Origin of the sequence: Streptomyces sp. A1136 (genome assembly GCF_004795055.1) — a bacterium.
GTDB lineage: Bacteria > Actinomycetota > Actinomycetes > Streptomycetales > Streptomycetaceae > Streptomyces.
The window spans coordinates 1-41,499 of the sequence record NZ_SSBJ01000050.1 but is presented as its reverse complement, the minus strand read 5'-3'; the positions used below and the strand labels follow the sequence as shown (position 1 = coordinate 41,499).

The 41,499-nt window shown below is 72.0% G+C and carries 42 protein-coding genes and 1 pseudogene; 18 read left to right on the top strand and 25 right to left on the bottom strand.

The window, feature by feature from the left end; genetic code table 11:
• On the top strand, positions 1 to 534 hold a 534-nt coding region (locus E6R62_RS32860), incomplete at its 5' end, for a biotin/lipoyl-containing protein (RefSeq protein WP_136217137.1).
• Between the two features lie 159 nt (positions 535 to 693).
• On the opposite strand, the gene E6R62_RS32855 is transcribed toward E6R62_RS32860, so the two are convergent.
• Positions 694 to 1,644, bottom strand: a complete 951-nt coding sequence (locus tag E6R62_RS32855; RefSeq protein WP_136217136.1) for a DeoR/GlpR family DNA-binding transcription regulator — start codon at positions 1,642 to 1,644, stop codon at positions 694 to 696.
• A 175-nt stretch (positions 1,645 to 1,819) separates the two neighbouring features.
• Positions 1,820 to 3,259, bottom strand: a complete 1,440-nt coding sequence (locus E6R62_RS32850) for an NAD(P)H-quinone dehydrogenase (RefSeq protein WP_136217135.1) — start codon at positions 3,257 to 3,259, stop codon at positions 1,820 to 1,822.
• Between the two features lie 220 nt (positions 3,260 to 3,479).
• Between E6R62_RS32850 and E6R62_RS32845 the strand changes: the two genes are divergently transcribed.
• The 3 genes from E6R62_RS32845 to E6R62_RS32835 all read left to right on the top strand — a co-directional run bounded on the left by E6R62_RS32845 (position 3,480) and on the right by E6R62_RS32835 (position 6,790).
• On the top strand, positions 3,480 to 3,917 hold the full coding sequence (locus tag E6R62_RS32845) for a gamma-glutamylcyclotransferase (RefSeq protein WP_136217134.1): 438 nt from the start codon (positions 3,480 to 3,482) through the stop codon (positions 3,915 to 3,917).
• Between the two features lie 356 nt (positions 3,918 to 4,273).
• Entirely contained in the window at positions 4,274 to 5,080 is an 807-nt protein-coding gene (locus E6R62_RS32840) for a purine-nucleoside phosphorylase (protein ID WP_136217133.1), read from the top strand.
• 57 nt (positions 5,081 to 5,137) lie between these two features.
• Positions 5,138 to 6,790 carry a phospho-sugar mutase gene (locus E6R62_RS32835; protein WP_136217141.1) on the top strand — a complete coding sequence of 551 codons (1,653 nt, stop codon included), beginning with the start codon at positions 5,138 to 5,140 and terminating at the stop codon, positions 6,788 to 6,790.
• Positions 6,791 to 7,297: 507 nt separating this feature from the next.
• On the opposite strand, the gene E6R62_RS32825 is transcribed toward E6R62_RS32835, so the two are convergent.
• From E6R62_RS32825 to afsQ1, 3 genes are read right to left on the bottom strand one after another with little or no spacing between them, the layout of a single operon-like run.
• Positions 7,298 to 7,930, bottom strand: coding sequence for a hypothetical protein (locus E6R62_RS32825; RefSeq protein ID WP_136217132.1), 633 nt, complete (start codon positions 7,928 to 7,930; stop codon positions 7,298 to 7,300).
• Positions 7,920 to 9,413, bottom strand: a complete 1,494-nt coding sequence (locus E6R62_RS32820; protein WP_136217131.1) for a HAMP domain-containing sensor histidine kinase — start codon at positions 9,411 to 9,413, stop codon at positions 7,920 to 7,922. Before E6R62_RS32820 ends, E6R62_RS32825 begins: the two co-directional genes overlap by 11 nt.
• Positions 9,410 to 10,087: a two-component system response regulator AfsQ1 gene (afsQ1, locus tag E6R62_RS32815; RefSeq protein WP_180291024.1), complete on the bottom strand. Its 678-nt coding sequence runs from the start codon at positions 10,085 to 10,087 to the stop codon at positions 9,410 to 9,412. The genes E6R62_RS32820 and afsQ1 overlap by 4 nt, the downstream gene beginning before the upstream one ends.
• 170 nt (positions 10,088 to 10,257) lie before the next feature.
• Between afsQ1 and E6R62_RS32810 the strand changes: the two genes are divergently transcribed.
• Positions 10,258 to 10,950, top strand: coding sequence for a SigE family RNA polymerase sigma factor (locus tag E6R62_RS32810; protein WP_136217130.1), 693 nt, complete (start codon positions 10,258 to 10,260; stop codon positions 10,948 to 10,950).
• 215 nt (positions 10,951 to 11,165) lie between these two features.
• Here E6R62_RS32810 and E6R62_RS32805 read toward each other — a convergent pair whose 3' ends face one another.
• Positions 11,166 to 11,798, bottom strand: a complete 633-nt coding sequence (locus E6R62_RS32805) for a uridine kinase (protein ID WP_136217129.1) — start codon at positions 11,796 to 11,798, stop codon at positions 11,166 to 11,168.
• 159 nt (positions 11,799 to 11,957) lie between these two features.
• Here E6R62_RS32805 and E6R62_RS32800 point away from each other — a divergent pair, with 159 nt between their 5' ends.
• The gene (locus E6R62_RS32800; RefSeq protein ID WP_136217128.1) at positions 11,958 to 12,308 is read left to right on the top strand and encodes a hypothetical protein; all 351 of its coding nucleotides are present in this window, start codon (positions 11,958 to 11,960) and stop codon (positions 12,306 to 12,308) included.
• 86 nt (positions 12,309 to 12,394) lie between these two features.
• On the opposite strand, the gene E6R62_RS32795 is transcribed toward E6R62_RS32800, so the two are convergent.
• From E6R62_RS32795 to deoC, 3 genes are read right to left on the bottom strand one after another with little or no spacing between them, the layout of a single operon-like run.
• Positions 12,395 to 13,291 carry an aldehyde dehydrogenase family protein gene (locus tag E6R62_RS32795; protein ID WP_136217127.1) on the bottom strand — a complete coding sequence of 299 codons (897 nt, stop codon included), beginning with the start codon at positions 13,289 to 13,291 and terminating at the stop codon, positions 12,395 to 12,397.
• Entirely contained in the window at positions 13,284 to 14,726 is a 1,443-nt protein-coding gene (locus tag E6R62_RS32790; protein ID WP_136217126.1) for an aldehyde dehydrogenase family protein, read from the bottom strand. The genes E6R62_RS32795 and E6R62_RS32790 overlap by 8 nt, the downstream gene beginning before the upstream one ends.
• Positions 14,727 to 14,733: 7 nt before the next feature.
• The gene (gene deoC / locus E6R62_RS32785) at positions 14,734 to 15,702 is read right to left on the bottom strand and encodes a deoxyribose-phosphate aldolase (RefSeq protein WP_136217125.1); all 969 of its coding nucleotides are present in this window, start codon (positions 15,700 to 15,702) and stop codon (positions 14,734 to 14,736) included.
• 291 nt (positions 15,703 to 15,993) lie between these two features.
• On the opposite strand from deoC, the gene E6R62_RS32780 reads away from it, so the two are divergent.
• The 5 genes from E6R62_RS32780 to E6R62_RS32760 all read left to right on the top strand — a co-directional run bounded on the left by E6R62_RS32780 (position 15,994) and on the right by E6R62_RS32760 (position 19,266).
• Entirely contained in the window at positions 15,994 to 17,025 is a 1,032-nt protein-coding gene (locus E6R62_RS32780) for a hypothetical protein (protein ID WP_136217124.1), read from the top strand.
• Positions 17,026 to 17,127: 102 nt separating this feature from the next.
• On the top strand, positions 17,128 to 17,733 hold the full coding sequence (locus E6R62_RS32775) for a class F sortase (protein ID WP_136217123.1): 606 nt from the start codon (positions 17,128 to 17,130) through the stop codon (positions 17,731 to 17,733).
• A gap of 25 nt (positions 17,734 to 17,758) precedes the next feature.
• A complete protein-coding gene (locus E6R62_RS32770) occupies positions 17,759 to 18,388 on the top strand; it encodes a PH domain-containing protein (protein WP_136217122.1) in 630 nt (209 codons plus the stop codon).
• A 69-nt stretch (positions 18,389 to 18,457) separates the two neighbouring features.
• The gene (locus E6R62_RS32765) at positions 18,458 to 19,018 is read left to right on the top strand and encodes a VanZ family protein (protein WP_136217121.1); all 561 of its coding nucleotides are present in this window, start codon (positions 18,458 to 18,460) and stop codon (positions 19,016 to 19,018) included.
• A gap of 41 nt (positions 19,019 to 19,059) precedes the next feature.
• Positions 19,060 to 19,266 (top strand): PspC domain-containing protein, encoded by a 207-nt coding sequence (locus E6R62_RS32760; RefSeq protein ID WP_136217120.1) that lies wholly within the window; start codon positions 19,060 to 19,062, stop codon positions 19,264 to 19,266.
• 111 nt (positions 19,267 to 19,377) lie between these two features.
• Here E6R62_RS32760 and E6R62_RS32755 read toward each other — a convergent pair whose 3' ends face one another.
• The 3 genes from E6R62_RS32755 to E6R62_RS32745 all read right to left on the bottom strand — a co-directional run bounded on the left by E6R62_RS32755 (position 19,378) and on the right by E6R62_RS32745 (position 21,937).
• Complete coding sequence (locus E6R62_RS32755; protein WP_136217119.1) at positions 19,378 to 20,160, bottom strand: hypothetical protein; 783 nt, start codon at positions 20,158 to 20,160, stop codon at positions 19,378 to 19,380.
• A gap of 226 nt (positions 20,161 to 20,386) precedes the next feature.
• Complete coding sequence (locus tag E6R62_RS32750) at positions 20,387 to 20,650, bottom strand: hypothetical protein (protein ID WP_136217118.1); 264 nt, start codon at positions 20,648 to 20,650, stop codon at positions 20,387 to 20,389.
• Between the two features lie 138 nt (positions 20,651 to 20,788).
• Positions 20,789 to 21,937: an adenosine deaminase gene (locus E6R62_RS32745; protein WP_136217117.1), complete on the bottom strand. Its 1,149-nt coding sequence runs from the start codon at positions 21,935 to 21,937 to the stop codon at positions 20,789 to 20,791.
• A gap of 114 nt (positions 21,938 to 22,051) precedes the next feature.
• Here E6R62_RS32745 and E6R62_RS32740 point away from each other — a divergent pair, with 114 nt between their 5' ends.
• The 3 genes from E6R62_RS32740 to E6R62_RS32730 all read left to right on the top strand — a co-directional run bounded on the left by E6R62_RS32740 (position 22,052) and on the right by E6R62_RS32730 (position 24,678).
• Positions 22,052 to 22,783 (top strand): alpha/beta hydrolase, encoded by a 732-nt coding sequence (locus E6R62_RS32740; RefSeq protein WP_136217116.1) that lies wholly within the window; start codon positions 22,052 to 22,054, stop codon positions 22,781 to 22,783.
• Positions 22,784 to 22,876: 93 nt separating this feature from the next.
• Complete coding sequence (locus E6R62_RS32735) at positions 22,877 to 23,245, top strand: cupin domain-containing protein (RefSeq protein ID WP_136217115.1); 369 nt, start codon at positions 22,877 to 22,879, stop codon at positions 23,243 to 23,245.
• A gap of 257 nt (positions 23,246 to 23,502) precedes the next feature.
• Positions 23,503 to 24,678: a helix-turn-helix transcriptional regulator gene (locus E6R62_RS32730; protein WP_240802031.1), complete on the top strand. Its 1,176-nt coding sequence runs from the start codon at positions 23,503 to 23,505 to the stop codon at positions 24,676 to 24,678.
• Here E6R62_RS32730 and E6R62_RS32725 read toward each other — a convergent pair.
• A complete protein-coding gene (locus E6R62_RS32725; RefSeq protein WP_136217114.1) occupies positions 24,629 to 25,555 on the bottom strand; it encodes a LysR family transcriptional regulator in 927 nt (308 codons plus the stop codon). The two genes, E6R62_RS32730 and E6R62_RS32725, sit on opposite strands and share 50 nt — an antisense overlap.
• A 99-nt stretch (positions 25,556 to 25,654) precedes the next feature.
• Here E6R62_RS32725 and E6R62_RS32720 point away from each other — a divergent pair, with 99 nt between their 5' ends.
• The 3 genes from E6R62_RS32720 (at position 25,655) to E6R62_RS32710 (ending at position 28,882) form a co-directional block, all read left to right on the top strand.
• Complete coding sequence (locus tag E6R62_RS32720) at positions 25,655 to 26,935, top strand: MFS transporter (protein ID WP_136217113.1); 1,281 nt, start codon at positions 25,655 to 25,657, stop codon at positions 26,933 to 26,935.
• A gap of 194 nt (positions 26,936 to 27,129) precedes the next feature.
• A complete protein-coding gene (locus E6R62_RS32715) occupies positions 27,130 to 27,780 on the top strand; it encodes a L,D-transpeptidase (RefSeq protein WP_136217139.1) in 651 nt (216 codons plus the stop codon).
• Positions 27,781 to 27,874: 94 nt separating this feature from the next.
• The gene (locus E6R62_RS32710) at positions 27,875 to 28,882 is read left to right on the top strand and encodes a sigma-70 family RNA polymerase sigma factor (protein WP_136217112.1); all 1,008 of its coding nucleotides are present in this window, start codon (positions 27,875 to 27,877) and stop codon (positions 28,880 to 28,882) included.
• On the opposite strand, the gene E6R62_RS32705 is transcribed toward E6R62_RS32710, so the two are convergent.
• The 9 genes and pseudogenes from E6R62_RS32705 to E6R62_RS32665 form a co-directional block, all read right to left on the bottom strand.
• Entirely contained in the window at positions 28,769 to 29,104 is a 336-nt protein-coding gene (locus tag E6R62_RS32705; RefSeq protein ID WP_240802030.1) for an STAS domain-containing protein, read from the bottom strand. The two genes, E6R62_RS32710 and E6R62_RS32705, sit on opposite strands and share 114 nt — an antisense overlap.
• A gap of 109 nt (positions 29,105 to 29,213) precedes the next feature.
• A complete protein-coding gene (locus tag E6R62_RS32700) occupies positions 29,214 to 30,491 on the bottom strand; it encodes a thymidine phosphorylase (protein WP_136217110.1) in 1,278 nt (425 codons plus the stop codon).
• A 97-nt stretch (positions 30,492 to 30,588) separates the two neighbouring features.
• Positions 30,589 to 30,987, bottom strand: a complete 399-nt coding sequence (locus E6R62_RS32695; RefSeq protein WP_136217109.1) for a cytidine deaminase — start codon at positions 30,985 to 30,987, stop codon at positions 30,589 to 30,591.
• Positions 30,984 to 32,249 (bottom strand): ABC transporter permease, encoded by a 1,266-nt coding sequence (locus E6R62_RS32690; RefSeq protein ID WP_136217108.1) that lies wholly within the window; start codon positions 32,247 to 32,249, stop codon positions 30,984 to 30,986. The genes E6R62_RS32695 and E6R62_RS32690 overlap by 4 nt, the downstream gene beginning before the upstream one ends.
• Complete coding sequence (locus tag E6R62_RS32685; protein ID WP_136217107.1) at positions 32,246 to 33,361, bottom strand: ABC transporter permease; 1,116 nt, start codon at positions 33,359 to 33,361, stop codon at positions 32,246 to 32,248. The genes E6R62_RS32690 and E6R62_RS32685 overlap by 4 nt, the downstream gene beginning before the upstream one ends.
• Positions 33,358 to 34,926 (bottom strand): ABC transporter ATP-binding protein, encoded by a 1,569-nt coding sequence (locus tag E6R62_RS32680; protein ID WP_240802032.1) that lies wholly within the window; start codon positions 34,924 to 34,926, stop codon positions 33,358 to 33,360. Before E6R62_RS32680 ends, E6R62_RS32685 begins: the two co-directional genes overlap by 4 nt.
• 235 nt (positions 34,927 to 35,161) lie before the next feature.
• On the bottom strand, positions 35,162 to 36,226 hold the full coding sequence (locus tag E6R62_RS32675) for a BMP family protein (protein ID WP_136217105.1): 1,065 nt from the start codon (positions 36,224 to 36,226) through the stop codon (positions 35,162 to 35,164).
• A gap of 228 nt (positions 36,227 to 36,454) precedes the next feature.
• Positions 36,455 to 37,699 carry an amidohydrolase gene (locus E6R62_RS32670; protein WP_136217138.1) on the bottom strand — a complete coding sequence of 415 codons (1,245 nt, stop codon included), beginning with the start codon at positions 37,697 to 37,699 and terminating at the stop codon, positions 36,455 to 36,457.
• A gap of 137 nt (positions 37,700 to 37,836) precedes the next feature.
• Positions 37,837 to 38,520: pseudogene (locus E6R62_RS32665) on the bottom strand (hypothetical protein); the annotation flags it as partial.
• On the opposite strand from E6R62_RS32665, the gene E6R62_RS39955 reads away from it, so the two are divergent.
• Positions 38,479 to 38,703, top strand: coding sequence for a hypothetical protein (locus E6R62_RS39955; protein ID WP_168714253.1), 225 nt, complete (start codon positions 38,479 to 38,481; stop codon positions 38,701 to 38,703). The pseudogene E6R62_RS32665 and the gene E6R62_RS39955 overlap by 42 nt on opposite strands.
• Positions 38,704 to 38,755: 52 nt before the next feature.
• Here the strand turns inward: E6R62_RS39955 and leuE are convergent, their stop codons facing one another.
• The 3 genes from leuE to E6R62_RS39950 all read right to left on the bottom strand — a co-directional run bounded on the left by leuE (position 38,756) and on the right by E6R62_RS39950 (position 41,410).
• Positions 38,756 to 39,400: a leucine efflux protein LeuE gene (leuE, locus tag E6R62_RS32660; RefSeq protein WP_136217104.1), complete on the bottom strand. Its 645-nt coding sequence runs from the start codon at positions 39,398 to 39,400 to the stop codon at positions 38,756 to 38,758.
• Between the two features lie 72 nt (positions 39,401 to 39,472).
• Positions 39,473 to 41,065 carry a methylmalonyl-CoA mutase gene (locus E6R62_RS32655; protein WP_136217103.1) on the bottom strand — a complete coding sequence of 531 codons (1,593 nt, stop codon included), beginning with the start codon at positions 41,063 to 41,065 and terminating at the stop codon, positions 39,473 to 39,475.
• Positions 41,066 to 41,233: 168 nt separating this feature from the next.
• Entirely contained in the window at positions 41,234 to 41,410 is a 177-nt protein-coding gene (locus E6R62_RS39950; protein WP_206308919.1) for a hypothetical protein, read from the bottom strand.
• Positions 41,411 to 41,499: the final 89 nt, after the last annotated feature.

Below are 41,499 nucleotides of genomic sequence, written 5' to 3'. Positions count from 1 at the left end.
GGCATGGCCACCGCCATCCCGTTCCACCGCGCGGTGGTGGTGGACCCGGCGTTCGCCCCGACCGACGGCACCCCGTTCAAGGTCCACACCCGCTGGATCGAGACCGAGTTCGTCAACGACATCCCCGCCTTCACGGCGCCCGCCGCCGAGGAGTCCGACGAGGAGCCGGGCCGCGAGACGGTGGTGGTCGAGGTCGGCGGCAAGCGCCTGGAGGTCTCGCTGCCGTCCTCGCTGGGCATGACGCTGGCGCGCACGGCCGCCGCCGGTGGCGCCAAGCCGAAGCGCCGCGCCGCGAAGAAGTCCGGGCCGGCCGCCTCGGGCGACACCCTGGCGTCCCCGATGCAGGGCACGATCGTCAAGGTCGCCGTCGAGGAGGGCCAGCAGGTCAACGAGGGCGACCTGATCGTCGTCCTTGAGGCCATGAAGATGGAGCAGCCGCTGAACGCGCACCGCTCCGGCACGATCGTCGGCCTCACGGCCGAGATCGGCGCCTCCCTCACCTCGGGCGCCACGATCTGCGAGATCAAGGACTGACCCACCCACGCGAAGGCCCCCGCCCAACCGGGCGGGGGCCTTCGCGTTGCCTCGATTGCGGCCCGGGCGGGCAGGCCGGCCCCGCCGGGGTATTCGGCCTCGCCGGCGTTCGAGGCGCGGGGGTGCGGGGTGCGGGGCGGGGCCCCGCCAGGCCCGGACTCAGCGCCGCCGCATGTCCGCCACCCGCCCCCGCTCCCCCGCCTGCTGCTCCAGCAACCCGGCCGGGGCGCTGCGCAACTGCGCGGTCGGGCCGCCCCGCCGCTGTACCGGCAGGGGCGACTCCCGCCGGGGCCGCCGCCCCGCCATACCGTCCCCGCCGGAGGCCGCCGCGCCGCCCGCGACCGTGATCTGCACGCCCTGGTCGGCCAGCGCCTGGAGCTCGGTGGCGGCCCGGTCGTCGTGCGGTGGCGGCTCGTCGGTGACCAGCCGTGTCATGACGTCCGTCGGCACGGTCTGGAACATGGTGTCGGTGCCCAGCTTGGTGTGGTCGGCGAGGACCACCACCTCCGCGGCGGCCTGCACCAGCGCCCGGTCCACGCTCGCGGAGAGCATGTTGGACGTGGACAGCCCCCGCTCGGCGGTCAGACCGCTGCCGCTCAGGAAGGCCCGCGACACCCGCAGCCCCTGAAGGGACTGCTCGGCACCGCTGCCGACGAGCGCGTAGTTGGAGCCGCGCAAGGTGCCGCCGGTCATCACCACCTCGACCCGGTTGGCATGGGCCAGCGCCTGGGCGACGAGCAGCGAGTTGGTGACCACGGTCAGCCCGGGAACCCGCGCGAGCCGGCGGGCCAGCTCCTGGGTGGTGGTACCCGCGCCGACGACGACGGCCTCGCCCTCTTCGACGAGGCCGGCCGCGACATCGGCGATGGCCGTCTTCTCCGCGGTGGCGAGATGGGACTTTTGCGGAAAGCCGGACTCCCGCGTGAAACCGCCCGGCAAGACCGCACCGCCGTGCCGGCGGTCGAGGAGTCCTTCTGCCTCCAGTGCCCGCACGTCCCGCCGTACGGTCACTTCGGAGGTCTGGACGACGCGGGCGAGCTCACGGAGCGATACCGCTCCGTTGGCCCGCACCATTTCGAGGATCAATTGGCGACGTTCTGCAGCGAACACGAAACTGACAGTAACCCGGGCGACCGACTGCTTTCAGCTCCTTCCGCCGGAATACCGAAGTTGTCCATAAGGTGGGGCGACAAGTGGTATACGCGGTCGGACAGTTGCGTGAACAGTCGGTCGCGTCCCCATCCGTCGCCCCAAAACCCTTGTGCAACAGGGCGGTTCGCGGCGGTTACGCCTCCCCGGCGACCTTCCGGGTGTGCAGCTGGCGCGCCACCTCGGCGATCGAACCGGACAGGGAGGGGTACACGGTGAACGCGTTTGCGATCTGCTCGACCGTCAGGTTGTTGTCCACGGCGATCGAGATGGGGTGGATGAGTTCGCTGGCACGCGGCGCGACGACCACGCCGCCGACCACGATCCCGGTGCCGGGGCGGCAGAACAGCTTCACGAAGCCGTCCCGGATGCCCTGCATCTTCGCCCGCGCGTTGCGCAGCAGCGGCAGCTTCACCACGCGGGCGTCGATCTTGCCGGCGTCCACGTCGGCCTGGGTGTAGCCGACGGTCGCGATCTCGGGGTCGGTGAAGACGTTGGAGGAGACCGTCTTGAGGTTCAGTGGCGCGACCGCGTCCCCGAGGAAGTGGTACATCGCGATCCGGCCCTGCATGGCGGCCACGGACGCCAGCGCGAAGACGCCGGTCACGTCACCGGCGGCGTACACGCCGGGCGAGGACGTGCGCGACACCTTGTCGGTCCAGATGTGCCCGGACTCCTTGAGCCGGACCCCGGACTCCTCCAGGTTCATGCCCTGCGTGTTCGGGACGGCGCCGACCGCCATCAGGCAGTGCGTGCCGCTGATGACCCGGCCGTCGGAGAGGGTGACCTCGACCCGGTCGCCGACCCGCTTCGCGGACTCGGCGCGCGAGCGGCCGATGACGTTCATGCCGCGGCGGCGGAAGACGTCCTCCAGGACGGCGGCGGCGTCGGGGTCCTCGCCCGGCAGCACCCGGTCGCGGGACGACACCAGCGTCACTCGCGAGCCGAGGGCCTGGTAGGCGCCCGCGAACTCGGCGCCGGTCACACCGGAACCGACCACGATGAGCTCCTCGGGGAGCTCGTCGAGGTCGTAGACCTGGGTCCAGTTCAGGATGCGCTCGCCGTCGGGCATCGCGTCGGGGATCTCGCGGGGGTGGCCGCCGGTCGCGATCAGTACCGCGTCGGCGGTCAGGATCGTCTCGGTGCCGTCGGCCGCGGTGACGATGACGTCACGGGTGCCGTCGATGCCCTGCGGGCCGCCGAGTTTGCCGCGGCCCCGCATGACGCGTGCGCCCGCACGGGTGACGGAGGCGGTGATGTCGTGCGACTGGGCGAGCGCGAGGCGCTTGACGCGCCGGTTCACCTTGCCGAGGTCCACGCCGACGACGCGCGCCGCCTGCTCGATGTGCGGGGTGTCGTCCGCGACGACGATGCCGAGCTCCTCGTACGACGAGTCGAAGGTCGTCATGACCTCGGCGGTCGCGATGAGGGTCTTGGAGGGCACGCAGTCGGTCAGTACCGAGGCGCCGCCGAGCCCGTCGCAGTCCACGACGGTCACCTCCGCGCCGAGCTGGGCGCCTACGAGGGCCGCCTCATAGCCGCCGGGTCCGCCGCCGATGATCACGATCCGGGTCACGAAAACTCCGCCTCAGGTCTACCCGGCCGGCTGCCGCCCCGGCCGGGGCTTCCGGGGGGTCTCCCCGGGGGATGCATTCCGTGCCCCATTGTCCCGCACGCTTCAAGGTGCTTCACGCCCGGTCCCGCCATCCCCTCCGCCGATCCGGTCGCCCCGGGTCGTCCCCGCCCCGACCATCCGGGCACGCCGCCCGGGCCGCCCCTCCCGTACCCTCGACCTCATGTCGCTCTACGCCGCGTACGCCGGCAACCTCGACCCGCGGCTGATGACGCGCCGCGCTCCGCATTCGCCGCTGCGCGGCACGGGCTGGATCAACGACTGGCGGCTGACTTTCGGCGGCGAGCAGATGGGCTGGGAAGGGGCGCTGGCGACGATCGTCGAGGCGCCGCGCCAGCAGGTCTTCGTCGCCCTGTACGACATCGCGCCGCTCGACGAGGACTCGATGGACCGGTGGGAGGGCGTCGGGCTCGACATCTACCGCCGGATGCGCATCCGGGTGCACACCCTGGACGGCGAGGAAGCCGCCTGGGTGTACGTCCTGAACGGCTACGAGGGCGGCCTGCCCTCCGCGCGCTACCTGGGCGAGATCGCGGACGCGGCCGAGTCCGCCGGCGCCCCGCACGACTACGTCATGGAACTCCGCAAGCGCCCCTGCTGAGCCCCGCCCGGCCCGGGCGGGGCGCGCCCCGCACTGCCCCCCGCTCCGGACCGCGGGCGGACCCACACCGCCACCGGCCTCCGGCCGCCCCGAGGCCCTCGGGCCGCCGGACCGGGTGGACGCCGCGGCGGAGGGGCCGGGGCGGAGCCCCAGGGGCCCTTCGTGCCGCGTCGGGGCGACCCCGGGCCGCTCCGCGGCCGGCCTCCGAAGGAGGCCGAGGGGCGCCCCCGCTCGAACGCCGGTGGAGCCGGTTTCGCCCCCCGGGGACGATTCGGCGGAAACGACAAGGCAACGATCCGAACACCGTGAGCTGTGCCATCTACGCGCGTAGGCCAGGAGCGGTTACGCTCGTCAGCGTGAACGCATCTGTTACCGACCCCTTCGCCGACGCCACCGCCGCGGCCGCCCGCCTGCGCGAGCTGACCGGCGCCGAAACCCACGATGTCGCCCTCGTCATGGGCTCCGGTTGGGCCCCCGCCGCAGAGGCGCTCGGTGCGCCCGAGGCCGAGTTCCCCGTCACCGAGCTGCCCGGATTCCCGCCCCCCGCGGTCGAGGGCCACGGCGGCAAGATCCGCTCGTACAAGATCGGCGACAAGCGCGCGCTGCTCTTCCTCGGCCGGACCCACTACTACGAGGGCCGCGGCGTCGCCGCCGTAGCCCACGGCGTCCGCACCGCCGTCGCCGCCGGTTGCAAGACCGTCGTGCTGACCAACGGCTGCGGCGGTCTGCGCGAGGGCATGAAGCCCGGCCAGCCGGTCCTCATCAGCGACCACCTCAACCTGACGGCCACCTCGCCGATCGTCGGCGCGAACTTCGTGGACCTCACCGACCTCTACTCGCCGCGCCTGCGCGCGCTGTGCAAGGAGATCGACGAGACCCTCGAAGAAGGCGTCTACGTCCAGTTCCCCGGCCCGCACTACGAGACCCCGGCCGAGATCAACATGATCCGCGTCATGGGCGCCGACCTGGTCGGCATGTCCACCGTCCTGGAGGCCATCGCCGCCCGCGAGGCCGGCGCCGAGGTGCTCGGCATCTCCCTGGTCACCAACCTGGCGGCGGGCCTGTCCGGCGAGCCGCTGAACCACGAAGAAGTGCTCCAGGCCGGCCGTGACTCGGCCTCGCGCATGGGCAAGCTGCTGACCCAGGTCCTCGCCCGTATCTGAGTCACCGTCCGAGAGGCCCCAAGAGGTACGAGAGGTAAGGCGGAAGTAGTGCAGGAAGTGCAGGACGACCTGATCACCCGGGCCCGGGCCTGGCTGGCCGAGGACCCGGACCCGGAGACGGCGGCCGAACTGGCCGAGCTCATCGAGGCCGGCGACACGGCGGGCCTCGCGGACCGCTTCTCCGGAATGCTGCAGTTCGGCACCGCCGGACTGCGCGGTGAGCTCGGCGCGGGCCCGATGCGGATGAACCGTGCCGTGGTCATCCGGGCCGCGGCGGGCCTCGCGGCCTACCTCAAGGCCCGGGGCCACGCCGGCGGCCTCGTCGTCGTCGGCTACGACGCGCGCTACAAGTCGGCGGACTTCGCCCGCGACACCGCCGCGGTCATGACCGGCGCCGGGCTGCGCGCGGCCGTCCTGCCCCGCCCCCTGCCGACGCCCGTCCTCGCGTACGCCATAAGGCACCTGGGCGCCGTCGCCGGCGTCGAGGTGACCGCGAGCCACAACCCGCCCCGGGACAACGGCTACAAGGTCTACCTCGGCGACGGCTCCCAGATCGTCTCCCCGGCGGACGCCGAGATCGCGGCGGAGATCGGGCGGATCACCACCCTCGACTCCGTGCCGCGCCCCGAGTCCGGCTGGGAGGACCTCGGTGACGAGGTCCTGGAAGCCTACCTGGCGCGTACCGACGCGGTCCTGACGCCCGGCTCCCCCCGGGGTGTGCGGACCGTCTACACGGCCATGCACGGCGTCGGCAAGGACGTCGTGACGGCCGCCTTCGCCCGCCACGGTTTCCCCGCCCCGGTGCTGGTGGCCGAGCAGGCGGAGCCGGACCCGGCCTTCCCGACGGTCGCCTTCCCGAACCCGGAGGAGCCGGGGGCGATGGACCTGGCCTTCGCGACGGCAGCCGAGGCCCACCCGGACATCGTGATCGCCAACGACCCGGACGCGGACCGCTGCGCGGTGGCGGTGCCCACCGAGGGCGGCGCGGACGGCGGCTGGCGGATGCTGCGCGGCGACGAGGTGGGCGCGCTGCTGGCGGCGCACCTGGTGCACAAGGGCGCCCGGGGCGTCTTCGCCGAGTCCATCGTCTCCTCCAGCCTCCTGGGCCGGATCGCGGACGCGGCGGGCCTCCCGTACGAGGAGACCCTGACCGGCTTCAAGTGGATCTCCCGTGTCGAGGGCCTGCGCTACGGCTACGAGGAGGCGCTCGGCTACTGCGTCGACCCCGAGGGCGTCCGTGACAAGGACGGCATCACGGCCGCGCTCCTCGTCGCCGAACTGGCCTCGGAACTCAAGGAGCAGGGCCGCACCCTGACCGACCTGCTGGACGACCTGGCGATGGCCCACGGCCTGCACGTCACCGACCAGCTGTCCGTCCGGGTCTCGGACCTGTCGGTCATCACCTCGGCGATGGCGGCGCTGCGGGCGCGCCCGCCGGTGTCGCCGGCGGGCCTGCGGGTCGTCTCGGCGGAGGACCTGAGCCGGGGGACGGAGTCCCTCCCGCCGACGGACGGCCTGCGCTACTACCTGGAGGGCGACTACAAGGCCCGGGTGATCGTCCGCCCGTCCGGCACGGAGCCCAAGCTGAAGTGCTACCTGGAGGTGGTGGTCCCGGTGGCCGAGGCCTCCGACCTCTCCGCGGCACGCACCCGCGGCCAGGAGATCCTGGACGCGATCAAGAAGGACCTCTCGGCGGCCATGGGCATCTGACCCGTCCGGCGCGCCCGACCCCCGGGCGCCCCGGCAGTCCCCGTACGCCCATCCGGCCCCCCGCGCCTCCCCGGCCCGGGGGGCCGTCGCCGTCCGTCCCGGGTTCCCCGCCCGCCCGGGGTCGACCTGGCCGTTGGCGGCAGGGGCCGCGCGATGACGGGCATGAAGAGCGCCGCACCGCAGAGCCGCAGGACCGTCGTCGTCACCGGAGCGGGTACCGGCATCGGCGGGCGACCGCCCGCGCCTTCGCCGCCGAGGGCGCCCACGTCGTCGCGATCGGCCGGCGGTCCTGGACGAACGCATCGCCGCCCAGACCGACGCCCGCGACCGCCTGGCAGTCGCCCTCCGGCAACACGTCCGGGCCGCGGGTCCCGGGGCCTGACCCCGGGCCCCGGCCGCGGTCGGCCGGCGACAGGGCCGGAAGACCCAGCCTCGTCGGGCCCCGGGACGCGGCGGGGCGGTCGGAGGGTTCGGGGCGGCGGGCCGGACCGCCGCGGGAACGGCGCGTCAGGAAGGCGACGGGCGGACCACGTCGCCCAGCGTCGGTACCGACTCGGGCCGCGAGCGGACGGCCTCGCTGCACTCCCACGTCCGCGGCGGATCGGCGTCCGGACCGCCCAGCACCACCGGCCCCGGGCCCGCCGACACCGCCTCGCTCTCCGAGAGCGTGCACACGATCTGCGACAGCGCGACCGGCGGCAGGTCCTCCGGCTTCCGGCTCAACCTGACCGTCCCCGCCGGGTCACCCGCCCGCGTCGGCGCCGCCGCCAGCCCGGCCGGGACCCCGGTCGTGAACCCGGCGTCCCGTTCCTCCGCCGACGGCTCCCGTTCCAGCGCCTCCAGCAGCGCCTGGGCCGCCAGCACCACGGGATCGCGCGCCGGCCGCTTCTCGGGCACCGGGACGACCCGCTCCACGCCCACGAGCTGCGACCCGCACACCAGTTCCACCGTCGCCCGGAACCCCGGCACCCCGCTCGGCTGCTGCCCGTTCGGCGGCGCCGGGGTGTCGCACGACACCCGCGAGGGCGCCGGGCCCACGTCCACCGGCACCGTCGTCGCCCGGATCCCACACCCCGACGTCACCGCCGTCACCGTCACCAGCAGCAGTGCCCCCGCCACGCGCCCCGCCCTACGCCTCACCGGCGATCACCTTTCCCACGTCCACCGGCAGCCGCAGCGTGAACAGCGCCCCGCCCTCGGCCCCGTTGGCGGCCGTGATGTCGCCGCCGTGGATGTGCGCGTTCTCCATCGCGATGGACAGCCCCAGCCCGCTCCCGTCCGACTTCGGCCGGGACGCGCTCGCCTTGTAGAACCGGTCGAAGACGTGCGGCAGCACTTCCTCCGGGATGCCCGGCCCGTTGTCCTTGACCACGATGAGCAGCCACTCCCCCTCCACCCGCACCGACACCCGCACGGGCGAGCCGCCGTGCTTGAGCGCGTTGCCGATGAGGTTGGCCAGGATCACGTCGAGCCGCCGCGGGTCGAGCCGCACCACGATCCCGCGCTCCGCGTCGAGTTCGACGGCGTCGAGCCACGCCCGTGCGTCGATGCAGGCCGTGACCTGGTCGGCGACGTCCACGTCGTCCAGGACCAGTCGCGCGGTCCCGGCGTCGAAGCGGGTGACCTCCATCAGGTTCTCCACCAGGTCGTTCAGCCGCCGGGTCTCGCTCACCACCAGCGCCACCGCCGGTGCGATCATCGGGTCGAGGTCGTCGACCTCTTCCTCCAACACCTCCGCGACCGCCGTCAACGCCGTCAGCGGCGTGCGCAGTTCGTGCGACATGTCCGCGACGAAACGTCGGCTGGCCTCCTCCCGCGCGCTCATGTCCGCGACCTTCTTCTCCAGCGCCTCCGCCGTCTTGTTGAAGGTGTGCGACAGATCCGCGAGCTCGTCGGTCCCCGACACGTCGAGCCGGTGGTCGAGTTCGCCCTCCCCGAGCCGTCGCGCCGCGTCGCCGAGGCGCTGCACGGGCTTGAGCACGGTCCGGGCGGCGGCCTGCGCCAGCAGCGCGGAGCCGAGCAGCGCGAGGCCGGTGGCGATGGTCAGGGACCAGCCGAGCGCGTTGAGGTCGTCGCGTTCCTGCGCGAGCGACTTGTACATGTATCCCGTCGGGCCGCCGCCCACGATCCGCGTCCCGCCCACCAGGTACGGGTTGCCGCGCGGCTTCGTCCGCTGCCAGTACATGTGGTACTGGGCGTCATTGGCGGCCGTCGTCTTCTGCTGGTCGTTCACCGCGTGCTGGAGGGACTTGGGTACGTCGTTCAGCCCGAAGGAGTCGGGGCCGGCCGCCCCGAACACCTTGCGTCCGTCCTTGAGTTCGTCCACGAGCAGCACGCTGTACCCGGGGCTGCTGCCCGCCATCAGCTCGGCGGTGCGCTGGAGCTCCTCGGGCGTCGGATCGGCGGGCAGCGCCGCGGCGCGGTTCTGCATCTCCTGACGGAAGTCGCCGAGCGCCGCGTCCTGGGTACGGGTGAGCACCGCCTCGCGGTTGAGCCAGTAGGCGATCCCCGACGCGGACACGGCGGCCGTCAGCGCGACGAGGGCGAACACCACGAGGAGCCGCAGCCGCAGACTCGTCCAGCGCCGTCCCGCGAACAGGCCGCCCAGGAACCGCTTGGTCACTGCGGGGAGTCCAGGCGGTAGCCGACACCCCGGACCGTACGGATCAGGGTGGGCGAGGACGGGACTTCCTCGACCTTGGCCCGCAGCCGCTGCACGCAGGCGTCCACGAGCCGCGAGTCACCGAGGTAGTCGTGCTCCCAGACGAGGCGCAGCAACTGCTGCCGCGACAGCGCCTGGCCGGGCCTGCGGCTGAGCTCCAGCAGCAGGCGCAGCTCGGTCGGGGTGAGTTGGAGGTCCTCGCCGTTCTTGGTCACCGTCATGGCGGCGCGGTCGATGACCAGGGACCCGAACACGGCGGAGTCGCTGGCCTCGCGTTCGCCGCGACGCAGCACGGCGCGGATGCGGGCGTCCAGCACGCGGCCCTGGACGGGTTTGACAACGTAGTCATCGGCTCCGGACTCCAGCCCGACCACCACGTCGATGTCGTCGCTGCGCGCGGTCAGCAAGATGATCGGCAGCTGGTCGGTGCGCCGGATGCGCCGGCACACCTCGAAGCCGTCGATCCCGGGCAGCATCACGTCCAGCACGATCAGGTCCGGCCGCTGCTCGCGCAGCAGTTTCAGGCCGTCCTCGCCCGTCGCCGCGGTGGCCACACGGTGGCCCTGGCGTGACAGGGAGAGTTCGAGGGCCGTGCGGATGGCGTCGTCGTCCTCGATCAGCAACAGGAAAGGCACGGGCTCATTCTGTCCCATCGGCCGTCGGGACTCGACCGTCCGTCGCACGCGGATGCGACGGCGGGCCGCTGTGACAGGGCTGTGACAGTCGCAGGACACCCCGGTTAAGTCGCGGGGGCAGGCTTCTACCAGAGACGGACCGAAGCAGACTCCACGACGGGGGGCGCGAGATGAACACGCTGCACAGCACCACGACCAGCGCGGTTGTCACGCGGCTGCACGATGCGAACCGCCGGGCGGGTGTCCGTACGGCGACGGTCGCCCGTCAGCGGCCGACGCATCCTGTAGCCATTGACGCGAACACGTACCAGGCGGTTCCCGCCCCGCGACTTCCTTCCGCCTCGGAGGCGGAATTCACGGCGTACGTGCAGGAACGCCGGGCCGCGCTGTTCGCGACGGCGTTCCACCTCACCGGCGACCGGTACGAGGCGGAGGACCTGCTCCAGAGCGCGCTGTTCTCGACGTACCGGGCGTGGGACCGGATCAGCGACAAGGCGGCGGTCGGCGGGTACCTGCGGCGCACGATGACGAACCTGCACATCAGCGCGTGGCGTCGGCGGAAGCTGAACGAGTACCCGACCGAGGAGCTGCCGGAGACGGCCTCCGACACGGACGCGATGCGCGGTACGGAGCTTCGGGCGGTGCTGTGGCAGGCGTTGGCCAAGATTCCGGAGCCGCAGCGGACGATGCTGGTGCTGCGCTACTACGAGGGCCGCACGGACCCGGAGATCGCGGAGATCCTGGGCATCAGCGTCGGCACGGTGAAGTCCAGCATCTGGCGGTCGCTGCGGCGGCTGCGCGAGGACGACGTCCTGAGCTTCGGCCGGGACGAGGCGGAGTCCTTCGGGGAACTCGTCGCCTGACGAAGACCATCGGGCCAGGGGGGCCCGTCCCACGGGGGTGGGCGGGGGCCGCGGGGGGGAAAGGCGGGATCAAGCGGCCGGGGGTCCGCATGATCCCGCCTTTTCGCATGCCCCGCCCCGGCGCCGGAGGACACCCGGCGCAAGCGCGCACCCGCAGGGTGGTCGGCGCGGCCGAGCGCACCGCCGCGGAGTCGGGAAGCGGTGGTGGGGTGGGGTCAGGCCGGGGTGGGGGTGCGGTGGCGGCCGGCCGCGCAGGCGGCCAGGCGGCCCAGGGCTTCGTCCCGCGCACACGGGTACGCGCCCAGCGCCGTGTGCCGCGCCACGATCCCCCGCTCCGCCCGCATCAGCCGCCAGCCCCTGCGCAGCAGGAACGGCACCGACTTGCGCCCCTCGCGCAGGTCGCGCGCCAGCCGCCGGCGGAAGGTGGTCGACGGACGCCCCCGCAGGCAGATCGCGTCCGCGAGCAGCCCCAGCTCCTGGCACCGGGCCACGATGTCGGCGGCGAAGATCCCCTCCGCGATGAACAGCGGGGTGCGGGCTATGTCCAGCGTCTCCGAACCCGTCCGCGAGGACGTCGCGATGGAGTACACCGGCACCTCGGTCCGCCCCGCCGCGCACAGTTCCGCGATCGCGGCGACCGCCGCGTCGGCGTCCCACGACAGCGGCGAGTCCCAGTCGATGTCCGAGCTGCCCTCGACCAGCGGCAGGGTCGGGTCGTCGCCCTCCTTGTAGAAGTCGTCCAGGCGCAGCACGGGCAGGCCCGAGCGGGCCGCGAGCGAGGACTTGCCGGAGCCCGAGGGCCCGGTCAGCAGGACGACGCGCGTGGGAAGGGGGGAGGAGGAGCTCACGGGTCACCAGTGTGAGGCATGACGACCCCTATGGGTACATCCGTGACGCGTCCTGCGAGCACTCTCACATCCGCCCGCACCGCACGGCCGGTTGGAAACCGCGCCCCGACCTCCACTACGCTGCGTGCGCACGCGACTACGACCACAGGCGGGAACCTCATGGCACGTCACGCAGCCCCCGGCACCGGCACCCTCCGTACCGCCGGCCTCACCCTCTCGATGGCCGGTGCGGCCCTGGCGATGGCCGCCGGCGGCGCGCAGGCGGGCGAACTCTCCGTCCCGGCGGCCCTGGCCGGTGTCACCGACCCGATCGCGAACCTCAAGGTGAACCCGCTGGCCCACACCGGGGTGGACCCCCTCGACAACGGCGTGGGTACGAAGGTCGCGGACTTCCCGGCGGTCGGCACCACCATGGTGACCGGCGTCCTGACCCAGGGCCCCTCGGTCGGCGAACTGCCCACCGCCGCCGCGAGCTCGCTCCTCGGCCCGCTGCTGCCCGCCGGGAAGTAACCGCGGGCGGTCCCACGACGCCGAAGGCCCCGACAGCGCGGGGGGGGGGCGCTGCCGGGGCCGGTTTCGCGGGCCGTCCTGTGGGACTAGTAGGACGAGCCGGACGCGCCCAGCGAACCCGTGGGGTGCCAGACCGTCTTGGTCTCCAGGAACGCCGTCATGCGGGACGTACCCGGGTCGGCGCTCCAGTCGTCCACAGGCTGTGGACGCAGAACGCGCTTGAGGTTGTCGGCCGCGGCGATCTCCAGCTCCTTGGCCAGCGCCGCGTCGGCGCCCGCCAGGTCGATCGCGTTGACGTCCTGGTGGGACGCCAGGTGCGGACCCATCTCGGCGGCCTTGCCGGACAGGATGTTGACCACACCGCCCGGCAGGTCGGAGGTGGCCAGCACCTCGCCCAGCGAGAGGGCGGGCAGGGGCGACTTCTCCGAGGCGATCACGACGACCGTGTTGCCCGTCGCGATGACCGGGGCGATCACCGAGACCAGGCCGAGGAACGACGAGTCCTGCGGGGCCACGACGGTGACGACACCGGTCGGCTCCGGGGTGGAGAGGTTGAAGTACGGGCCCGCGACGGGGTTGGCCGCGCCCACGACCTGGCCGATCTTGTCGGTCCAGCCCGCGTACCAGACCCACCGGTCGACGGCCGCGTCCACGACGGCCGCCGCCTTGGACTTGGACAGCCCCTCGGCCTCGCCGACCTCGCGGACGAACTGCTCCCGGCGCCCCTCCAGCATCTCGGCGACGCGGTAGAGCACCTGCCCGCGGTTGTACGCGGTCGCGCCCGCCCAGCCGCCGAACGCCTTGCGGGCGGCGACGACCGCGTCACGCGCGTCCTTGCGGGAGGACAGCGGGGCGTTGGCCAGCCAGTTGCCCTTCGAGTCCGTCACTTCGTACACCCGGCCGCTCTCGGAGCGGGGGAACTTGCCCCCGACGTACAGCTTGTAGGTCTTGAAGACGTTCAGACGCACAGAGGACTCAGACATCGAGGTAGGCCTCCAGACCGTGGCGGCCGCCTTCGCGGCCGAAGCCCGACTCCTTGTAACCGCCGAAGGGCGAGGTCGGGTCGAACTTGTTGAACGTGTTGGCCCACACCACACCGGCCCGGAGCTTGCCCGCGACCGCGAGGATGCGCGAGCCCTTCTCCGTCCAGATGCCGGCGGACAGGCCGTACTGGCTGTTGTTGGCCTTCGCGACGGCCTCGTCGGGCGTGCGGAAGGTCAGCACGGACAGCACCGGGCCGAAGATCTCGTCACGGGCGACGGTGTGCGCCTGGGTGACGTTGGTGAAGAGGGTCGGCGCGAACCAGTAACCGGCCGACGGCAGCTCGCACGCCGGGGACCAGCGCTCGGCACCCTCGGCCTCACCGGTCTCGGCGAGCGCCGTGATCCGGGCCAACTGCTCGGCGGAGTTGATCGCGCCGATGTCGGTGTTCTTGTCGAGCGGGTCGCCCAGGCGCAGCGTGGACAGCCGGCGCTTGAGGGAGTCCAACAGCTCGTCGTGGATCGACTCCTGGACCAGCAGGCGCGAGCCCGCGCAGCAGACCTGGCCCTGGTTGAAGAAGATGCCGGTGACGATGCCCTCGACGGCCTGGTCGATGGGGGCGTCGTCGAAGACGATGTTGGCGCCCTTGCCGCCCAGCTCCAGGGTGGCCCTCTTGTCCGTACCGGCGATCTGGCGGGCGATGGCCTTGCCGACCGCGGTCGAGCCGGTGAAGGCGACCTTGTTGACGTCGGAGTGCCCGACGAGCGCCGCGCCCGCGTCCCCGTAGCCCGGGAGGATGTTGACGACGCCCTTGGGCAGCCCCGCCTGACGGCAGATGTCCGCGAAGAACAGGGCGGACAGCGGGGTGGTCTCGGCGGGCTTGAGGACGACCGTGTTGCCGGTGGCGAGCGCCGGGGCGATCTTCCAGGCCAGCATCAGCAGCGGGAAGTTCCACGGGATGACCTGACCGGCCACGCCCAGCGGGCGCGGGTTCGCGCCGTAGCCGGCGTGGTCGAGCTTGTCGGCCCAGCCCGCGTAGTAGAAGAAGTGCGCGGCGACCAGCGGGAGGTCCGCGTCGCGGGTCTCCCTGATCGGCTTGCCGTTGTCCAGGGTCTCCAGGACGGCCAGCTCGCGGCTGCGCTCCTGGATGATCCGGGCGATGCGGAAGAGGTACTTGGCGCGCTCGGAGCCGGGCAGCGCGGACCACTTCTCGAAGGCCTTGCGGGCGGCCTTGACGGCGCGGTCGACATCGGCGGCGCCGGCCCGGGCGACCTCGGAGAGGACTTCCTCGGACGACGGCGAGACGGTCTTGAAGACCTTGCCGTCGGCGGCGTCGGTGAACTCGCCGTCGATGAAGAGCCCGTAGGAGGGGGCGATGTCGACGACCGAGCGGGACTCGGGAGCCGGTGCGTACTCGAAGAGGGAAGGCTTGTTCATGAGGGTCTCAGTCCACCGTCACGTAGTCGGGACCGGAGTAGCGCCCGGTGCTCAGCTTCTGGCGCTGCATCAGCAGGTCGTTGAGCAGGCTGGAGGCGCCGAAACGGAACCAGTGGTTGCTCAGCCAGTCCTCGCCCGCGGTCTCGTTGACCAGGACCAGGAATTTGATCGCGTCCTTGGTGGTGCGGATGCCGCCGGCCGGCTTCACACCGATCTGGATTCCGGTCTGCTCCTTGAAGTCGCGGACGGCTTCGAGCATCAGGAGGGTGTTGGCGGGGGTCGCGTTGACGCCGACCTTGCCGGTGGAGGTCTTGATGAAGTCGGCGCCCGCGATCATGCCGATCCAGGAGGCGCGGCGGATGTTGTCGTACGTGGAGAGCTCGCCGGTCTCGAAGATCACCTTGAGGCGCGCCTCGGTCCCGTCGGGACGTACGCACGCCTCCTTGACGGCCTTGATCAGCTCGTACGTCTCCAGGTAGCGGCCGGCGAGGAAGGCGCCACGGTCGATGACCATGTCGATCTCGTCGGCGCCCGCGGCGACGGCGTCACGGGTGTCCGCGAGCTTGACGGGCAGCGCGGCACGGCCGGCCGGGAAGGCGGTCGCGACGGAGGCCACCTTGACGTCGGCGCCGTTCAGCGCGGCCTTGGCGGTGGCCACCATGTCCGGGTAGACGCAGACCGCGGCGGTCTTGGGCGTCGTGCGGTCGGTGGGGTCGGGGTTGACGGCCTTGGCGGAGAGCGCCCGCACCTTGCCCGGGGTGTCCGCACCCTCAAGCGTGGTCAGGTCGATCATCGAGATGGCCAGGTCGATGGCGTACGCCTTGGCCGTCGTCTTGATCGAGCGGGTGCCGAGGGAGGCCGCGCGGGCCTCCAGTCCGACTGCGTCTACGCCGGGCAGCCCGTGCAGGAAGCGGCGCAGCGCACTGTCGGACGTCGTCACGTCGGCGAATGCGGTGAGGGTGGTGGGCATGGTCACCAGATGAGCATATCTACGCGCGTAGCGACATGTCACCCCCCGCCGGTGCACATCTGCGCGCGACCTCCCGCATCCGGGCGCGGTGGGCGTCCGGGCGCGGCTCGCCCTGCGGACCGCTGACCTCCGCTTTTGCTGTTACACGGCATGGACGGAAAGCCCACGGCGCCGTCGAACACGATCCGTAAATTTCTCTTCGGCAGCCCGCCAGACCTCACCGGTGAAAGCCCGACAGGGAAAAACGCGGGCATGCGACTCTCCCCCTTTCCCGCGACAATGCTTCCCGGAGTCGTCATGCGTTCCGTCATCCGCACCTCGATCGTCACCGCCGCCCTCGCCGGCGCCCTGCTCGCACCGGCCGCGACGGCGCTCGCCGTGCCCGCCCCGCAGACCGCCGCGGGGGCCGGGGCGACCGGATCGGCGTCGGACGACGGCCGCTACGCGGGCGAGCCGGTCTACATCGGCGAGGGCCTGGTCGCGGTACTGCGCAACAAGGCCGAGGGTCCCGAGGCGTGGATCCGCGCCGTGGGCCCGAACTGGAAGCCGGGCGACGACTACATGGTCCGCGTGGTGGCGGTCGTGGACCGCACGCACCCGGCTCTGACGGCCGACGGTCTACGGCTCAAGCTCACCAAGGCCGACACCGCCGCCCCGGTGCTCGTCGTCACGACGGACGGGGTGGCCAGGTCCTACCCGCTGCCGAAGGGCAAGACCGGCCCGGTCTGCGGGACCGAGGCCAAGCAGGTCGCCCTCGGCGGGGCCTTCTTCGCCGACGTGTCCATGTCCCCCGCGGGCCCGGAGGTCACCATCCGGACGGACGTCACCGACGACTGGCGCCACCTGGACCGCACCTTCCCCGCGCTGCCCGCGTCCGACGGCATCATCGCCCGCATCGTCAACCCGAGCGGCGCCGCGCCCATCTTCGAGTGGAAGGCCCAGGGCGGTGACACGCCGCTCGGGCACACCTCCTTCCCGACTCTGCCCAAGGGCTGCGAGCCGGACTACAAGGTCACGGAGGACCAGGGCGCCGACAAGCCCGCGCCGAAGCCCACCCCGTCCGCCACCGCCACGTCCGCCACCGCCACGTCCTCCACCAGGCCGGCCGCCCTGCCGGCCGCCCAGGCCGGCGTCAAGCCGGTCGCCGACGTGAAGCCGCAGGCGGGTGCGCAGACCGCGGTCGTGCCCCGGGGTGGGGTCGCCGCCGGGGCCGAGATCGCCGCCGAGGACACCGGCGACGCCACCACCGCGGCCGCCGGCGTCGGACTGGCCGCCGTGCCGGCCGCGGTCGGGGCCGCCTTTCTGATCCGCCGCCGCGCCCGGCGCTGACGCGTACGGCGCGCCCTTCCCCGACCTGCCTCCGGCGGGCCACCTCCGCGGTGGCCCGCCGGCCCTCGTTTCCCCGGAGCCCTCGTTTCCCCGGAGCCCCCGATGACCCACCGCGCACGCCCGCTCCCGGCCGCCGTACTCCTCGCCGCCGCCCTGACCGGCTGCGGCGGCGCCGGCACCGCTGGTTCCGTCCCCGCCGCGCCGCCCGCCGTCACCCCCACGGCCGCGCCCGCCGCCCCGGCGACGGCCACGCCCCTGCCCGCCTCCGCGCCCGTACGCGTACGCATCCCCTCGGCAGGGGTGGACGCCTCCCCCGTGCTGCGACTGGGCCTGGCCGCCGACGGCACCGTCGAGGTGCCGTCGGTCTCCGACGGGGACAAGATCGGCTGGTACACCGAGGGCGTCACCCCCGGTGAGACCGGCCCGGCCGTGCTGATCGGGCACTTCGACACCGTCCGCGGGCCCGGGGTGCTCAAGGACGTCTCGCGCGTCCGCACCGGCGACAAGATCAGCGTCACCCGGGCCGACGGCGGTACCGCGGTCTTTCGGGTGCGCGAGCTGGAACAAGTCGGCAAGAAGACGTTCCCCACCGTCAAGGTGTACGGGAACACCACCCACCCGGAGCTGCGCGTCATCACCTGCGGCGGCGAGCTCACCGACGGCCACCGGCCCGACAACATCATCTTGTACGCCGATCTCGTCGGCTGAGACGGCGTGAGGCAGAATCGGGCGCATGAGCAGCCAGCAGCCCGCCGCCGAGCCGGTCTACGCCGACCGCGTCTACCGCTCGTCCATGGCCATCGCGACCGGTGTACTGACCCTCGCGATGATCGTGTGGCTGTGCGGGGACGCCGTGCTGTACGGGGACGGCAGGACGCGTTGGATCGGACTGGCCGTCGCCCTCTGCGCCGTGCCGCTGACCGTCGCGTTCACCATCCGGCCGGCCGTCTTCGCCAACGAGGACCGGATGCGGGTCCGCAATCCGTTCCGGGTCATCGAACTGCCCTGGGGCTCCGTGGACGCGGTGCGCGCCGGGTATTCGGCGGAGGTGCTGGCGGAGGGCGAGAAGTACCAGCTGTGGTCGGTCCCGGTGTCCCTGCGCGAGCGCAAGAAGGCACAGCGCCAGTACGGCCGGGGCGTGGAGACGGCCGCCAAGGGGCCCGAGCGAACGGCGGGCGCGGTCACGCAGGGACCGCCGCGGGCCCTCGCCGACAAGGTCGTGGACGAGTTGCAGGAGCTCGCCGAACGCGGGGCGGCGCGCGAGAGCGCCCGGGGCGACGTCGAGGTCCGGTGGTCGTACGAGGTCATCGCACCGGCCGTGGCGGGCGCGGTGCTGCTGATCGTGCTGCTCGCCCTCCTGTAGGACGGCGTGCGTCCCGTCACACCGGAACGGGGCGGAACCGCGGCTACCGGGCGCTGCGTCCTCGCAGGTGTGCAGCGTCATGAGGCCGGCGACACCGCCGCGACAGCCATCCACCTCCGACTCCGGCTCGTCGGCGGGGCCCTGCTGGCAGCCCATCTGCTCCTCGTCGGCTGGCTCACCCTGCGGCCGCTGGACGTGCCCTGGGCGGCGGCGGCGAACCTGACTCCGCTGGAGGGCATCCGGACGGACCTGGCCTACGGGCCACTGGAGGCGGCCCGCCGGATCGGCGGGGACCTGGCCCTGCTGGCACCACTGGGGGTGCTGTTGCCGCTGGCCGGCGGACGGCTCGCGCGCTCACCGCTGGCGGCGTGGTCCTCGCTGGCCCGGACGGGGGCCGCGGCCACGCTGCTCTCGCTGAGCATCGCGATGCTGCAGACCGCGGTGCCCGGGCAGGTCGTCGACGTCGACTCGGTGCTGCTGAACACGGCCGGTGTGCTGCTCGTGCACGCGGCGGTGGTGCCGGCGCTGCGGTCCAGGCTGCGGCGTTCTCAGGGGCCCACCCCGAGAATTACCAGGGTCGACGTGGGCCCCTGGACCGAGGTTCTGTCGGCGGTTCCCCGCGAGTATTGAGGCATCGCAAGAAAGCGATCCCGAGATACGAGGAGAAAACCATGAGCGCGATCACCCGCCCCCGTGACGGCCGGATGATCGGTGGCGTCTGCGCCGGTCTCGCGCGACGGTTCGGGATGAAGGCGCGGACGATGCGGATCATCTTCGTCCTGTCGTGCCTGCTGCCCGGCCCGCAGTTCCTGATCTACCTGGCGCTCTGGCTGCTGCTGCCGAACGAGAAGGCGGGCGCGGGCGCGACCGCCTGGTAGACCGGGGCGCCGGTAGCCCCGACCGCCTGGTAGACGGGACCGTCTGGTCCACCCGGACCGTCCCTTGAACCGGGCCGCCCGCGGCCCGGGCCGGATGTCGCCCGCGGCCGCTCAGTCGGCCTTGCGGATCTTTTCGAGCTGCTTGTCGGCCACCTCTTGCGGCACCTGCGCCTTCTTCGCGGCGTCGGCCACGTTGAGTGCCATCAGCCGCACGACCGTGGCGCCCTGGCGCACGACGACGAGGTGGACCTGCGCCGAGACGCCCGCGGCGGTGGCCGTGGTGGTCCAGCTGACGTTCTCGTCGCCGCCGGTCTTGTACGCCAGGGGCTTTACGTCGCGGTAGCTGCCGGTCTGCTTCTGGACGGTGGCGGTGAAGCCCGTACCGCATTCGGCGACGGCGTCGCGCAGCCGGTCCATGAGGTGCTCGGCGTCGGCCTCGGCGTAGGCGCTGACCGAGGCGGAGATGGCGAGGCCCACCTGCTTCTGCGAGCCGACGCCCCGGTTGACGGTCTCCTTGGCGGCCGGGTCGGGCTTGTCGCCCATGACGTCGGCGAGGGGCTGGCAGGCCTTGCGGTCGGCCTGGGGCTGGCCCGAGGGTGCGTTCGGGTTCTTGCCCTGCGCAGAGATCTGGTAGCCGTCGAGGTCGCCCTGTTCCAGCGCGGACCGCTCCAGCTTGCTCGCGGCGCTCTTGGGGGAGGCCGGGGCGGGCGGGGCCGCGGAGCCGGCGGGTGGCGGCGTGGCGCGCGGCGAAGCCGGCGCCTTCGCGTCGGGGGCCGTGCCGGGACCGTCGGCGGCCCCGCCGCAGCCCGTGGCGGCGAGGAGGAGGGCGGGGAGCAGGGCGACGCCCGCCGTCCGTGTCCACGTCCGTGCCGTGAACCGTGCCTTCATGCGCATGACCGAGACCCCAAACACCTTGCTTCGGCGGGCAGTTGCCGGTGATCGTGGCACACCGCGCGGCGTGGCGCACACCGGTCGAAAAGGTGTGCGCCACCGGTGCGCGCGTGCGGGTGACCTACGGGTGACGGGCGCGGAGCAGGCCGCGCGGAGCACGGCCGCGGCGAGCACGGCCGCGGCGAGCACGGCCGTGCGCGTCACACCGTGCGGTCGGGCGCGATGTGGATCAGTTGCCGAGGTTGCTGAGCGGCACGCCACCGAGGAGGCCGGTCACCGCGCCGAGCGCCTCGCCGGGGTCGCTGGCGTCCTGGCCCTCGTGGCCGCCCATCTTCTGCTGGCTGGTGAGCCCCTGGACGGCGCCGGTGGCGGTGCCCAGGGCGTCGGTCAGACCGACGGCCGGGACGGCGGCGGAGGCGGAACCGGCGGCGACGGCGGCGAAGGCGGCACCCAGGGCGGCGACACCGAGCGTCTTGGCAGCTGACTTCTTCATCAAAATCGTCCTTGCGACGGGGAATTGAGCGGCTCCGCAAACTAGTCACTTCAAACCCCGACCCGCAAACATCCTTAAATACGAGAAAGCGCCCGGGATTTACCCTCCCCGGGCGCCGTCCTCATGTCACGCCATGACCTAGGCCGAGACAGAACCGCTGGTCGAAGCGGTCTGCCGGAACAGCCACTCGGACTTCAGCTCCGCGTAGCCGGGCTTGATCACGTCGTTGATCATCGCCAGTCGTTCATCGAAAGGAATGAACGCGGACTTCATCGCATTGACGGTGAACCACTGCATGTCTTCCAGCGTGTAACCGAACGTCTCGACCAGGTGCTCGAACTCACGGCTCATGCTCGTGCCGCTCATCAGCCGGTTGTCGGTGTTGACGGTCAGCCGGAAGTGCAGCTTGCGCAGCAGGCCGATCGGGTGCTCGGCGTACGAGGCGGCCGCGGCCGTCTGCAGGTTCGAGGTCGGGCACATCTCCAGGGGGATGCGCTTGTCCCGGACGTAGGAGGCCAGGCGTCCGAGCTTGACGGAACCGTCGGCGGCGACCTCGATGTCGTCGATGATCTTCACGCCGTGACCCAGGCGGTCGGCGCCGCACCACTGGAGCGCCTGCCAGATCGACGGCAGGCCGAAGGCCTCGCCCGCGTGGATCGTGAAGTGGTTGTTCTCGCGCTTGAGGTACTCGAAGGCGTCGAGGTGGCGGGTGGGGGGGAACCCGGCCTCGGCGCCGGCGATGTCGAAGCCGACCACGCCGTTGTCGCGGTAGCGGTTGGCCAGCTCGGCGATCTCCAGCGCGCGGGCCGCGTGGCGCATCGCGGTCAGCAGGGCTCCGATCCGGATGCGGTGGCCGTTCGCCTTCGCGCGGCGCTCGCCCTCGCGGAAGCCGTCGTTCACCGCCTCGACGACCTCTTCGAGGGTCAGGCCGGCTTCCAGGTGCTGCTCGGGGGCGTAGCGGATCTCGGCGTAGACGACGCCGTCCTCGGCCAGGTCCTCGGCACACTCGGCGGCGACGCGGAAGAGCGCCGCCTTCGTCTGCATGACGGCGCAGGTGTGCGCGAACGTCTCCAGGTAGCGCGGGAGTGAGCCGGAGTCGGCGGCTTCCCGGAACCACACGCCCAGCTTGTCGGCGTCGGTCTCGGGGAGGTTGTCGTAGCCGACCTCGCGGGCCAGCTCGATGATGGTGCCCGGGCGCAGGCCACCGTCGAGGTGGTCGTGGAGGAGCACCTTGGGGGCGCGGCGGATCTGGTCCGGGGTGGGAAGGTTCGGGGTGTCGCTCGTCATCTGGGCACTGTAGCTCCTACGCGCGTAGAGCACGGGGTCGGCGTCAACCGTCGATACGTAACAGTGACCGTACGGACGGGTCGCGTACACCTGTCGGTCTGAGACTGTTCCGCCATGGCACAGCATGCGCCGCCGGCGCGCGGGGCCCGCCTGGGGCGGGCGGCCGGCGCGAACGGCTCGGTCTCGACGGTCAGTGGTGTGGTGCTCCTGCTTCCCGGGGCGTCCAGATTCTTCCCCGGTCCCGTGCGGGCGCTCGCGCGGGCCCTGGCCCGGGCGGGCGGGGCGCAGGGACTGGCCGCGCACCCGGTGCTCCACGGGGCCGGCGCCCGCGAGGACGACGCCCGCTGGGCGGCGGACGAGGTGGTCCGCAGATACGGAGACGTGCCGGTCTGCCTCGCGGGCTATGACGCCGGCGGTCTGGCCGCGCTGCGCGCCGCGGGGCACGAGGCCGTCCACGCGGTGCTGGCGCTGGCCCCGTCCGTCGGCGCGGGCGGGGCGGCCGGGAACGGCTCCCCGGAGTCGGAACCGGTGAAGCAGTTGGCGGGCCGGCAGGTGCTGATCGTGCACGGCACCGACGACGGGCGCTGCGATCCTGAGGCGTCCTTCCGGTTGGCGGCGCGGGCGAAGAAGGCGAATCGTTCCACGTGTCGGTTCGAGGTGCACAGCGACGGGCACGGGCTGCGCGAGCACCAGGCGGAAGTGGTGGCCCTCGGGGTGGATTTCGTCCTCGGCGCGATGTTCTCGGGGCGGTACTCGCGGCCGGTGACGGACGCCCTCGCCGCGCCTCCGCCGCTGGGTCTGCGAATGCCGCTGGCGTCGGGTTTCGGGCGCACGCCCAGGCGCTGAAACGCCCCGGGCGAGGGCGCCGACCGCGCGTAAAGTGGGAAGTGGACTCGGGTGGTTGTCCTCGGGGGCTTCTTCCACGGGAGGCGATCAGGCATGGCCCAGATCGTGCGCAAGAACTTCGACGACGCGGACGAGACGCGCCCGTTCCAGGACGGCAAGGGCCGGCTGGACGTGATCCAGGCGGAGGGCGGGCCCATCGGCCGCGCGGTGTTCGAGCCGGGCTGGCGCTGGTCGGAGCACATCAAGCCGATGGCCGGCACGGACAGCTGCCAGGCCGCGCACACCGGCTACATGGTGAGCGGCCGGATGAAGGTCGTGATGGACGACGGCACGACCGAGGAGTACGGCCCCGGCGACTTCATGCAGATCGAGCCCGGGCACGACGCCTGGGTGGTGGGCGACGAGCGGGTGGTCGCCGTGGACTGGACCGGATTCGGCGACTACGCGAAGTCGTCCGGCTGACGGCCTGACGACCTGACGACTTCGGCGCGTACGGCGGGCCGACGGGCGGCGCGCCGGATCGGCGGGCCCGCCGATCCGCCCCCTCACGGTCGGACGGCCGCGGCCGTTCCGGCGCGCCCTCCGGCGCCTTCCCCCTCGGGCGTGGTCCCACTGTGCCGGTTCGGCATATGCCACGGGGTCCGGGCCAGGCGTCGTCTTACCGCCTTGCGGGAAAACGAGGGGTTTACAAAACCCCACCCACAGGGAGAAATAGGCGCATGTCGGCCGACGACCTCGGAGCCCGTGTCCGGGACGACGGGCTGAGCCCCGCCGCTCGGCGCCTCTACGCGTACGCGGTGGACCGACGCGCCTTCACGGCTCAGGAGGCCTGCGCCGTCCTCGGCGCACGCGCCGGCACCGCGATCACCGAGTTGGCCGCGGCCCACCTGCTCCAGCGCGCTCCGGGCCCCGGCCCCGAACGGTGGAGCGCGGTGGCGCCCCGCGCGGCGGCGGCCCGGGCCCTGGCCCCGCTCGCGCTGCTCGTCCGGGACACCCACGACGAGATGGACCGGCTGCGCGGGCGGCTGGAGGAGCTGGTCCCGGCTTACGAGGCGGGGGCCGCGCACCGCGATCCGGGCGGCTCGGGGCACCTGGAGCTGGTGACCGACCTCGGAGCGGTACGGGGGCTCATCGCGGAGCTCGCGGCGGCCACCGAGTGCGAGTTGCTGACCTCGCAGCCGGGCGGCGGGCGGCCGCCCGAGTCGTTGGAGGAGTCGATCGGGCGCGACGAGGCACTGTTGGCGCGCGGGGTGCGGATGAGGACGGTCTACCAGCACACGGCCCGGTACTCGCGTCCGACGGCGGCCTACGTGGAGCGGCTGACGGCGCTGGGCGCGCAGGTCCGCACGGTCGGCGACGGCCTGATGCGCATGCTGGTCTTCGACGGGCACACCGGGCTGATGGAGGTGCCGGAGCGCAGCGGGGCGGCGCTGGTGGTGCGCGAGCCGAACGTCGTGCACTTCATGAAGGGCGCCTTCGAACGGTCCTGGGTGGCGGCGGAACCCTTCCCCGTGACGGTCGGCCCCGAGGCCGCCCGCTCCCTCAGCGAGGAGTTGCGGCAGACGATCGTGCGGCTGCTGGCGGAGGGGCTGGAGGACAAGGTGATCGCGCGCCGGCTGGGCATGTCGCAGCGGACCTGCCAGCGGCACATCGCGGGGATCATGCGGGCGGTGGGCGCCACCTCGCGGTTCCAGGCCGGGTACCTGCTGGCGACCGGGGCCGGGGAGGCCGGACCTGGGGTGGGCGGGTCCGGGGAGGACGGGTCCGGGAAGGACGGGTCCGGAGAGGACGGGTCCGGGAAGGACGGCGTCGGAGAGGACGGGGTCGGGGCGGCGGCGGTCCGGCTCACAGTTCGGGGATCAGCCGACCCCGCCGGGACAACAGGAACCGCTTGAACTCCGCCACGGGCGGCGTGTCGGGGTGCCCGTCGCGCCAGGCGACACCGATCTCGCGGACCGCGCGCGGCGCCGTCACCGTCAGTTCGACCACGCCGGGCCGGGCCACGGCGGGCGGCGGCAGCAGGGCCACGCCGAGGCCCGCGGCGACCAGGCCCCGCAGGGTCTCCGCCTCCTCGCCCTCGAAGGCGACCCTCGGGGTGAACCCGGCTTCCGCGCACAGGTCGTCGGTGATGCGGCGCAGCCCGTAGCCGGGCTCCAGGGTGACGAAGGTTTCCTCCGCGGCCTCGGCGAGGCGGACGCGTTTGCGGCCCGCGAGGCGGTGGTCGTCGGGAACGACCAGCCGCAGCCGCTGTTCGTCCAGCCGGCGGGCCACCAGGTCGGGGGCGTCGGGGACCGGGGAGGTCAGGCAGAGGTCGAGTTCACCGGCCCGCAGCCGCTCCAGCATGGCCTCGCCGTAGTTCTGGACGAGGGAGAACCGGATCCTCGGGTGGTCGGCGCGGAAGGCGCGGATCAGCCCGGGCACGGTCTCGGAGCCCAGGGTGTGCAGGAAGCCGAAGGCGACCTTGCCGGAGGCCGGGTCGGCGTCCTGTTGCACGGACTCGGCGGCGCGGGCGATCTCACCGAGGGCCCGCCGGGCGGAGGCGAGGAAGGTGCGCCCGGCGGTGGTGAGGGCCACGGTGCGGCCCTTGCGGGCGAACAGCGTGACGGACAGGTCCTGTTCGAGGCGGACCATGGCCCGGGACAGCGTCGACTGCGGCACGCCCAGCTCCTGCGCGGCGCGGGTGACGTGTTCGTGCCGCGCGACCGCGACGAAGTAGGCCAGCCGGGGGGCCAACAGACTTGTCACGGGGATGTCTTCTTCGTAACGGCTCATTGACATGCGCCTCCCTGAACTGGACTGATGCACGAGTGGATTGATTATCGCGATTCTGTGCATTGGACGCATGAAACGGCCCGGGTCTACCGTCGAGACATGCCTCCCGCTCATACCGGGGCACCCACCATCCCGGGTGCCTCCACCCCGTCGTCCCCCGCACCGGAACCCCACTCCCCCGGCCGCCCCGGCTACCGCCGGATGAGCCTCGCGCTCTTCGCCGCCGGACTGGCGACCTTCGCACTCCTCTACTCCACCCAGGCGCTGCTGCCCGCGATCTCCGGCGACTTCGGGGTGACGGCCGGTCAGGCCAGTTGGACGGTGTCCGCCGCCACCGGAGCGCTCGCCCTCTTCGTCCTGCCGCTGAGCGCGTTGTCCGAGCGGTTCGGGCGGACCCGGATGATGACCTGCGCGATGGCCCTGGCCGTCGGTGTCGGGCTGCTCGTCCCGTTCGCCCCGAACCTGGAGTGGCTGGTGGCGCTGCGCGCGCTGCAGGGAGCGGCCATCGCCGGCATCCCGGCCTCCGCGATGGCGTACCTGGCGGAGGAGGTCCGCCCGAAGGCGTTGGTCGGCGCGATCGGCCTGTTCGTCGCGGGCAATTCGATCGGCGGGATGAGCGGCCGCATCGTCACCGGCTGGGCCGCGCAGCTGTGGGGCTGGCGGGCCGGGCTGCTGACGGTCGGGCTGATGGCACTGGCGTGCGCGGCGGCGTTCCTGGTGCTGCTGCCCCGGGCGCGGTTCTTCCGGCCGGCGTCGCTGGAGCCGCGCGCCGTGGGACGTACGGTCGCGGGGCACCTGCGGGACCCGCTGTTGCTGCGGCTGTACGGGATCGGCGCGCTGTTCATGACGGTGTTCGGGGCGGTGTACACGGTCATCGGGTACCGCCTGGTGGACGAGCCGTTCTCGCTGGGGCAGGGCGTCGTCGGATCGGTGTTCCTGGTCTATCTGGTCGGTACGGTCTCATCGGCGGCCGCCGGGCAGTTGGTGGCCCGCGTCGGACGGCGCGGCGCGCTGTACCTGGCGGTGACCACGACCGCGCTCGGGCTGCTGCTCTCCCTGGCGGACTCGTTGGCCGCCGTCCTGGCGGGCCTGGTGCTGATCACGGCCGGGTTCTTCGCGGGGCACGCGGTGGCCTCGGCTGCGGTGAGCCGGACGGCGACGACGGGCCGGGCGCAGGCGTCGGCGCTCTACCAGTCGGCGTATTACCTCGGTTCGAGCGCGGGCGGCACCCTCGGGGCGCTCGCCTACCACGCCTCGGGGTGGGCGGCCACGGTCGGGATCGCGCTGGTGGCGGTGGTCGGCGTCGCGTCGATCACCCTGTACGGGTCGCACGCGGCGCGCACCGAACGCCGTCCCACCTCACTGGCCGCGATGCGCTGATACGACGCCGCGCGCACCCGCCGTACGACATCGGTACGAGGTGATTTACGGAGCCCGGAGCCCATCGCGCTCCGGGCTCCGGCACGTTCGGCCTCCGGGGAGGGAAGGGATGCGGTGGGGAGGCGGATGTGACATCCACACGGAAACGACGGATTCGTACGAGGGGCCGGGCGGCGGCACTGGTGGGCGCGGCGATGGCCCTGGCGGCGTCGCTGGTGGCCGTCGGGGGCGGGACGGCGCAGGCCGCGTCCTGCACCGCGACGACCGGGCCCTACCAGCGGCAGGTCGAGCAGTTCCTTGGGCGACCGGTGGACGGCGTGCAGTCGGTGGCCGACTGCACGGCCATCAGGTCGTTCCAGGCGACGTACGGCATCACCCCGACCGCGGGGTACGCCGGGCCGCTCACCTGGCAGACGATGAGCGTGATGCTGGCGCAACGGGCGGCCGGCACCACCCCCAACCGGGACGGCGCGTGCCCGGTGGACCTGGGGCGGATCGCCTGCGTGGACCTGACGCGCCAGCTCAGCTGGGTCCAGGACGGCGGGAAACTGGTCTACGGGCCGGTGCCGGTGCGCACGGGCAAGGACGGGACCGAGACGCGGACCGGTCACAAGCGGATCTACTACCGCGACATCGACTTCTGGTCGACGCTCTACGACGTCGCGATGCCGTACGCGCAGTTCTTCGACGGGGGCATCGCCTTCCACTCCGTCGAGAAGAGCATGTGGAGCCCGCCCGGCTCCGGGGGCTGCGTGAACATGCGCCCGGCGGACGCCAAGGCGTACTGGAACCTGCTGCGAAGCGGTGACGACGTCTACGTGTACGGACGCAAGCCCGGCACCTGAGCCGTGCCCCGCGCGGCGCCCGGCGGTCCGGCTGCCGTTGTCAGACCCCTCCGGTAGTTTTCGACGTAGTGGAACTTACTGGGGGACGGCAGCCATGAGTGACCTCGCGACCAGCCCGGACCTCGACTCGGCGATGGACCGCTATCGAGTCGAGCTCACCGGCTACTGCTACCGGATGCTCGGGTCCTCCTTCGACGCCGAGGACGCGGTGCAGGACACGTACCTGCGTGCCTGGCGCGCCTACGACAAGTTCGAGGGCCGTTCCTCGCTGCGGTCCTGGCTGTACCGGATCGCGACCAATGTCTGCCTGGACCTGCTGAACGCGGGGAAGAAGCGGGCCCGGCCGATGGATTTGGGGGCGCCGCAGCACCAGGCCTCGGCCGTGCTCAACGAGCGGCCGGAGGTGACGTGGCTGGAGCCGGTGCCGGACGGGCGGGTGCTGCCGCAGACCGCCGATCCCGCGGAGACGGCGCTGGCGCGGGAGTCCGTCCGACTGGCCTTCGTCGCCGCGCTCCAGCACCTGCCGGCGAAGCAGCGGGCCGTGCTGATCCTGCGCGAGGTGCTGGCCTGGAAGGCGGACGAGGTCGCGACGCTGCTGGACACCACGGTCGCGTCGGTGAACAGCGCCCTCCAGCGGGCCCGGGCCACCCTCGCCGGTCAGGCGGTGCGCGCGAGCGATCCGGCGGACCCGCTGGACGCGGACCAGGCGAAGCTGTTGGAGCGGTACCTGAGCGCCTTCGAGGCGTATGACATCTCCGGGCTCACCGCCCTGCTGCACGAGGACGCGGTGCTGTCGATGCCGCCGTACGACCTGTGGCTGCGCGGTCACGCCGACATCGCGGCGTGGCACCTGAACCAGGGCATCGGATGCAAGGGGTCCCGGCTCGTCCCGACGACGGCGAACGGCATGCCGGCCTTCGGGCAGTACCGTCCGCGCGCGGACGGCCGACCCGGACACGAGCCGTGGGCGTTGCAGGTGTTGGAGATATCAGGGGGGAAGATCGTCGGGCTGAACGCCTTCCTGGACACCGCCAGGTGGTTCCCGATGTTCGGGCTCCCCGAGCAGCTCGACGAGTCCGACGAGGTCCAGCAGGGCGCGTAGGCGCGGGGCGGCCCCGGCCAGGCTGAGGCGGACCCCGGCCCGGCGGGCGGCCAGGGCGAGGCGGGCCAGTCCGTCCACGTCGGCGAGCCCGGCGTCGCCGAGTTCCCCGGCGGCGCACACCACCCACAGCGGGCGGGGCCCGTCCCGGCACAGGGCGTCGAGCCGGTCGGCGTCCTCGACGGTCACGGCGGGGCCGGACAGCACCAGTCTTCTGATCTCCACGAGGGGTTGACCGGGCCGCGCACCCGAACTCATCGCCCGGGAGCCGGTGTGAGGCCGTCGGCGCGGCTCCGGACGGGGAGCCGCGCCGACGGGGTCAGGGGGATGGTGCTCAGGCGATGCGGTCGAGCACGATCGGGTTCGCGGTGAAGGCGGTGCCCGCCGGAGCGACGTCGTAGGAGCCCTCCAGGGCCGCCAGGGCGTACTCGAACTTCTCCGGGGTGTCGGTGTGCAGGGTCATCAGGGCCTGGCCCGCGGTGACCGTCTCGCCGGGCTTGGCGTGCAGCTCGATGCCGGCGCCCGCCTGGACCGGGTCCTCCTTGCGGGCGCGGCCGGCGCCCAGGCGCCAGGCGCCGACGCCCACGGCGTAGGCGTCCAGCCGGGTCAGGACACCGGAGGCGGGGGCGGTGACGACGTGCTGCTCGCGCGCGACGGGCAGGGTGGCGTCCGGGTCGCCGCCCTGGGCGGCGATCATCCGGCGCCACACGTCCATCGCGGAGCCGTCGGCGAGGGCCTTCGCCGGGTCGGCGTCCTTGATGCCAGCCGCGTCCAGCATCTCCCGGGCCAGGGCCAGGGTCAGCTCCACGACGTCGGCGGGACCGCCGCCGGCGAGGACCTCGACCGACTCGCGGACCTCCAGCGCGTTGCCGGCGGTCAGCCCGAGCGGGGTGGACATGTCGGTGAGCAGGGCGATGGTCTTGACCCCGCTGTCGGTGCCGAGGGCGACCATGGTGGAGGCGAGCTCGCGGGCGTCCTCGATGTTCTTCATGAAGGCGCCGGAGCCGACCTTGACGTCCAGGACCAGCGAGCCGGTGCCCTCCGCGATCTTCTTCGACATGATGGAGGAGGCGATCAGCGGGATCGCCTCGACCGTGCCGGTCACGTCGCGCAGCGCGTACAGCTTCTTGTCGGCGGGGGCCAGGCCGTCACCGGCCGCGCAGATGACCGCGCCGGTGGTGTCGAGGACGTTCAGCATCTCCTCGTTGGACAGCAGCGCGCGCCAGCCGGGGATGGACTCCAGCTTGTCCAGGGTGCCGCCGGTGTGGCCGAGGCCCCGGCCCGAGAGCTGCGGCACGGCCGCGCCGCAGGCGGCGACGAGCGGGGCGAGCGGCAGGGTGATCTTGTCGCCGACGCCGCCGGTGGAGTGCTTGTCGGCGGTCGGACGGGAGAGGGAGTCGAAGTTCATCCGCTCGCCGGAGGCGATCATCGCGGCCGTCCAGCGGGCGATCTCGGCCCGGTTCATGCCGTTCAGCAGGATGGCCATCGCCAACGCCGACATCTGCTCGTCGGCGACGACGCCCCGCGTGTACGCGTCGATGACCCAGTCGATCTGTTCGGGGCTCAGTTCGCCGCGGTCGCGCTTGGTGCGGATGACGGAGATGACGTCCATGGAGTGCTTCCTTCTACGCGCATAGAGAAGAGGGGGAAGGATGAGACGGAAACACGACGGCCCTTCGCCCGGGAGGGACGAAGGACCGTCGCTTCGGCTATCTGAGGTGGTCCGGCCCGAAGGCCTGGGGCAGCATCGCCGAGAGCGGCAGGACGCCTTCCGGCGTCTCCACCTGGAGTTCGGGGCCCCCGAACTCGAAGAGCAGCTGCCGACAGCGGCCGCACGGGACGAGGATCTCGCCCTTGCCGTCCACGCACGTGAAGTGCGTGAGCCGACCGCCGCCCGTGGCCTGGAGGGCGGACACCAGCCCGCACTCGGCGCACAGGCCCAGCCCGTAGCTGGCGTTCTCCACGTTGCAGCCCACGACCGTGCGGCCGTCGTCGACCAGCGCGGCCACACCGACCGGGAAGCCGGAGTACGGGGCGTACGCCCGCGTCATCGCCTCCCGGGCGGCGGTCCGCAGTGCCTCCCAGTCGACGGCGGCGTGCGGGCTCACTTGCCCTGGCCCTTGCGGTACGGCAGGCCGTCCGCCTTGGGCATCCGCAGGCGCTGCGCCGACAGGGCGAGCACGAGCAGGGTCGTGACGTACGGGGCGGCGTCCACGAACTGGCTCGGGACGGCATCGGTGAGCGCGTACCAGAGGAAGAGACCGGCGGAGCAGAGCGCCGCGATGCCCGCCTGCCAGTGCTTCTTCTTGTAGAGCTGCCAGCCGACGACGAGGACGAGCAGGATCGCGAGCAGCAGGAGCATCGCGTGGACGTTCTCGGCGCCACCGCGCAGCCGGAGGCTGTAGGTGAAGCCGAAGAGGCCCGAGCCGAGGGCCATGCCGCCCGGCATCCAGTTGCCGAAGATCATCGCGGCGAGACCGATGTAACCGCGGCCGCCGGTCTGCCCCTCCTGGTAGATGCCGGTGGAGACGATCGCGAGGAACGCGCCGCCGAGACCGGCCATCGCGCCGGAGACGACCACGGCGATGTACTTGTACTTGTAGACGTTCACGCCGAGCGACTCGGCGGCGATCGGGTTCTCGCCGCAGGAGCGCAGGCGCAGACCGAAGGAGGTTCGCCACAGCACCCACCAGGTGGCCGGGACCAGCAGGACCGCCACGATGGTCAGCAGCGAGAGGTTGGTGACCAGCCCGCCGAGGACTCCGGCGACGTCCGAGATCAGGAACCAGTGTTTGCCCTGCAGCGTGGCCAACCAGTCCGAGACCCCGGGAATGGTGATCTCGGTGATCGGGTCGATGCGCGGGGACTGCTTGGAAGAGCCGCCCGGGGCCTTGTCGAAGGTGAAGTTCGACAGGTACTGGGTGAAGCCCACGGCCAGGATGTTGACCGCCACACCGGAGACGATGTGGTTGACGTTGAACGTCACGGTGATGATCGCGTGCAGCAGGCCGCCGAGGGCGCCGCCGACGACGCCCAGGAGGACACCGGTCCACGGACCCCACTGGTAGCCGGCCCAGGCGCCGAACCAGGTGCCCAGGATCATCATGCCTTCGAGGCCGATGTTGACGACGCCCGCGCGCTCGGCCCACAGGCCGCCGAGACCCGCGAGGGCGATCGGCACGGCGAGCTGGAGGGCGCCGGAGACCTGGCCGACGGACGTCAGGTCGTCGGCCCCGGAGATGATCCTGACCAGGGAGATCAGGGCGAGTCCGCCCGCGATCATCAGCAGGATCCAGGGCAGGGTCAGCTTGCGGCGGCCGCCGCCCTTCTTGGGCGCGGCGCTCGTCGCGGAAACGGTGCTGGTGCTCACGCCGCGACCTCCTTGTTGTCGGTCTTGAGGGCGTGGCCTGCGGCCAGCTCTTCGCCGACCTTCTGCTGCTGGCGGCGGATGCCGTAGCGGCGGACGAGCTCGTAGCTGACGACGACGGCGATCACGATCAGGCCCTGCAGGATCGTGCCGATCTCCTTGGCGTAGCCGTTCTGGTCGAGACCGGCGGAGGCCTTGTCGATGAAGGCGATCAGGAGGGCCGAGAAGAAGATGCCGACGGGGTTGTTCCGGCCGAGCAGCGCGATGGTGATGCCGGTGAAGCCGATGCCCAGCGGGAAGGACAGGTTGTAGGTGTGCGACTCGCCGAGCAGCAGCGGCATGCCGGTCAGACCGGCGACCGCGCCCGAGACGAGCATGGACGTCATGATCATCTTCTTGGCGTCCACGCCGGAGGCCTGGGCCGCCGACTCGCTGGCGCCGGTGGCGCGCAGGTCGAAGCCGAAGCGGGTCCGGTTCAGCACGAACCAGTAGACGATGCCCAGGGCGAAGGCGACGAAGGTGAAGCCGTAGATGTCGCCGCCGGACAGGGAGAGGGACGGGAACCAGCCCGACTCCGGGATGTCGCCGGTGGTGAGGTCGTTGGAACCGGCCGGCTGGACGCCGAAGTTCTTCGGCAGGATCAGCCAGGCGATCAGCGAGGTCGCGATGGCGTTGAGCATGATCGTGGAGACGACCTCGCTCACGCCGCGGCGGGCCTTGAGGATGCCCGCGATGCCGGCCCAGAAGGCACCCGTGAGCATGGCCACGGCCACGATCAGCAGGATGTGCAGCGGACCGGGCAGCGAGACCGCCGTGCCGACCACCGCGGAGAACATCGCCGCGAGGCGGTACTGGCCGTCGACGCCGATGTTGAAGAGGTTCATCCGGAAGCCGATGGCGACGGCCAGGGCTGCCAGGTAGTAGATGCCGGCCTGGTTGATGATCAGGACCTGGATGTCCTCGTAACCGGCCTGCTCGATCATGATGCGCAGCGGGTCGATCGGGTCGACGCCCGAGGCCGCCAGCACGATCACCGTCAGCAGCAGGGCGCTGATCAGGGCGAGCAGCGGCCCGGCGACCGAGAGCAGCAACCGGTCCTTGTCGAATTTCTTCATCGGGCCTCGTCCTCCGTCGTCCCGTCGGCAGCGGCGGAGCCTTCAACGTGGTCGTTCGTTGCTTCCAGGTGCCCGCTCGCGGCACCCGTCATGGCGGTGCCCAGCTCCTCGGGCGTGATGGTCGCCGGGTCGGCGTCCGCGACCAGGCGACCGCGGTAGATGACGCGCAGCGTGTCGGACAGGCCGATCAGCTCGTCGAGGTCGGCGGAGATGAGCAGCACGGCGAGGCCCTCGCGCCGGGCCTCGCGGATGGCGTCCCAGATCTGCGCCTGCGCACCGACGTCCACACCGCGGGTGGGGTGGGCGGCGATGAGGAACTTCGGGTTGTGGCTCATCTCGCGGCCGACGATCAGCTTCTGCTGGTTGCCGCCGGACAGGGAGGCCGCGGTGACTTCGATGCCCGGGGTGCGGACGTCGTACTCGCGCACGATGCGCTCGGTGTCCTTGCGGGCGGCCTTCGGGTCGAGGACACCGCGCTTGGAGTTGGGCGCCTCGGTGACGTGGCCGAGGATGCGGTTCTCCCAGAGCGGGGCCTCCAGCAGCAGCCCGTGCCGGTGGCGGTCCTCGGGGATGTAGCCGATCCCGCCCTCGCGGCGCTTGCGCGTCGGGGTGGTGGAGATGTCCCGGCCGTCGAGGGTGATGACGCCGCCGTCGGGGATGCTCATGCCCATCAGCGCGTCGATGAGCTCGGTCTGCCCGTTGCCCTCGACACCGGCGATACCGAGGACCTCACCCTTGTGGATGGTGAAGTCGATGCCGGCCAGCACCTCGCGGACGATCCCGTCGGGGTCGGTGGCGGTCAGCCGCAGGTTCTCCACGCGGAGCATCGGCGTCGTGGTCACCGTGGACTCGCGGGTCTCCGGCGAGGGCAGCTCGCTGCCGACCATCAGCTCGGCGAGCTGCTTGGTGGTGGCGGTCCGGGGGTCGGCGGTGCCGACCGTGGTACCGCGGCGGATGACGGTGATGTCGTCGGCGACCTTCAGCACCTCGCCCAGCTTGTGCGAGATGAAGATGACGGTCAGACCCTCGGCCTTGAGCTCGCGCAGGTTGTCGAAGAGCGCGTCCACTTCCTGCGGCACGAGCACGGCGGTCGGCTCGTCGAGGATGAGGGTGCGGGCGCCGCGGTAGAGGACCTTGAGGATCTCCACGCGCTGGCGGTCGGCGACGCCGAGCTCCTCGACGAGGGCGTCGGGACGGACCCCGAGACCGTACGCGTCCGAGATCTCCATGATCTTCTTGCGGGCCTTGCCGCCGATCCCGTACAGCTTCTCGCCGCCGAGAACGACGTTCTCCAGGACGGTGAGGTTGTCGGCGAGCATGAAGTGCTGGTGCACCATGCCGATGCCGCGGGCGATGGCATCGCCCGGGTTGGCGAAGGAGACCTGCTCCCCGTCGACGGCGATGGTGCCCTCGTCCGGCTTCTGCATGCCGTAGAGGATCTTCATCAGGGTCGACTTGCCGGCACCGTTCTCACCGATGAGGGCATGGACCGTGCCCTTGCGAACGGTGATGTCGATGTCCTTGTTGGCGACGACGCCAGGGAAACGCTTGGTGATGCCGTGCAGTTCTACGGCGGGGGGGCTGGACGCGTTGATGACGCACTCTCCTTGGCGCGAAGGAGCGGAAGGCAGGGGGACAGGGCGGTGAGAGAAGGTACCGCGTCCACGGTTCCTCTACGCGCGTAGCACTGTCGGAAGTGAAAACTGGTGGCCGGGTGGCCATGTGACGCGGGGCGGGGTCCGGGTGGCGGCAGAGCCGCTACCCGGACCCCGAAGACCGTTCGGCCGTCAGGCCCGTCCCTTACGGGGCGGTCTTGACGGTGATCTTCTTCGCGATGATGTCGGCCTTGGCCTTCTCCACCGCGGCGATGACGTCGGCCATCTTCTTGTACTCGGGGTTGGAGTCGGCCAGGCCGACGCCGTTCTTGTCCAGGCCGTAGCGGACCTCACCGGTCTGCGGCTTGCCGTCCGCGACCGACTTGATCTCGTTGAAGACCGCGGCGGAGACGTCCTTGGTGACCGAGGTCAGGATGTGGTCCTTGTACTTCGACAGACCGGCCTGGTTGTACTGGTCGGAGTCGACACCGATCGCCCACTTGCCGGCGGTGGCGGTGGCCTCGATCGCACCCGAACCGGCGAGACCGGCGGCGGCGTAGATCACGTCGGCGCCGGCGTCGAGCTGGCCCTTGGCGGTGGCCTTGCCGAGGTCGGGCTTGGCGAAACCGGAGAAGTCCGGCGGCTGCGTCAGGTAGGCCGACAGCACCTTGGCGTTCGGGTTGGTGTCCTTGACGCCCTGCGTGAAGCCCGCCTCGAACTTCTTGATCAGCGGAACCTCGACACCGCCGATGAAGCCGACCGTGCCGGACTTCGAGGCCTTGGCGGCGGCGACGCCGGCCAGGTACGAACCCTGCTCCTCGTTGAAGACGAGGTTGGCGATGTTCTTGTCGGTCACCGAGGTGTCGTCGATGATGCCGAACGTGGTGTTCGGGAACTTCGGCGCGACCTTCTTGATGGCCGGGGCGTAGGAGAAACCGACGCCGATGACCGGGTTGTTGCCCTTGCGCGCGAGCTCGGTCAGGCGCTGGACCTTGTCGGCCTCGGACTCGCCCTCGGTGGGCTCGGCCTCGGCGGTCTTGATCTTGAGTTCGGCCTTCGCCTTCTCAAGACCGGCGTAGGCGGCGTCGTTGAACGACTGGTCGCCGCGGCCGCCGATGTCGTACGCGATGGCGGCGCTCTGCTCCTTCGTCCCGGAGGACGAGCTGGAGGACGTGGCGTCCGACGACTTCTTTCCGCCACAGGCGGTGGCCGAGAGGGCCAGCGCCGCGGACGCGATGCCCACGGTGGCGATCCTGGTGATCCGGCGCAAGGGGAGGCTCCTTCAAAACCTGACCGAAGCGCCACGACCGGCGCTGGTTTCGCGGCGATCGTAACGCGCGTAGATGTCAGTTAAGAGCCCGTTCAGGAGTCGTTATCGGATCGTCGCGAACCGGACAGTGACCGATCAGTAACAGTCACACGCCCAGCCCTTGCATACCAAGGGCTGGACAGGTGCGCCGAGGGCCGCTCAGATGTTGTACAGATTTTGCCCTGACTTTTACCGGGGGGGCCTGGCGCGCCGCCCGTCGAGCAGCGCGGCGGCCGTGAAGAACTCGACGCCGACGGCGATCGCGGACTCGTCCACGTCGAAGTCGCCGCGGTGCAGGTCCCGCTTGGCCGGGTCGCCCGGCTTGTGCACCCCGAGGCGGGCCATGGCGCCCGGGACGTGCTCCAGGTACCAGGAGAAGTCCTCGCCGCCCAGGCTCTGCTCGGTGTCCTCGATCGCCCCGGGGCCGCGCCGGGCCGCCATCGCCTCCCGCAGCAGCTCGGTGACCAGCGGGTCATTGACCACGGGGGGCACGCCCCGGACGTAGGTGATCTCGGACTTGGCCCCGTGCAGGGCGGCGACCTCGTCGATCGCCGCGTGGATCTGGTCGGGGGCCTCGTGCCAGGCGTTCAGGTCCAGGCACCGCACGGTTCCCGACAGCTCCGCGTGCATCGGGATGACGTTGCAGGCGTGCCCCGCCTCGATCCGGCCCCAGGTGACGGACATGCCCGAGCGGGCGTCCATCCGCCGGGCCAGCACCGCCGGCACGTCGACGGCGACGCGGGCGGCCGCCGTGACGAGGTCGGTGGTCAGGTGGGGGCGGGCCGTGTGACCGCCGGGGCCCGCGAGGGCGACCTCCAGCCGGTCGCAGGCCGAGGTGATGGGGCCCGGGCGCAGCCCGATCTTCCCGGCGTCGACGCGGGGGTCGCAGTGCACCGCGATGATCTTCCCGACGCCGTCCAGCACCCCGTCCTCGATGGCGTCGCTGGCACCACCCGGCAGGACTTCCTCCGCGGGCTGGAACAGCAGCCGCACCGGCTGCGGCAGCAGGCCCTGCCGGTCGAGCTCGGCGAGCACCAGGCCGGCGCCGAGCACGGTCACGGTGTGGACGTCGTGGCCGCAGGCGTGCGCCCGGTCGGGGAAGGTCGAGCGGTACTCGACGTGGGACTTGGTGTCCGGGATGGGCAGGGCGTCGATGTCCGCGCGCAGGGCGAGCACGGGCCGCACCCCGTCCCAGGTGCCGACGTCACAGATCAGGCCGGTGCCGGTGCTCAGCACCCGTGGTCGCAGGCCGGCTTTTTCCAGCCGGGCCTTGATCGCGGCCGTGGTGCGGAACTCCTGGTGCCCGAGCTCGGGATGCATGTGCAGGTCCCGGCGGAAGGCGATCAGTTCGGCACGCAGGTGGTCCGGAAGCGTGCCGGGCAGCTCGGGCCGGTCGGGCGTGCCGGGCAGGGCGGTCTGGGACTCGCGGGACATCAACTGGTTCACCCGTTGAAGGTTAGGCGCACGGATGGGTCAACTGGCCGGAGATCACAAAAAGTTCATGCCGTTAGGGGATAGAAACCCGGCCTCCGGACGCATGACCGGTTGCGCCGGAGGGTAAACTCGCGCGCTCATCCGGCCGCCGGAGCCGCCTGGGCGGGGAGTCTGCGCACATCACGGGCGGTGTCGGTGACCCGCGCGAGGAAGCCCCGGGCCCGGGGTGAGGCGTCGGCCGTGAGCCAGGCCGGCTCGACATCGCATACGGCGACGGTGACGCCGGTACCGGCCAGGGCGTACGGCAGCGTGTCGACGACCGTGGACGGGAAGCTGACGATGGTCCGGCCCACCGGTCCACGCCGGGCGATGAGCTCAAGCGGCAGGTCGGGGCGGACGATCTCCAGCCCGGCGGCCTCGCTCAGCGTCCGCAGCTTCAGCGGGGACTCCCGGCGGTGCGCGAAGTACCGCGTCGCGCCGTGCTCCCGGGTCAGGGCGCGACGCGGCGTCGAGGTAGCGGGCCGGGTCCACCACCCCCGTCTCCACCAGCGAGGTGCCGACCAGGTCGGTGCCCTCGGTCAGGCGCGGCGGGCCGAAGCGGGAACGGGTCCAGGCGAAGTCGTTGACCCTCAGCTCCATCCCGGGCAGCGGTGTGACCGGCATCGAGGTGAACACCCGTACCCGGCGGCGCCCCCCGGGGTGAGCCGGCGCCGTGCGGTCCCCGACACCGGGGCGTACGCGAACTCCCGCACCCGGGACTCGGTCCCGCCGCCGGTGCGGTGCCAGCGGCGCAGCCGCTCGCCGCGGCCGAGCTGCCCGAGCGGCGCACGGAGGCGCGGGCCTACCTCGCGGGCTCGTTGACCCCGCGGACGCGGCGGTACTTCGCCCGGCGCAGGCTGACGGTGCCGGGGCTGCCGGGCGGCGTCGCCGCGCGGCCGGCCTTCCTGACGCACAGCCCGCTGCTGCGCCGGGTGGGCCGCCGCGTGCTGCGCCGCCTGCGCTGAACCGCGCGCGCGCCGGCCCGTCAGCCCGTCAGCCCGTCAGCCCGTCAGCCCGTCAGCCCGTCGCCAGCTTCGCCGCGAAGCCGAGGAAGAGGACGCCCGCGGCCGAGGTCGCGCCCGCCGAGAGCCGCCGGCGGCGGCGGAAGGCGGCCGACAGCCGGGTCCCGGTGAATATCAGCGTCGACAGGTACAGGAAGCTCGCCAGCTGCGACAACGTCCCCAGCAGCAGGAACGACAGGGCGGGGTAGGCGTAGCCGGGGTCCACGAACTGCACGAAGAACGACAGCAGGAACAAGATCGCCTTGGGGTTGAACAGGCTCACCACCAGCGCCCGCCGGTACGGCCGCTCGTCCTGCACCTCGGGTTCGGCCAGGGCCTCCTCCTGCCGGGCCGCCCGGTGGCGCCACAAGCCCCACGCCGTTCGCATCATTCCGACCGCGAGCCACGCCAGGTACCCCGCCCCGAGGAACTTGACCAGGGTGAACACCACCGGGCTGGCCTTGAGCAGCGCTCCGGCCCCGGCGGCGGTGAGGAACATGAGGACGGTGTCCCCGGTGAACACCCCGGAGGCGGCCTTGTACCCCTCGCGGACACCCTTGCGGGCGGCGACGGACAACACGTAGAGGGAGTTCGGTCCCGGCAGGAGGACGATGAGGACAAGGCCGGCGAGATAGGTCGGCAGATCGGTGACACCCAGCATGGGAGGGAGTGTCCCACGCTGGTACGACAGGCCGATATCCGTCGGTCGGCGGCTGAAAGCAAGCTCACAGGGTCAGAAGGCGTCCACCGGTACGTACGTGCCCCACACCTCCCGCAGCGCCCCGCACACCTCGCCCACCGTGGCCCGGACCCGCAGGGCCTCCTTCATCGGGTAGAGCACGTTCGCCGTGGCGTCGGCCGCCGCCGCCCGCAGCCCGTCCAGCGCCGCCGTCACCGCCGCCCCGTCGCGTTCCGCGCGCAGCCGCGTCAGCGCCTCGCACTGACGCGCCTCGATCGCCGGGTCCACCCGCAGCGGTTCGTACCGTTCCTCCTCCGCGAGTGCGAACCGGTTGACGCCCACCACGACCCGTTCGCCCGCCTCCTGCTCGCGCGCGAGGCGGTACGCGTTCCGCTCGATCTCGCCCTTCTGGAACCCGGCCTCGATCGCGGCGACCGCCCCGCCCAGTTCCTCCACGCGTCGCATGAGCGCGCGCACGGCCGCCTCCAACTCGTCCGTCATCCGCTCAACCGCGTACGACCCCGCGAACGGGTCCACCGTGTGCGGCACGTCGGTCTCGTGCGCGAGCACCTGCTGGGTGCGCAGCGCGAGCCGCGCCGACTTGTCCGTGGGAAGCGCGATCGCCTCGTCGAAGGCGTTGGTGTGCAGGGACTGCGTGCCGCCCAGCACCGCGGCCAGCGCCTGGACCGCCACCCGCACGAGGTTCAGCTCGGGCTGCTGGGCCGTCAGCTGTACGCCGGCCGTCTGGGTGTGGAAGCGCAGCATCAGCGACTTCGGATCGCGGGCGCCGAACTCCTCGCGCATGACCCGGGCCCAGATCCGCCGGGCGGCGCGGAACTTGGCGACCTCCTCCAACAGGGTCGTCCGGGCCACGAAGAAGAACGACAGCCGGGGGGCGAAGTCGTCGACCGGCATGCCCGCGGCGAGGGCGGTACGCACGTACGCGATCGCGTCGGCCAGGGTGAAGGCGATCTCCTGCGCGGGCGAGGCCCCGGCCTCCGCCATGTGGTAGCCGGAGATGGAAATGGTGTTCCACTTCGGGATCTCGGCCCGGCAGTACCGGAAGATGTCCGCCGTCAGCCGCAGCGACGGGCCGGGCGGGAAGATGTAGGTCCCGCGCGCGATGTACTCCTTGAGCACGTCGTTCTGGATCGTCCCGGTGAGTCGGTCGGCCGCGATGCCCTCCTCCTCGGCCACGAGCTGGTACATCAGCAGCAGCAGCGCCGCCGGGGCGTTGATGGTCATGGAGGTCGAGACCCGGTCCAGGGGAATCCCGTGGAAGAGCAGCCGCATGTCCTCGACGGAGTCGATGGCGACGCCGACCTTCCCGACCTCGCCGTGGGCGAGCGGGGCGTCGGAGTCGTGTCCCATCTGGGTCGGCAGGTCGAAGGCGACCGACAGCCCGGTGCCGCCGCCCTCGATCAGGGCCCGGTAGCGGGCGTTGGACTCGGCGGCGGTACCGAAGCCCGCGTACTGGCGCATCGTCCAGGGCCGTCCGGTGTACATCGTGGGATAGACCCCCCGGGTGTAGGGGTAGTCCCCGGGTACCCCCAGGCTGACGGCGGGGTCCCAGTCCGCGAGGGCCTCGGGGCCGTACACCGGCTCGATGGGGATTCCGCTCTCGGTGCTTGCTGGGGGACGAACCATGACCCACTCCTCCGTGGTTCCGGCCGGCCCGGGATCACCGCCCGGACCCCGCCGTGACGGCCGCTGGTCACAATGGCGCAACATCGCGGGGGCGTCCGCAACTGTCCACGCCCGCCACGCATCACCTACTTACACATCGGAGAACAAACGGGGGGCCGTCATGCACCGTCAGAAGGCAATAATCCGCACGCTGGGAGTCGCCACCGCCGTCGCGCTCGCCGCGACCGCCTGCGGGCCGCAGAAGTCGGGGGCCTCGGGCTCCCCTTCCCCGGCCTCGTCCGCGCCCACGGCGGTGTCCTCCCCCTCGGCGTCCGCCTCGCAGTCGCCGACCGTCAAGCCGATCATGGCCAACGGCGACGAGAGCGACCAGATCCGCGAGCTCCAGGCGCGCCTGCGCCAACTCAAGCTGATGTCGGTGGCGCCGACCGGCTTCT

Excerpts from the sequence above, each read along its gene's own strand:
- E6R62_RS32760 (WP_136217120.1), top strand. The coding sequence starts at position 19,060 with ATGAGCGCGATCACCCGCCCCCGTGACGGCCGGATGATCGGTGGCGTC.
- E6R62_RS32670 (WP_136217138.1), bottom strand. The coding sequence starts at position 37,699 with ATGTCCCGCGAGTCCCAGACCGCCCTGCCCGGCACGCCCGACCGGCCC.
- E6R62_RS32790 (WP_136217126.1), bottom strand. The coding sequence starts at position 14,726 with ATGAACAAGCCTTCCCTCTTCGAGTACGCACCGGCTCCCGAGTCCCGC.
- E6R62_RS32720 (WP_136217113.1), top strand. The coding sequence starts at position 25,655 with ATGCCTCCCGCTCATACCGGGGCACCCACCATCCCGGGTGCCTCCACC.
- E6R62_RS32740 (WP_136217116.1), top strand. The coding sequence starts at position 22,052 with ATGGCACAGCATGCGCCGCCGGCGCGCGGGGCCCGCCTGGGGCGGGCG.
- E6R62_RS32715 (WP_136217139.1), top strand. The coding sequence starts at position 27,130 with ATGGCCCTGGCGGCGTCGCTGGTGGCCGTCGGGGGCGGGACGGCGCAG.
- E6R62_RS32655 (WP_136217103.1), bottom strand. The coding sequence starts at position 41,065 with ATGGTTCGTCCCCCAGCAAGCACCGAGAGCGGAATCCCCATCGAGCCG.
- E6R62_RS32700 (WP_136217110.1), bottom strand. The coding sequence starts at position 30,491 with ATGGACGTCATCTCCGTCATCCGCACCAAGCGCGACCGCGGCGAACTG.
- E6R62_RS32775 (WP_136217123.1), top strand. The coding sequence starts at position 17,128 with ATGACCCACCGCGCACGCCCGCTCCCGGCCGCCGTACTCCTCGCCGCC.
- E6R62_RS32800 (WP_136217128.1), top strand. The coding sequence starts at position 11,958 with ATGGCACGTCACGCAGCCCCCGGCACCGGCACCCTCCGTACCGCCGGC.
- E6R62_RS32770 (WP_136217122.1), top strand. The coding sequence starts at position 17,759 with ATGAGCAGCCAGCAGCCCGCCGCCGAGCCGGTCTACGCCGACCGCGTC.
- E6R62_RS32745 (WP_136217117.1), bottom strand. The coding sequence starts at position 21,937 with ATGACGAGCGACACCCCGAACCTTCCCACCCCGGACCAGATCCGCCGC.
- E6R62_RS32685 (WP_136217107.1), bottom strand. The coding sequence starts at position 33,361 with ATGAAGAAATTCGACAAGGACCGGTTGCTGCTCTCGGTCGCCGGGCCG.
- E6R62_RS32755 (WP_136217119.1), bottom strand. The coding sequence starts at position 20,160 with ATGCGCATGAAGGCACGGTTCACGGCACGGACGTGGACACGGACGGCG.
- E6R62_RS32780 (WP_136217124.1), top strand. The coding sequence starts at position 15,994 with ATGCGTTCCGTCATCCGCACCTCGATCGTCACCGCCGCCCTCGCCGGC.
- leuE (WP_136217104.1), bottom strand. The coding sequence starts at position 39,400 with ATGCTGGGTGTCACCGATCTGCCGACCTATCTCGCCGGCCTTGTCCTC.
- E6R62_RS39950 (WP_206308919.1), bottom strand. The coding sequence starts at position 41,410 with ATGATCGGCTTGACGGTCGGCGACTGCGAGGCGGACGCCGAGGGGGAG.
- E6R62_RS32710 (WP_136217112.1), top strand. The coding sequence starts at position 27,875 with ATGAGTGACCTCGCGACCAGCCCGGACCTCGACTCGGCGATGGACCGC.
- E6R62_RS32795 (WP_136217127.1), bottom strand. The coding sequence starts at position 13,291 with ATGTCTGAGTCCTCTGTGCGTCTGAACGTCTTCAAGACCTACAAGCTG.
- E6R62_RS32750 (WP_136217118.1), bottom strand. The coding sequence starts at position 20,650 with ATGAAGAAGTCAGCTGCCAAGACGCTCGGTGTCGCCGCCCTGGGTGCC.
- E6R62_RS32730 (WP_240802031.1), top strand. The coding sequence starts at position 23,503 with ATGTCGGCCGACGACCTCGGAGCCCGTGTCCGGGACGACGGGCTGAGC.
- E6R62_RS32810 (WP_136217130.1), top strand. The coding sequence starts at position 10,258 with ATGAACACGCTGCACAGCACCACGACCAGCGCGGTTGTCACGCGGCTG.
- E6R62_RS32845 (WP_136217134.1), top strand. The coding sequence starts at position 3,480 with ATGTCGCTCTACGCCGCGTACGCCGGCAACCTCGACCCGCGGCTGATG.
- E6R62_RS32735 (WP_136217115.1), top strand. The coding sequence starts at position 22,877 with ATGGCCCAGATCGTGCGCAAGAACTTCGACGACGCGGACGAGACGCGC.
- E6R62_RS32725 (WP_136217114.1), bottom strand. The coding sequence starts at position 25,555 with ATGAGCCGTTACGAAGAAGACATCCCCGTGACAAGTCTGTTGGCCCCC.